The organism is Coprococcus sp. AF51-11b1 (assembly GCF_027682785.1).
Taxonomy (GTDB): domain Bacteria; phylum Bacillota; class Clostridia; order Lachnospirales; family Lachnospiraceae; genus Allocoprococcus; species Allocoprococcus comes.
The window spans coordinates 288,356-331,730 of sequence record NZ_JAQCZB010000002.1; the positions used below are offsets into that span (position 1 = coordinate 288,356).

General features: G+C 41.5%; 38 protein-coding genes, 1 pseudogene and 1 other annotated feature (1 of these 40 only partly in view). Of the genes and pseudogenes, 34 read left to right on the top strand and 5 right to left on the bottom strand.

All coding sequences use genetic code 11. The annotated features are described in order from the left end of the window. The 3 genes in view from PGY05_RS03740 to PGY05_RS03750 are tightly spaced (each overlapping or abutting the next) and all read left to right on the top strand, a layout consistent with a single transcriptional unit that may run on beyond the window. Positions 1–372, top strand: partial view of a DUF3841 domain-containing protein gene (locus tag PGY05_RS03740; RefSeq protein ID WP_008373458.1) — the 3' portion only. 186 nt of this gene lie to the left of the window's left edge; only the last 372 of its 558 coding nucleotides appear in the window; its start codon lies off the left edge, out of view; its stop codon occupies positions 370–372. Further along, positions 348–920, top strand: a complete 573-nt coding sequence (locus tag PGY05_RS03745; RefSeq protein ID WP_195368236.1) for a DUF3841 domain-containing protein — start codon at positions 348–350, stop codon at positions 918–920. The genes PGY05_RS03740 and PGY05_RS03745 overlap by 25 nt, the downstream gene beginning before the upstream one ends. After that, positions 921–1,274, top strand: a complete 354-nt coding sequence (locus PGY05_RS03750) for an arsenate reductase family protein (RefSeq protein ID WP_195368235.1) — start codon at positions 921–923, stop codon at positions 1,272–1,274. A gap of 204 nt (positions 1,275–1,478) precedes the next feature. Here PGY05_RS03750 and PGY05_RS03755 read toward each other — a convergent pair whose 3' ends face one another. Then, positions 1,479–2,666, bottom strand: coding sequence for an MFS transporter (locus tag PGY05_RS03755; RefSeq protein ID WP_270475379.1), 1,188 nt, complete (start codon positions 2,664–2,666; stop codon positions 1,479–1,481). Between the two features lie 107 nt (positions 2,667–2,773). Between PGY05_RS03755 and PGY05_RS03760 the strand changes: the two genes are divergently transcribed. The 31 genes from PGY05_RS03760 (at position 2,774) to PGY05_RS03910 (ending at position 40,329) form a co-directional block, all read left to right on the top strand. Further along, entirely contained in the window at positions 2,774–3,682 is a 909-nt protein-coding gene (locus tag PGY05_RS03760; RefSeq protein ID WP_082438255.1) for an AraC family transcriptional regulator, read from the top strand. Positions 3,683–3,883: 201 nt separating this feature from the next. Further along, positions 3,884–5,074 carry a threonine/serine ThrE exporter family protein gene (locus PGY05_RS03765; protein ID WP_442872493.1) on the top strand — a complete coding sequence of 397 codons (1,191 nt, stop codon included), beginning with the start codon at positions 3,884–3,886 and terminating at the stop codon, positions 5,072–5,074. A 300-nt stretch (positions 5,075–5,374) separates the two neighbouring features. Continuing rightward, the gene (gene rpmG / locus PGY05_RS03770) at positions 5,375–5,524 is read left to right on the top strand and encodes a 50S ribosomal protein L33 (RefSeq protein WP_081445272.1); all 150 of its coding nucleotides are present in this window, start codon (positions 5,375–5,377) and stop codon (positions 5,522–5,524) included. 22 nt (positions 5,525–5,546) lie between these two features. Next, the gene (gene secE, locus PGY05_RS03775) at positions 5,547–5,759 is read left to right on the top strand and encodes a preprotein translocase subunit SecE (protein WP_008373480.1); all 213 of its coding nucleotides are present in this window, start codon (positions 5,547–5,549) and stop codon (positions 5,757–5,759) included. A 36-nt stretch (positions 5,760–5,795) separates the two neighbouring features. Further along, a complete protein-coding gene (gene nusG / locus PGY05_RS03780) occupies positions 5,796–6,311 on the top strand; it encodes a transcription termination/antitermination protein NusG (RefSeq protein WP_008373482.1) in 516 nt (171 codons plus the stop codon). Between the two features lie 70 nt (positions 6,312–6,381). After that, entirely contained in the window at positions 6,382–6,810 is a 429-nt protein-coding gene (gene rplK, locus PGY05_RS03785) for a 50S ribosomal protein L11 (protein WP_008373484.1), read from the top strand. 84 nt (positions 6,811–6,894) lie between these two features. Next, entirely contained in the window at positions 6,895–7,587 is a 693-nt protein-coding gene (rplA, locus tag PGY05_RS03790; RefSeq protein WP_008373486.1) for a 50S ribosomal protein L1, read from the top strand. Between the two features lie 213 nt (positions 7,588–7,800). After that, a complete protein-coding gene (locus tag PGY05_RS03795; protein ID WP_008373488.1) occupies positions 7,801–8,745 on the top strand; it encodes an L-lactate dehydrogenase in 945 nt (314 codons plus the stop codon). Between the two features lie 65 nt (positions 8,746–8,810). Next, positions 8,811–8,947: a sequence feature (ribosomal protein L10 leader region), on the top strand. A gap of 75 nt (positions 8,948–9,022) precedes the next feature. Next, positions 9,023–9,547 (top strand): 50S ribosomal protein L10, encoded by a 525-nt coding sequence (gene rplJ, locus PGY05_RS03800; protein ID WP_055247518.1) that lies wholly within the window; start codon positions 9,023–9,025, stop codon positions 9,545–9,547. Positions 9,548–9,628: 81 nt separating this feature from the next. Then, the gene (rplL, locus tag PGY05_RS03805; RefSeq protein ID WP_022220337.1) at positions 9,629–10,003 is read left to right on the top strand and encodes a 50S ribosomal protein L7/L12; all 375 of its coding nucleotides are present in this window, start codon (positions 9,629–9,631) and stop codon (positions 10,001–10,003) included. A 347-nt stretch (positions 10,004–10,350) separates the two neighbouring features. Continuing rightward, positions 10,351–14,220 carry a DNA-directed RNA polymerase subunit beta gene (rpoB, locus tag PGY05_RS03810; RefSeq protein ID WP_022220336.1) on the top strand — a complete coding sequence of 1,290 codons (3,870 nt, stop codon included), beginning with the start codon at positions 10,351–10,353 and terminating at the stop codon, positions 14,218–14,220. 13 nt (positions 14,221–14,233) lie between these two features. After that, positions 14,234–17,926 carry a DNA-directed RNA polymerase subunit beta' gene (rpoC, locus tag PGY05_RS03815; RefSeq protein ID WP_044999120.1) on the top strand — a complete coding sequence of 1,231 codons (3,693 nt, stop codon included), beginning with the start codon at positions 14,234–14,236 and terminating at the stop codon, positions 17,924–17,926. Positions 17,927–18,113: 187 nt separating this feature from the next. Further along, complete coding sequence (locus PGY05_RS03820; RefSeq protein WP_008373502.1) at positions 18,114–18,698, top strand: helix-turn-helix domain-containing protein; 585 nt, start codon at positions 18,114–18,116, stop codon at positions 18,696–18,698. Between the two features lie 396 nt (positions 18,699–19,094). After that, a complete protein-coding gene (locus tag PGY05_RS03825; RefSeq protein ID WP_008373503.1) occupies positions 19,095–20,168 on the top strand; it encodes a M24 family metallopeptidase in 1,074 nt (357 codons plus the stop codon). A 22-nt stretch (positions 20,169–20,190) separates the two neighbouring features. Continuing rightward, positions 20,191–21,837, top strand: coding sequence for a peptide ABC transporter substrate-binding protein (locus PGY05_RS03830; RefSeq protein WP_173685759.1), 1,647 nt, complete (start codon positions 20,191–20,193; stop codon positions 21,835–21,837). A 173-nt stretch (positions 21,838–22,010) separates the two neighbouring features. Then, positions 22,011–22,937, top strand: coding sequence for an ABC transporter permease (locus PGY05_RS03835; protein ID WP_022219960.1), 927 nt, complete (start codon positions 22,011–22,013; stop codon positions 22,935–22,937). Between the two features lie 10 nt (positions 22,938–22,947). Further along, the gene (locus PGY05_RS03840; RefSeq protein ID WP_008373509.1) at positions 22,948–23,871 is read left to right on the top strand and encodes an ABC transporter permease; all 924 of its coding nucleotides are present in this window, start codon (positions 22,948–22,950) and stop codon (positions 23,869–23,871) included. A gap of 15 nt (positions 23,872–23,886) precedes the next feature. Further along, entirely contained in the window at positions 23,887–24,909 is a 1,023-nt protein-coding gene (locus PGY05_RS03845) for an ABC transporter ATP-binding protein (protein ID WP_055155422.1), read from the top strand. Between the two features lies 1 nt (position 24,910). Then, positions 24,911–25,885, top strand: a complete 975-nt coding sequence (locus tag PGY05_RS03850; RefSeq protein ID WP_008373513.1) for an ABC transporter ATP-binding protein — start codon at positions 24,911–24,913, stop codon at positions 25,883–25,885. Between the two features lie 273 nt (positions 25,886–26,158). Beyond that, complete coding sequence (locus PGY05_RS03855; protein WP_242856250.1) at positions 26,159–27,931, top strand: LCP family protein; 1,773 nt, start codon at positions 26,159–26,161, stop codon at positions 27,929–27,931. A gap of 178 nt (positions 27,932–28,109) precedes the next feature. Then, entirely contained in the window at positions 28,110–28,532 is a 423-nt protein-coding gene (rpsL, locus tag PGY05_RS03860; RefSeq protein WP_008373516.1) for a 30S ribosomal protein S12, read from the top strand. A 211-nt stretch (positions 28,533–28,743) separates the two neighbouring features. Further along, positions 28,744–29,214, top strand: coding sequence for a 30S ribosomal protein S7 (gene rpsG / locus PGY05_RS03865; protein ID WP_207642082.1), 471 nt, complete (start codon positions 28,744–28,746; stop codon positions 29,212–29,214). A gap of 18 nt (positions 29,215–29,232) precedes the next feature. Further along, positions 29,233–31,350, top strand: a complete 2,118-nt coding sequence (fusA, locus tag PGY05_RS03870; protein WP_044999122.1) for an elongation factor G — start codon at positions 29,233–29,235, stop codon at positions 31,348–31,350. A 118-nt stretch (positions 31,351–31,468) separates the two neighbouring features. Beyond that, positions 31,469–32,662 (top strand): elongation factor Tu, encoded by a 1,194-nt coding sequence (gene tuf / locus PGY05_RS03875; RefSeq protein WP_044999124.1) that lies wholly within the window; start codon positions 31,469–31,471, stop codon positions 32,660–32,662. Between the two features lie 807 nt (positions 32,663–33,469). After that, positions 33,470–34,204: a hypothetical protein gene (locus tag PGY05_RS03880; protein WP_270475386.1), complete on the top strand. Its 735-nt coding sequence runs from the start codon at positions 33,470–33,472 to the stop codon at positions 34,202–34,204. A 4-nt stretch (positions 34,205–34,208) separates the two neighbouring features. Next, the gene (locus PGY05_RS03885; protein WP_211133819.1) at positions 34,209–34,583 is read left to right on the top strand and encodes a TnpV protein; all 375 of its coding nucleotides are present in this window, start codon (positions 34,209–34,211) and stop codon (positions 34,581–34,583) included. Between the two features lie 380 nt (positions 34,584–34,963). Beyond that, positions 34,964–35,203 (top strand): DUF6061 family protein, encoded by a 240-nt coding sequence (locus tag PGY05_RS03890; protein WP_006859036.1) that lies wholly within the window; start codon positions 34,964–34,966, stop codon positions 35,201–35,203. 249 nt (positions 35,204–35,452) lie between these two features. After that, the gene (locus PGY05_RS03895; protein ID WP_009265522.1) at positions 35,453–36,142 is read left to right on the top strand and encodes a response regulator transcription factor; all 690 of its coding nucleotides are present in this window, start codon (positions 35,453–35,455) and stop codon (positions 36,140–36,142) included. Next, a complete protein-coding gene (locus tag PGY05_RS03900) occupies positions 36,139–37,170 on the top strand; it encodes a sensor histidine kinase (protein ID WP_006859034.1) in 1,032 nt (343 codons plus the stop codon). Before PGY05_RS03895 ends, PGY05_RS03900 begins: the two co-directional genes overlap by 4 nt. A gap of 151 nt (positions 37,171–37,321) precedes the next feature. Beyond that, positions 37,322–37,987 carry an ABC transporter ATP-binding protein gene (locus PGY05_RS03905; RefSeq protein WP_006859033.1) on the top strand — a complete coding sequence of 222 codons (666 nt, stop codon included), beginning with the start codon at positions 37,322–37,324 and terminating at the stop codon, positions 37,985–37,987. Between the two features lie 14 nt (positions 37,988–38,001). Further along, on the top strand, positions 38,002–40,329 hold the full coding sequence (locus PGY05_RS03910) for an ABC transporter permease (RefSeq protein ID WP_117593969.1): 2,328 nt from the start codon (positions 38,002–38,004) through the stop codon (positions 40,327–40,329). Between the two features lie 195 nt (positions 40,330–40,524). On the opposite strand, the gene PGY05_RS03915 is transcribed toward PGY05_RS03910, so the two are convergent. The 4 genes and pseudogenes from PGY05_RS03915 to PGY05_RS03930 all read right to left on the bottom strand — a co-directional run. Then, the gene (locus PGY05_RS03915; RefSeq protein ID WP_008394183.1) at positions 40,525–41,232 is read right to left on the bottom strand and encodes a DUF6040 family protein; all 708 of its coding nucleotides are present in this window, start codon (positions 41,230–41,232) and stop codon (positions 40,525–40,527) included. After that, the gene (locus PGY05_RS03920) at positions 41,210–42,931 is read right to left on the bottom strand and encodes a MobA/MobL family protein (RefSeq protein WP_107029154.1); all 1,722 of its coding nucleotides are present in this window, start codon (positions 42,929–42,931) and stop codon (positions 41,210–41,212) included. Before PGY05_RS03920 ends, PGY05_RS03915 begins: the two co-directional genes overlap by 23 nt. Next, on the bottom strand, positions 42,888–43,259 hold the full coding sequence (locus tag PGY05_RS03925) for a hypothetical protein (RefSeq protein ID WP_118188367.1): 372 nt from the start codon (positions 43,257–43,259) through the stop codon (positions 42,888–42,890). Before PGY05_RS03925 ends, PGY05_RS03920 begins: the two co-directional genes overlap by 44 nt. Continuing rightward, positions 43,259–43,375 (bottom strand): annotated as a pseudogene (locus PGY05_RS03930) (relaxasome subunit MobC); the annotation flags it as partial. The gene PGY05_RS03925 and the pseudogene PGY05_RS03930, both read right to left, overlap by 1 nt.

Genomic DNA, 43,375 nt, shown 5'->3' on the forward strand with positions numbered 1-43,375 from the left:
GTGGAATTTCCGGTATGGGTATCCTTCAGGCAGGATGCAACGATGCTTCCGGAAAAAGGAAGAGTGATCCTGGAACTGGAGATCGAAGAATCCCTGATTACCAGAGTGAATTTCACAAAATGGGGAATGATCCTCAACTATTCCTATATTCCGGCAGACAAGGCGGATGAAAAGCGGCACAAAGAGCTTCTGGAAGCCTATGGAGTCAGCGACACGCAGGCGTATATGTCGCAGTTCTATCCGGAGATCAAACGGGAGATCCGGGAGAGCTGGAAGAGGCTTTTTGATGATGACATCCAGATCGGAAGTGATGGATGTTATGGAAACATCTGGGAGGTGCGAAGAGAATGGGTGAAAAATGTAATACAATAACCTTATATGCATCACAGGCAGACCCGGTAATCGAAGCAATTGAGCGGAATGGCGTGTGCTATTCCAAAGAGGCGTATGTGCGGGAAAAATATCAGGAGAGTGCAAAGATTTTCACAACAGTCTATTCCTGGTTTGTGCGTGAGATGGAGAAATATGTGAAGAAGCCGGATGGTGCGGAGTATCCGTACTGGGCATTCCGTGAAGCCTATAATGTGGATCAGTCGATGGGCGGCAACTTCCTGACACTGGAAGTACCATTGGATGAAGTTCTGCTTTTTGATATGTATGACTGGAATAAGATTCTCTGTCTCAAATATATTGGGGAAGATGAAAAAGATGAGAAGCAGTTCCAGGAGCAGCTGGAGATGTATGGGATCAAAGAGATGGATGCGGTGTTGAGTAATTTTTATCCGTTACAGAAGGAGCAGATCCTGAAAAGCTGGCAACGTCTGACACGGTATCATGAAGAATTGGTACATGGAAATACAGAGCTTGTAAGGGATGTACAAGCAGGACTTTGGAGAATAAAAAAGGAGTGGATCAGATAGATGAAAGTATTGGTATACAGAAAATGCAGCACCTGTCAGAAGGCGCTGAAATGGCTGGAGGCGCATGAGATTGCATTTGAGGAACGGGCAATCGTGGAGGAAAATCCAACCTATGAAGAGCTGAAGGAATGGCATGCGATGAGTGGGTTCCCGCTGAAAAAGTTTTTTAATACAAGTGGGATGCTTTATAAGCAGATGCAGCTGAAAGACAAGCTTCCGACGATGACGGAAGATGAGCAGATAAAGCTGCTGGCGACAGATGGTATGTTGGTGAAAAGACCGTTTGTAGTTGGGAACGGATTTGTACTGACCGGGTTTAAAGAAAAAGAATGGGAAGAAAAATTGTTGAAGTAGTGGGGAAGATGAGTGCTGTAAAAGGTGCTCATCTTTTTATTCTGCCTGTAAAGAATGTGTAAAAAGAATTGAAAGAAGACGGAACACTTACGAAACTGAGTAAGAAATGGCTTGGACAGGATACGGCTCCGGAAGAGGACCGATTTGAAAAAACGATAAATTAAAAAGAAAAATAACGGGTAACTCAATGAAAAGAGGAACCCGTTATTTTTTATTCAGATTTTTTGATTTTATTAGACCAAGGAGCAGGACGGCCGGAAAAATAATGGCTGCGAAAATCCCGGTTTTCAGACTGCTGCCGGCGTAGGAAGATACCAGACCTGCAAGCGTCGGACCACCGGAACATCCCAGATCTCCGGCAAGTGCAAGGAGGGCAAACATTGTTGTGCCGCCACGTGGAATAGAGACGGATGCGGTGCTGAAAAGTCCCGGCCACATAATTCCAACGGAGAATCCGCAAAGCGCACATCCCAAAAGGTTCAGCGCAGGAAATGGAAGGATGGAAATACATAAATAGGAAAGGATGCAAAGAATGCAGCTTCCTCTCATGAACAGATCCAGCCGGATCCTGTCTCCGTATTTTCCGTAAAGCAGCCGGGAAGCCCCCATACAGGCTGCAAAGGTAAGAGGACCGGCAAGATCGCCGAGTGTTTTGGAAATGTGCAGGCTTGTCTCGGCAAAAGTGGATGCCCATTGGCTGACTGCCTGTTCGCTGGCACCGGCACAGGTCATCATAAGCATTAACATCCAGAAGATTTTAGATGTGCACAATTCTCTGAGAGAAAGTCCCTGTTCACCTTCTTCATGAAGGGAGTAGATTGGTGCATTTCTGAAGAGGAAAGTGTTAAATATTGGGATGACAGCCCACATAAGTGCGAGGATTTTCCAGTGCGATATTCCGAAAAACCAGAAAAATGCGGTTGATAACAGAACAACGCCCACATGCCCCCAACAGTAAAAGGAATGCAGGAGACTCATTGCTTTTTCTTTGTTATCAGTAGGGCAGGCTTCAATGATCGGGCTTACCAGTACTTCGAGAAGTCCACCGCCGATCGCATAAATGATAACTGCGATTACAAGTCCGGTATAAGGGGAGGAAAAAACTTCCGGAAGAACGGTGAGTAATATCAGTCCTGCCGCAGAAAGGATATGCGCAATTAAAATCGAAATGCGGTATCCGATCCTGTCGATGAAGAATGCGGATAGAAGATCGACAAACAGCTGAATGATAAAGTTGAGTGTGATCAAAAAGGTAATTCGTTCTAGTGAAATATGGTAATTATTTTGGAAAGTGACAAAAAGAAGAGGAACAAAATTATTTACGATAGCCTGAACGATGTAACCAATAAAACAAGCGTAGATGGTCTGCATACAATTTGTGCTTTTTTTCATTTCTTAAAAGCTCCTTTCAAAATAGCACTATATCATATTGGAGGGGTGGATGTCTTGACGAATATCGCAGAAACATAGTACAATATCTCCAAAACACAAAAGGTATAATGAAAATGCAAATAACAGAGATAATAACAGATGAAACACTGAGGGAAATACGTGAACACGGAACGCCGGAGTTTCCTTTTGAATATTATCTGGATGATATCGATGAAATTGGTCAGGGTTATGTCGAATGGCACTGGCATAATGAGATTGAATGGGCATGGGTTGAATCTGGAAAAGTAATCTGCAGGATTGGAAATGAAAAGATTATCCTTGAAGCGGGGGAGGGGATTTTTATAAACAGCAGAGTGATCCACCGATTTGAAACACCGGGTGGTGCGCTTATGCCAAATATCCTGCACGCTCCAGAGCTGCTTGCTGCGCGGGAAAGTGCAATTTATCAAAAATATGTTAGTCCTGTAATTACATATGGTAAAGAATATGTGATTTTGGAAAAAGAAAAAAATAGTGGTATATTAAGTCTGCTGGATGAGATATACAAAGATGCCGGAAAGGAAATGCTTAGAAAAGAACTGATTATACAGAACAAGATCAGCAGATTATGGGATGAATTGTTTGAAGAAGTTCCGGATATTGTACAGAGAGAGTCCCGGAATAAGAATCTCCTTTTACAGTCGCGGCTCAGAGAGATGATGCAGTTTATAGAAAACCATTATAAAGAACGAATTTCTTTGGAAAGGCTGGCAGCGGAAGCGAATATTAGTAAAAGTGAAGCCCTTCGATGCTTTAAGCGTGGAATAGGGACGACTCCGGTGAAATATTTGATCGATTACAGACTGGAGAGGGCAAGAGAATTATTGTGTAAGACGAATGATACGGTTATTCGGGTTGCCGCAGATGTGGGAATAGATAATACAAGTTATTTTGTAAGAATATTTAAGAAAATGTATGGGATGACACCAGGAGCATTCCGGGAAGAAGAAGGACTGAAAAAGGCTGGAGAAAAATAACATACTAGAAGAAATTCTCCGAATTTAGTTGACTTTTTGATACATCATGATATCATTACTTCGTATGGCTGAAGTGTTCGGGAGGGTGGAACAACTGGCTTTGTAAGAAGAACAAAAGAGAGAGGTTTTGGGAAAAGGAAAATGAATGTGAAATACGATTACGAGAGAATTGTGCAGGGGATCCTGGACATTGGGGAAGCTATGATTAGATGTGGAGCGGAGAACTTCCGTCTGCAGGACAGTCTGTACCGTATTTGCAGAAGTTATGGATTTGTAAAGTATGATATTTTTGTTATACCAAGCAATATCCAGATTACGGCAGAGACACCGGAAGGGCAGATTATTACACAGATCCGACTGGTAGAAATAGGGGAATGTGACTTTGACAAGCTGGATTATCTGAATAATCTGTGCCGTAAAATCTGTAAAGAAAAGCCGGATGCAAAAGAAATGAGAAGACAGTTTGAAGAGGTGATGGGAAGACCGGAACAGAAGTGGTACACCCATTATGCGGCCGGTATTTTAGGTGGTACCGGATTTGCGGTATTCTTTGGATGTGATATAAGGGATGCGATCATTGCGGTGATCGTATCAATTGTGATCGTTGCAGCAGGGAACTGGCTGGCCGAACGTGAGAAGAACCTGCTGGCATATAACCTGATCTTATCGTTTATTGCAGAGATGATCATTCTGTTATCTGTTAAATTTGGATTTGCGGATCATGAGGAGCGGATCATGATCGGAATTGTCATGCTCCTGATCAGTGGACTGAGTACGACGAACGGAATCCGTGATCTGCTTCAGAAAGACTTTATCTCCGGATCGATCAATATCATGAATTCCATGCTTGGTGCTTCCGGAATCGCATTTGGTACGGCGATACCGATGATTCTTTTTGGCGGTGTAGAGGCGGAAGGATATATCCTTACCCCGAATCTGATCGTACAGCTGATTTCCTGTACCGCAGCCTGCGTGGGATTTGCACTGTGGTTTAAGATCCGGGGCATGCAGGTGGTTTACTGTGGAATCGGAGCATTTTTTACATGGCTGATTTATGCACTTGTTTATGAGGCGCGTCCAAGTAACTTCCTTGCAACTACAATTGCGGCGACATTCGTTGCATTCTATGCATTTATTATGTCGCGGATAAATAAAGCACCATCAACAATTTTCCTGACAGCGTCTGTATTCCCTCTGATTCCTGGACCGAATCTGTACTATGTAATGTACGCATGCGTAAGCGGGAATATGCATATGCTCCTGGAACAGACGATCACACTTTTTGCAACCTGCGTTGCAATTGCATTTGGATTTAACTTTGTAGATATTGCATCAAGAACTATCATGCGTGGTATGAAGGTAGAATATCACATTGGAAAAAGTGACAGATAAATAAAAAGTTTCAGCCGCGGATTTCATTCTGCGGCTGAAATTTTAGCCTGTGTGCCGGGAATATGCCTGGATGAGAGCAGATTCCGGATGCACCTGGACAGTCCGAAGGCTTTCGTAAAAAATTATTTAATTTCTTGACTTTATACTTTCGGTATGGTACACTAACCTAGCGAATGGAAGTATAGGTCTTTTTTTTATGCCTATTTTTAACAAAGAAAGTTTCAGGCGTGAAGCTTTCACGACAGCCTCGCAAGCTGTCATGCAACTAAAAATTAGAACATAAAAAGCGAGGTGGAAGTTGTGCGTACAAGAATTACACTGGAATGTACAGAATGCAAGCATCGTAACTACAACATGACAAAGGATAAGAAGTCTCATCCGGAACGCATGGAAACAAAGAAATACTGTAGATTCTGCAAATCACACACATTACACAAAGAGACGAAATAGTCGTTGAAGGGAAGTGAATGTTATGGGCGAATCTAAAGACAAAGCGAAGACAAAAGAGAAGAAAACTCCTTTCTTCAAAGGTCTGAAAGCTGAGTTTAATAAGATTATCTGGCCAGACAAAACCACACTTACCAAACAGACAGCTGCGGTCGTAGTTGTTTCCGTTATCTTAGGAGCGATTATCACGATCTGTGATATCCTGGTAAAATTCGGGGTAGATTTATTAGTTAGATAAGATACTGATAAATGGTAATGCAGGAAAGGTGAGTTTATGGCAGAAGCAAAATGGTATGTTGTGCATACCTATTCAGGGTATGAAAACAAGGTAAAAGCCAACATTGACAAAACGATCGAGAACCGTCATTTGGAAGATGAGATCCTTGAGGTCCGTGTTCCGATGCAGGAAGTTGTCGAATTGAAGAACGGCGTACAGAAAGCGTCTCAGAAAAAGATGTTTCCGGGATATGTTCTGATCCACATGATCATGAACGATGATACCTGGTATGTGGTACGAAACACAAGAGGTGTTACAGGATTTGTAGGTCCTGGATCCAAACCGGTTCCGCTTACAGATGAAGAGATGGCACCACTTGGTATCCAGAAAGAAGACATCGTGGTAGATTTTGAAGAAGGAGATACTGTGACAGTAACAGGCGGAGCCTGGGAAGGAACAGTCGGCATGATTCAGACTATCAATATGGCTAAGCAGAGCCTGACGATCAATGTTGATTTATTCGGCCGCGAAACGCCGGTAGAAATCAGTTTCGCAGAAGTCAAAAAAATGTAACTTTATGCGCAGTGCATAATGAACACGTGGGAGGGAAATCCCCGCAAATACCACAAGGAGGTACTTTAAAATGGCAAAAAAAGTTTCAGGTTATATCAAATTACAGATTCCAGCTGGAAAGGCTACTCCGGCTCCACCGGTTGGTCCTGCTCTTGGACAGCACGGTGTAAATATCGTTGAATTTACAAAACAGTTCAACGCAAAGACAGCTGATCAGGGAGATCTGATCATTCCTGTAGTAATTACAGTTTACAGTGACAGAAGTTTCAGCTTCGTTACAAAGACTCCTCCGGCAGCAGTTCTTATTAAGAAAGCCTGCAACCTTAAATCTGGTTCAGGTGTTCCGAACAAGACAAAAGTTGCTAAGATTACAAAAGCTCAGGTAAAGGAAATCGCAGAACTTAAGATGCCAGACCTGAACGCTGCATCCGTAGAAACAGCTATGAGCATGATCGAAGGAACATGCCGCAGCATGGGTGTAACTGTAGTAGAGGACTAATTCAGACTGCATAAGCAGAATGTAAGGAAACTGAAAAAATACGTGGGAGGGAATTCCCGTAATCACCACTAGGAGGTATTTAGAATGAAAAGAGGAAAGAAATACGTAGAAGCTGCAAAGTTAATCGACAGAGCAACTCTCTATGATAGAGATGAAGCGATCGCACTTGTTAAGAAGAGCGCGACAGCTAAATTTGATGAAACAATCGAAGCTCATATCAGAACAGGATGTGACGGACGTCATGCAGATCAGCAGATCCGTGGCGCTGTAGTTCTTCCGCACGGAACTGGTAAAAAGGTTCGTATCCTTGTATTTGCTAAGGACGCTAAAGCTGAAGAAGCTAAAGCTGCCGGAGCAGATTACGTAGGTGGAGATGAACTCATTCCGAAGATCCAGAATGAAAACTGGTTCGAATTCGATGTAGTTGTAGCTACACCGGATATGATGGGTGTTGTTGGACGTCTCGGACGTGTACTTGGACCAAAAGGTTTAATGCCAAACCCGAAGGCTGGTACAGTAACAATGGACGTTACAAAAGCTATCAACGAAATCAAAGCTGGTAAGATTGAGTACAGATTGGACAAGACAAATATCATCCATGTACCGGTAGGAAAAGCTTCTTTCACTGAAGAACAGCTTGCTGACAACTTCCAGACGCTTATCGATGCGATTAACAAAGCTAAACCGGCAGCAGTAAAGGGTCAGTATCTTAAGAGTGTGACACTTACTTCTACAATGGGACCTGGTGTAAAAATCAACCCAATGAAGCTTGCTTAATCAGTATTGAATAAATGTAAATAATAGAGACACCGTATGCGGAGTGATCCGTTACGGTGTCTTTTTGTGCAACATGAAATCTAACAAACAGTATTCTGTATACATTGTGCATTTTTTGACGAACAATGCATGAAAACATTGAAAATCGGGGAAAATAATGATAACCTATGCCTGTGAAAAAAATATCAAGCAATTAAAAGGAGGCACTTTGTCATGGTTAATATTCAAAAGGCAGCAATTATCGGATGTGGGTTTGTAGGAGCGTCCTCTGCGTTCAGCTTACTTCAGAAAGGGATCTTTTCCGAACTGGTACTGATCGATGCGAATAAAGAAAAAGCAGAAGGGGAGGCAATGGACATAAGCCACGGTAGACCATATGCGCACCCGATGAAAATATATGCGGGATCTTATGATGATATCAGTGATTGTTCACTAATCATCATTACAGCTGGAGCAAATCAAAAACCGGGAGAGACAAGACTGGATCTGGTACACAAAAATGTAGCAATTTTCAAATCGATTATTCCGGAAATCACAAAACGCGGATTTGAAGGAATCCTGCTTGTTGTAGCAAATCCGGTGGATATTCTGACTTATGCGGCACTTAAGATTTCCGGATATCCGAAGGAAAGAGTATTCGGAAGCGGAACCGTTCTGGATACTGCAAGATTCCGCTATCTGTTAAGTGAACATCTTCAGGTTGCGAGCCGGAGCGTACATGCCAATATCATCGGAGAGCATGGAGACAGTGAGCTTGCTGTATGGAGCGGGGCAAATGTAGCGGGAATTCCAATCAATGATTTCTGTGAACTTCGTGGACATTATCAGCATCAGGAATCTATGGAAAGAATTTATAAGACTGTGCGGGACAGTGCTTATGATATTATCCAGAAAAAGGGTGCAACCTATTATGGTGTGGCAATGGCGGTTGCGAGAATTGCAGAAAGCATTGTTATGAATGAAAATGCGGTTCTTCCAGTCACGAGTCTGATGGAGGGAGAATACGGACTGGAAGGACTCTGTATCAGTGTTCCGACCATAGTTTCGCAGAAAGGTGCAGAAAAAGTTCTTGAGATTCCACTGAGCGATGAAGAAAAAGAAAAATTGCTTTCATCTGCAAAAGAATTGAAGGAAGTTCTGGATGGTTTGGACTTATAATAGAAGAAACTGGATGAAATTGAAAAAATGAAAAAATACACTTGACTTTCTGGTAAACGTATGCTATATTTACGAAGTAACTGCCGAAGACAGTAGGTGCCGTAAGGCATAAGGGTCAAAACGCCTACCGAGGAAGACAAGATTCATTAGATTTGAATTTGTAAACCTCTGTGCTTTGGCGCGGAGGTTTTTTAGCGCATGATTGCGTGATATGAAAGTCCCCGCTGGGACCGAGACTTTCTGGCAGTTGAAAATACTACAAGGAGGTGCACCATTCGTGGCAAAAGTTGAATTAAAACAACCTATCGTACAGGCAATCGTTGAAGATCTCACAGATGCTCAGTCAGCAGTTATCGTTAACTACTGTGGACTTACAGTAGCTCAGGATACTGAACTTCGTAAACAGCTGAGAGAAGCAGGTGTTATCTACAAAGTTTGCAAGAACACAATGATGAAGAGAGCTTTTGAAGGAACAGATTTCGCACAGCTTGACGAATATCTGGAAGGACCGAACGCTATTGCAATTTCTAAAGAAGATGCAACAGCACCGGCAAGAATCATCTGCGATTTCGCTAAGAAAGCAGAAGCTCTTGAAGTAAAAGCAGGTGTAGTTGAAGGCTCAGTATATGATGCAGCTGGTATTCAGGAACTTTCTAAGATTCCGTCAAGAGAAGTACTGCTGTCCAAATTACTTGGAAGCTTACAGTCACCTATTACAAACCTTGCTCGTGTTCTTAATCAGATCGCAGAACAGGGTGATGCTCCGGCAGAAGCTGAAGCAGAAGCACCGGCAGCAGAGTAAGCTGTACCGGAATCCCATCCGAGTGTGGGAACAGTAAGAGGCGAAAGAGCCAATCATTAAAATCAAATGGAGGAAAATAAAATGGCAAAATTAACAACAGCAGAATTTATTGAAGCTATCAAAGAATTATCTGTACTTGAATTAAATGACTTAGTTAAAGCATGTGAAGAAGAATTTGGTGTATCCGCAGCAGCAGGTGTTGTAGTAGCAGCAGCTGCAGAAGGTGGAGCAGCAGCAGAAGAAAAAGATGAGTTCGACGTAGAACTTGTTTCTGCTGGAGCATCTAAAGTTAAAGTTATCAAAGTTGTTCGTGAAATCACAGGACTTGGACTTAAAGAAGCTAAAGAATTAGTTGACGGAGCACCGAAGGTAGTTAAAGAAGGCGTTTCTAAAGCTGAAGCTGAAGAAATCAAAACAAAACTTGAAGCTGAAGGAGCAGAAGTTAACCTTAAGTAATTTTGGTTATCACACTGTGAATGACAAGAGCGTATCGCGCAGGATTTCCTGCAGTGATACGCTCTTTTGATTTTTTGTACTTTTCTGCGGTATGCATACAATGATGACGAGGATTGCGAGAGTGCAAAGCACGGAGCAATCTGGTATCAAAGGGACCGAAAATAAATTTTGCCACTTACATTATAAAATACAATAAAAATACAATTCTTTAAAAAGTTAGACTTGACAATCGGGAAAAACCTGTGGTAAAGTAAAAAATGCGCTATTGTGGAAACGTATGCCATAAGTGCGCCCTGAATAAGGCGGAAATAACCCGAAAATTTATCATATAAGGAGTGAAACGTCAAATGGAGAAAAACAGAATTCGTCCCATCACAAACGGAAAAAGTATGCGCATGAGCTATTCCCGGCAAAAAGAAGTACTCCAAATGCCTAATTTGATCGAAGTTCAGACCGACTCTTACAAATGGTTCCTGGATGAAGGATTAAAAGAAGTATTTGATGATATTTCTCCGATTACCGATTACAGCGGACATCTGAGCCTGGAATTTGTCGACTTTACATTGTGCACAGATGAAACCAAGTACACAATCGAGGAATGTAAAGAACGCGATGCTACTTATGCTGCACCGCTTAAAGTGAAGGTAAGACTTCACAACAAAGAGACAGATGAGATCAATGAACATGAGATCTTTATGGGTGATTTACCGATTATGACAAGAACCGGTACCTTTGTAATCAATGGTGCGGAACGTGTTATTGTCAGCCAGCTGGTGCGTTCACCTGGTATTTATTATGGAATTGCGCATGATAAACTTGGTAAAGAATTATACTCTTGCACCGTTATCCCGAACAGGGGTGCATGGCTTGAATATGAGACGGACTCCAATGACGTTTTCTATGTCCGTGTGGACAGAACCCGTAAGGTGCCGATCACAGTCCTGATCCGTGCACTTGGTATTGGAACGAATGCTGAGATTATCGATCTTTTTGGTGAAGAGCCAAAGATTCTCGCAAGTTTCACAAAGGATACTTCAGAGAACTATCAGGAAGGTCTTCTCGAATTATATAAGAAGATCCGTCCGGGTGAACCGCTTGCTGTAGACAGTGCAGAAAGTCTGATCACCAGCATGTTCTTTGACCCGAGACGTTATGACCTTGCAAAGGTTGGACGTTATAAATTTAATAAGAAGCTTATGCTCAAGAACCGTATCACAGGACATACGCTGGCTGAAGACGTAGTAAGCCCGATGACAGGTGAAGTAATTGCAGAAGCAGGAGCTGTCGTTGACAGAGAACTTGCAGATGCCATCCAGAATGCAGCTGTTCCGTATGTGTGGATCGCAAGAGAAGAAAGTGACCGTAATATCAAAGTACTTTCTAATATGATGGTAGATCTCAAAGCTGTATGTGGAATCGATCCGGAAGAAGTTGGCGTAACTGAACTGGTATACTATCCGGTACTTGCTGAACTCCTGGAAGAGACAGCCGGAGATATCGATGAGCTGAAAGAAGCAATTCATAAGAATATTCATGAACTGATTCCGAAGCATATTACAAAAGAAGACATTATGGCGTCTATCAATTACAATATGCATCTTGAATATGGAATCGGTAAAGATGATGATATTGACCACTTGGGTAACAGACGTATCCGTGCGGTTGGAGAACTTCTCCAGAATCAGTACAGAATCGGTCTTTCAAGACTGGAAAGAGTTGTTCGTGAAAGAATGACAACACAGGATCTGGAGGGCATTTCTCCGCAGTCACTGATCAATATCAAGCCTGTAACTGCTGCTGTTAAAGAGTTCTTCGGATCATCACAGCTGTCACAGTTCATGGATCAGAATAACCCGCTTGGTGAACTGACTCACAAGAGACGTCTTTCCGCACTTGGTCCTGGTGGACTTTCCCGTGACCGTGCCGGATTCGAGGTTCGTGACGTTCATTACTCACATTACGGAAGAATGTGTCCAATCGAGACACCTGAAGGACCGAACATCGGTCTGATCAACTCTCTTGCATGTTATGCAAGAATCAATGAGTACGGATTTATAGAAGCACCGTACCGTAAGATTGACAAAACAGATCCGCAGAATCCGGTTGTAACCGAAGAGGTAGTATATATGACTGCGGATGAAGAAGATAATTATCATGTAGCACAGGCGAATGAGCCTCTGGATGAGGAAGGACATTTCATTCATAAGAATGTATCTGGTCGTTACCGTGATGAGACTCAGGAATACGAGAAGAGAATGTTTGATTATATGGACGTATCTCCGAAGATGGTATTCTCTGTTGCTACAGCACTGATTCCGTTCCTGCAGAACGATGATGCGAACCGTGCGCTGATGGGATCCAACATGCAGCGTCAGGCAGTACCGCTTCTTACTACAGAAGCTCCGGTAGTCGGAACAGGTATGGAAGTAAAATCTGCTGTCGACTCAGGTGTATGTGTCGTTGCAGAAGAAGGTGGTATTGTTGAGAGATCAACATCTACCGAAATCACAATTAAACAGGATGACAAGACAAAAAAGACTTATAAGCTGACCAAATTCCTGCGAAGCAACCAGAGCAACTGCTACAACCAGAGACCGATCGTTGTCAAAGGTGAAAGAGTGGAAAAGGGACAGGTGATTGCAGACGGACCTTCTACATCCAATGGTGAGATGGCTCTTGGTAAGAACCCGTTGATCGGATTCATGACCTGGGAAGGTTACAACTACGAGGATGCTGTACTTCTTAGTGAACGTCTTGTACAGAATGATGTTTACACATCTGTTCATATCGAAGAATATGAAGCAGAAGCCCGTGATACAAAGCTCGGACCAGAAGAAATTACACGCGATATTCCAGGCGTAGGTGATGATGCACTGAAAGATCTGGATGAGAGAGGTATTATCCGTATCGGTGCTGAGGTTCGTGCAGGAGATATTCTTGTCGGCAAAGTTACTCCGAAGGGAGAGACAGAACTGACAGCAGAGGAAAGACTTCTTCGTGCAATCTTTGGAGAAAAAGCTCGTGAAGTAAGAGATACTTCTCTGAAAGTACCTCATGGTGAATACGGTATCGTTGTAGATGCAAAAGTATTTACAAGAGAAAATGGAGATGAACTTTCACCGGGAGTTAACCAGGCAGTCCGTATCTACATCGCACAGAAGAGAAAGATCTCTGTAGGTGATAAGATGGCCGGACGTCATGGTAACAAGGGTGTTGTTTCCCGTGTACTTCCTGTAGAAGATATGCCGTTCCTTCCGAACGGACGTCCGCTTGACATCGTGCTGAACCCACTGGGTGTACCATCACGTATGAACATCGGACAGGTACTGGAGATCCACCTTTCTCTGGCTGCTAAAGCACTTGGATTCAACATCGCAACACCAGTATTTGATGGTGCAAACGAGGTTGATATTATGGATACCCTGGATCTGGCGAACGATTATGTTAACCTGTCCTGGGAAGAATTTGAAGCAAGACATAAAGAAGAACTTCTTCCGGAAGTTATGGATTATCTGTATGAGAACAGAGACCACAGAGCACTGTGGAAAGGCGTTCCGCTTTCAAGAGACGGTAAAGTAAGACTGAGAGACGGTCGTACCGGAGAATATTTCGACAGCCCGGTAACAATCGGACACATGCATTATCTGAAACTGCATCACCTCGTTGATGATAAGATCCATGCACGTTCAACCGGTCCTTACTCACTGGTAACACAGCAGCCACTTGGTGGTAAAGCACAGTTCGGTGGACAGCGTTTCGGAGAGATGGAGGTTTGGGCACTGGAAGCTTATGGTGCATCTTATACTCTGCAGGAAATCCTGACAGTTAAATCCGATGATGTGGTTGGTCGTGTGAAGACATACGAAGCAATCATCAAAGGTGAAAATATTCCTGAACCGGGAATTCCGGAATCCTTCAAGGTACTTCTTAAAGAACTTCAGTCACTCGGTCTGGATGTACGTGTCCTGGATGAGAACAATGAAGAAGTTCAGATCATGGAAAGTGTAGATTACGGTGATACAAACCTGAATCACATTATTGAAGGAGACAGACGCTACAATAACGACGAAGATTACGGCAAACACGGATACAGCAAGCAGGAATTCTCAGAAGGAGAACTGGTTGATGTAGAAGATGAGCCGGAGGAAGATGACAGCTTCGACGATTTTGATGGCGATATGAACGATGATTTTGATGACGACATGGATTTAGAATAGGAGGATGCCGAGAATGACAGAAACAAAAAAAGAACCAACGTATCAACCGATTTCATTTGATGCGATTAAAATAGGTCTGGCATCTCCGGAAAAGATTCTGGAATGGTCAAGAGGTGAAGTTACAAAGCCGGAGACAATCAACTACAGAACACTGAAGCCGGAAAGAGACGGTCTGTTCTGTGAGAAAATCTTCGGACCTAGCAAAGACTGGGAATGCCACTGTGGTAAATACAAAAAGATCCGTTATAAAGGTGTTGTATGCGACCGCTGTGGTGTAGAAGTAACAAAAGCAACTGTGCGACGTGAACGTATGGGTCACATCGCACTTGCAGCACCGGTTTCTCATATCTGGTATTTCAAAGGTATTCCGAGCCGTATGGGACTGATCCTGGATCTTTCACCGAGAACTCTGGAAAAAGTACTGTATTTCGCTTCTTATATCGTACTTGATAAGGGAGAGACAGATCTCTCTTACAAGCAGGTTCTTTCAGAAGCTGAATACCAGGAAGCAAGAGAAAACTGGGGCAATGGCTTCCGCGTAGGAATGGGAGCAGAAGCGATCAAAGAACTTCTTGAAGCGATCGATCTTGAAAAAGATTATGCTGAACTGCAGGCAGGACTTGAGGGTGCTACCGGACAGAAGAGAGCAAGAATCGTTAAGAGACTTGAAGTAGTAGAAGCTTTCCGCGAATCAGGAAACAAACCGGAATGGATGATCATGACTGCAATCCCGGTAATTCCGCCGGATCTGCGTCCGATGGTACAGTTGGATGGTGGACGTTTTGCAACATCTGACCTGAATGATCTGTACAGAAGAATTATCAACAGAAATAACCGTCTGAGAAGACTCCTTGAACTGGGAGCTCCGGACATTATCGTTAGAAACGAAAAGAGAATGCTGCAGGAAGCTGTAGATGCTCTGATCGACAATGGACGTCGTGGACGTCCGGTAACAGGTCCTGGAAACAGAGCACTGAAATCCCTTTCTGATATGCTGAAAGGTAAATCAGGACGTTTCCGTCAGAACCTGCTCGGAAAACGTGTTGACTACTCAGGACGTTCCGTTATCGTTGTAGGACCGGAATTGAAGATCTATCAGTGCGGTCTTCCGAAAGAAATGGCAATCGAGCTGTTCAAGCCGTTTGTTATGAAAGAACTTGTTGAGAGCGGAGCTGCTCACAATATTAAGAATGCTAAGAAAATGGTAGAGCGTCTTCAGCCGGAAGTATGGGATGTGCTTGAAGATGTAATCAAAGAGCATCCGGTTATGCTGAACCGTGCTCCTACACTTCACCGTCTTGGTATCCAGGCATTTGAACCGATTCTGGTAGAAGGTAAAGCAATTAAGCTTCATCCACTGGTATGTACCGCATTCAATGCCGATTTCGATGGTGACCAGATGGCGGTTCATCTTCCGCTTTCTGTAGAAGCTCAGGCTGAGTGCCGTTTCCTTCTGCTTTCACCAAACAACCTTCTGAAACCGTCTGATGGTGGTCCGGTAGCTGTTCCTTCACAGGATATGGTTCTTGGTATCTACTATCTGACGCAGGAAAGACCGGGAGCCAAGGGAGAAGGAAAAGTATTCAAGAGTGTGAATGAAGCAATCCTTGCTTATGAAAACGGAGTTGTAACTCTTCACTCAAGAATCAAAGTACGTGTGACAAAGACGATGCCGGATGGAACAAAGAAGACCGGTACAGTAGAGTCTACACTTGGACGTTTCATTTTCAACGAAATCATTCCGCAGGATCTTGGTTTTGTTGATCGTGAAAAAGAAGGAAATGAACTGGTTCTTGAAGTGGATTTCCATGTAGGAAAGAAACAGCTGAAACAGATTCTTGAAAAAGTTATTAACACACATGGTGCGTCAGCTACAGCTGAAGTACTTGACCATGTAAAATCAATGGGATACAAGCTCTCTACAAGAGCAGCTATGACTGTATCTATTTCAGATATGACTGTACCGCCACAGAAACCGGAACTGATCGCAAGAGCACAGTCAACGGTTGATAAGATCACACGTAACTTCAAACGTGGTCTTATTACAGAAGAAGAGCGTTACAAAGAGGTTGTAGAAACCTGGAAAGAAACAGATGATGAGCTTACAGAAGCCCTTCTTACAGGACTTGATAAATACAACAATATCTTCATGATGGCAGATTCCGGAGCCCGTGGATCTGACAAACAGATCAAACAGCTTGCAGGTATGCGTGGACTTATGGCGGATACAACCGGTCATACGATCGAACTGCCAATCAAGTCAAACTTCCGTGAAGGTCTGGACGTACTGGAATACTTCATGTCTGCGCATGGAGCTCGAAAAGGTATGTCAGATACTGCCCTTCGTACAGCCGATTCAGGATACCTGACAAGACGTCTTGTTGACGTATCACAGGATCTGATCATCCGTGAGGTTGACTGTGTAAGCAAAGATGCCGAAATTCCGGGAATGTATCTGCATGCATTTATGGATGGAAATGAAGAAATCGAAAGTCTTCAGGAACGTATTACAGGAAGATATTCATGCTATACAATCTGTGACAAAGATGGCAATGTTCTTGTAAAGGCAAACCACATGATCACACCAAAACGTGCAGAAAAGATTATGAAATATGGTGTGGATGAAAATGGAAATTCACCGCTTAAGAAAGTGAAAGTCCGTACAATCCTGACCTGTAAATCACACATTGGTATCTGTGCGAAATGTTATGGTGCCAATATGGCAACAGGTGAACCGGTACAGGTTGGTGAAGCTGTCGGTATTATCGCAGCTCAGTCAATCGGTGAACCTGGTACACAGCTGACCATGCGTACTTTCCATAGTGGTGGTGTAGCCGGTGGAGATATCACACAGGGTCTTCCTCGTGTCGAAGAACTTTTTGAAGCAAGAAAGCCGAAAGGTCTTGCTATCATCACAGAAATCGCAGGTGTTGCAAACCTGAACGATACAAAGAAGAAGCGTGAAATCATCGTTACCAATCAGCAGACAGGTGAGACAAAGACTTATCTGATTCCTTATGGATCACGTATTAAAGTACAGGATGGAGCTGTTCTGGAAGCCGGTGACGAGCTTACAGAAGGTAGCGTGAACCCACATGACCTTCTTAAGATCAAAGGTCTTCGTGCTGCACAGGACTACATGCTTCAGGAAGTACAGAGAGTATACCGTCTGCAGGGTGTAGAAATCAATGATAAGCATATCGAAGTTATCGTTCGTCAGATGCTGAAGAAGATCCGCATCGAAGAAAGAGGGGATACTGAATTCCTTCCGGGAACAATGGTAGATGTCCTTGAGTTCAACGATGTAAATGAACAGATGGTAACAGAAGGTAAAGAACCTGCAACAGGAGAACAGATCATGCTTGGTATTACAAAGGCATCCCTGGCAACAGATTCCTTCCTGTCAGCTGCATCTTTCCAGGAGACAACCAAGGTTCTGACTGAGGCTGCTATCAAAGGTAAGGTTGACCACCTGATCGGTCTGAAAGAGAACGTCATTATCGGTAAACTGATTCCGGCAGGAACAGGTATGAGAAAATACCGTGACGTTAAACTTGATACAGGTCTTGGTATGGATATGGACGACGAAATCAGTTTTGATGATTTTGATATGGATGATGATACTGAGTCTGAAGTATCGGCAGAGACAGCAGAAACTGTTGAAACCGAAGAAAATGCTGACGAAACAGTTACAGTTGAAGAATAGGCTTTATATGCTAAGAGAGGCAGATACGTTGAATGGCGTGTCTGCTTTTCTTGCTTTAAAGACATGAAAAACAAAAATATTTGAAAAATAATTCCGATTCTTTAACACTTTACAAAAATAAAGGGTTGCAAAATATGAAAAAATACAGTAGCATATAAATAATCAATCGAAAATCAGGGGGTGTGATATGCTGGATTTAGCTCATATTGGTGAACGGATCAGAGAATGCAGAAAAAAGAAAATGATGACAATCCGGGTTTTGGGAGAATATACAGGACTTTCAGCGGGCTATCTGAGTATGCTGGAACAGAATAAGACATCTCCGAATGTGGACAGTCTTGCGCGAATTTGTGAAGCACTGGATATTGATATACAGTATGCACTGGAAGGGGAAATGCCGGGAAAGACGGTTATACACAGAGAAGAAATGAGTAAGCATCTTTATCCGGAAGAAAATATGACGGTTGAGGTTGCAGACTTTGGTCAGGGAGAATCGATTTTTGAATATATTACGATTGAACCGGGAGAATCTGCGAAAAAAGAAGAATATCGTCATGTCTTTTCGGAAATGTGTATGGTGATAAAAGGAACTCTGAATGTAGAGGTGGAAGGAAAAATTTGCAGTTTACATCCGGGAGACAGTGTATATATAAAGAGCAGAGAGCGTCATAGTATTTCCAATCCCGGAAAAGAACCTTGTGTCAGTATATGGGTATATCACCGGGATGTACCAAGACGGTTTGAAAGGAATGAAAATAAAATTGTGAAATAAATAGCATTCCTCTTGACAATCTTAGAGTATGGTTCTATAATAAGGAAAATTACACATATGAATAAATATTCATCTAAGTGAATTTACAAAATTGAACTGTTAAAACGGGGTTTCTTCGAAATTCACGCAACTCTGAAGACAGTGTTATTTACGAAAGTGTATAAAGACTGATTTTATACATACAATACGGACAATCTAATAATTAAACATAGACGTCATAGCGTGAAACTATGACCTTTGAAAGAAGACAAGGACGTCATGATGCAAATCATGGCGTTCTTTTGTTTACACTACTAGACTGCGGTTTAGTAAAGTATTACATTGTCGCAGAGGGGCGGACATATCTGGTAAATATACCGTCTCAGAAGAACAAAAGTACATGAGAGGAGAACAAAAATGGACAGATTAACTCAATTGCGAGAGTACATGGAAAAAGAAAGACTGGATGCGTTTTATATTGCAAAGCCGGCGAATGTACGTTGTATCAGCGGATTTACGGGGGAAGACTCATTCCTTTTTATCACAAAGGCGAATCAGTATTTTATCACTGATGCAAGATACACAGAGCAGGCATCTTATGAATGTCCGGATTACGAACTTGTAAACTGGCGAATCAATTTTGGCTACAGCATGGGGAAAGCTGTTGCATATTGCGCAGACAAAGATGGAGTTAAAACAATTGGATTTGAACAGGATCATCTGACATTTGAAAAATGGAACTCTATGCAGGCTGAACTCAGTGCTGAGATGGTTCCGACGCTGAACGTAATCGAAGGCTTCCGCGCGATCAAGACGCCGGAAGAGATCAAGAACCTTACCGTTGCCTGCGATATCGCATCCAGAGCATTTGAAAAAATTATAAAAGACATCCGTCCGGGTGTGACAGAAAAAGAAATCGCATCCAGACTTGCACATTACATGGTAATGGAAGGTGCAGATACCAAACCGTACGGTGGAATCGTTATTTCAGGAGCAAAGAGCTCTCTGCTTCACGGGATTCCGGACAGTAAGCCAATCGAATACGGTGATTTCGTATTGATGGATTATGGATGCCAGTACAAAGGTTATCTTTCAGATATGACAAGAACAGTAGTTGTCGGCAAGGCAGACGCCAAACAGAGAGAAGTTTATGATCTCTGCCGTCGTATGACAGAAGATACAGAAGCATCTGTAAGAGCCGGTGTGACAGGAACTTCCTGCTATGAAGCTTCGCTTGAAGCAATCAAAGATACAGAATACCTTCCGTATAATTATACAGGAATCGGTCATGGAGTTGGGCTGTTCGTCCATGAACTTCCGAATATCGGACTGAACTGTGAGAATATCTTACAGGAGAACAGCATAATGACAGTAGAACCAGGACTTTATATTCCGGGTTGGGGTGGTGTCAGACTTGAGGATCAGGGCATCATCACAAAAGACGGATATGAAAACCTGATCAGTGCTACACATGAGCTAATAGAATTATAAATGAAAAAGGAGGACAACATTTATGAAAAAGAAATTATTAGCAGCTTTACTTGCTACAGCAATGACAGTAACAATGTTTGCTGGCTGTGGTACACCGGGATCCAAAGATTCCAAGAAAGATGACAGCAGTGCTTCATCAGGAAAGAAGAGAATTACTTACACACTTCGTGAAGACCTTCCTTCTATGGATCCACAGAACAGTAACTCTATCTCATGTGCAACAGCAGAAATCTGCACCTATGCGATGCTGACACGTAACGTGGAAGGCGAAGTCAAACCAGATGCAGCTGAAAGCTGGGATATTTCAGATGATGGACTTACTTATACATTCCACCTTCGTGATGGACTGAAATGGTCTGACGGAGAAGATGTAAAAGCAGGCGATTATGTTTATGGTATCCAGAGACTTATGGATCCAGAAATGGCAAGCGATTACGCATTCATCGGATATATCCTCAAAAACGGTGCAGAAGTAAATAAAGGTTCTGTACCTGTCGATGAACTTGGCGTATCTGCACCAGATGACAAGACAGTTGTTATCGAACTTGCACATCCGGCTACATACTTCCTTAGTATGGCTGCTATGGCAACATTCGGTCCTACAAGAAAAGATTATGTAGAAAAATACGGAAAAGAATATGCAGCTGATCCGGAAAAATCTGTTTATAACGGACCGTTCAAGATGACAGAGTGGAAACACGGCGATGAAATGATCCTTTCTAAGAATGAAAATTACTGGGATGCAGACAGCATCAAGCTTGATGAAATCTGCGTAAAGACAGTTGCAGATGCTAAGACAGCGGTTGCTATGTGGGAACAGGGCGAAGTTGATATCACAATTGTACCTACTGAAATGACAGATCAGTATACAGAAAATACTGAATTCTACTATACAGGTGCAGATGATTACATCATGCTCAACATGTCAGAAGACAGACCGCTTGCTAACAAGAACTTGAGATTTGCTTTGAACTATGCAATCAACAGAACAGAATACAACAAGCTGGTTAACAATGACGTATATGACGTTGCACAGAGACTTGTACTTCCAAACGTGCAGGCGGCAGATGACCAGACATACGGCGAAGCTTATCCATATACACCATTCCCGGCAGAAAATGATAATGATAAAGCAAAAGAATATCTGGATGCAGCAATGAAAGAAATGGGCGTTTCTAATCCGGCAGACATCAAGATTACTCTTCTTACAACTGATACAGATGGTGCTAAGAAGCAGGCTGAAGTTCTTCAGGAACAGTATCAGAAGAACCTTGGTATTAAAGTAGAAATCAACCAGGTAACTTACAAACAGAGACTTCAGATGGAAACTGAAAAAGATTACGATATGGTAGTAACAGGATGGGTTCCGGACTACTCTGACGCATACTCTTATCTGGAACTGTGGATCAGCGATAGTCAGTATAACCACTCTGGATATGCGAACGCTGAATACGATAAGCTTCTTAAAGATTCTCAGACAGAGACAGATGCTAAGACAAGACAGGATATGCTGTTCCAGGCAGAAAAGATCTTCCTTGAAGAAGATTCCGCTCTTGTACCGCTTCAGTTACGTAGAGACCAGTATCTGATCAATCCGAAGATTTCTAACTTCAATGTATACTTTGTCGGATATGACTTCGATCTGGTATATGCAGACATCAGCGAATAATACAGTTGGATGGTAACATACCTTGCGGTCGGCGCGGACTTACTGGTCCGCACCGGCTGCTTATTTGAGGGTTTTGATTATTTTGAGGGGTAGATTTGGTATGTATCAGCCAATAGGAAGTATGTGAAATAATCAAAGCTATCAAATAAAGAAAAATGAAGGGAGACAAAAGAATGGCAAAATATATAGCTAAACGAGTTGCATTAGCCATCGTAACACTTTTGGTACTTACAAGTGTTGTATTCGTCCTGGTTCGTCTGATGCCGGGAGATCCGTTCTCAAGTGACAAGATGACACCGGAGATCAAAGCGAATCTGGAAGCTTACTATGGTTTGGATAAACCGCTTGCAGAGCAGTATATAACTTATATGAAGAATGTGCTTCATGGTGATCTGGGGTATTCTATGAAGTATGAAAGTCAGACAGTTAACCGTATTATTGCTGACTCATTCCCATACTCAGCAGACCTGGGAATCCGTTCACTGTGCTTTGCACTGTTCTTCGGACTGATCCTTGGAATTGTAGCAGCACTGAATCGAGGAAAGAAACTGGACTTCGTCTGTATTTTGATTGCGATCATTGGTACATCGATTCCTGACTTCATCATGGGATCTGTACTTCAGTATTTCTTCGGAATCAAATGGCAGATTCTTCCGGTTGCGCAGTACACAAGCTTTAAGCACACAATTTTACCGTCAATCGCGGTTGGATTCTATACACTGGCATCCATTTCCCGTCTGATGCGTTCCAGTATGCTGGAAGTTGTATCTTCAGATTATACAAAGACAGCACGTGCGAAAGGTTTATCGGATTTCCGAATTACAGTTAAACATCAGATCCGTAATGCGATCACACCGATCATTACCATTATGGGACCGACAGTTGCATCTGTATTAACAGGAACATTCGTAATCGAAGCCCTTTTCGCAATCCCTGGAATGGGAAAACATTATGTAGACAGTATTAACATGGCAGATTATACACTGGTTCTTGGTATGACGATCTTCTACGGAGCATTCCTGATCGTGTCAATCCTGATTGTAGATATCTTATACGGTATTGTAGATCCGAGAATCCGTCTGAGTGGTAAAAAAAGGTAGGTGACGAGAAATGGCAGAAATTACAAAAGAACAGTTTAAAGTTGTAGGAAAAAATACAAAGACAATGGAGTCTATTTCCCGTCCGAATATTGGTTACTGGCAGGATGCATGGAGACGAATCCGCAAGAATAAGATTGCATTCTTCTCATTGTGCCTGATTGGACTTTATGTACTTATGGCGATCTTTGTTCCAATGTTCAGCAAATATGACATTGCAACACAGAGTGTGGCAGAGATGAACCAGAGTTTTTCAAAAGCACATTGGTTTGGAACAGACTCTCTTGGACGTGATCTCTGGGTTCGTGCATGGTCTGGTGCGAGAGTATCTCTGACAATTGGTTTTGCAGCCAGCATCATCAATGCAATCGTTGGATCTATCATGGGTGGTATCTCAGGATTCTACGGTGGCAAGATCGATATGGTTATCCAGCGTGTCGTTGACGTATTATACGGAATCCCAAGTCTGATCGTTACCATTCTTCTTATGGTAGTTGTTGGTAACGGTGTACACTGTTTGATTCTTGCTATGTGTTGCGTCGGATGGATCGGTGGATGTCGTTTCGTTCGTGGTGAAGTATTAAAACTGAGAGAATCTGATTTCGTATCTGCAGCCAAGATCCTTGGTGTGCCGGATATCGTAATCATTGTAAAACATATTTTACCGAATATCATGGGACTTATCATTACAAACCTGACAATGGCTATTCCGGGAGCTATTTTCCAGGAGGCATTCCTGAGCTATATCGGTCTGGGTATTAAACCACCGAACTGCAGCTGGGGTGTACTTGCAAAAGACGGAATCGCACAGCTGAGAATTCATCCGTACCAGGTATTTGTACCGGCATTCCTGATTTGTACAACAATGCTTGCACTGAACCTTCTTGGTGATGGGCTTCGTGATGCATTTGACCCGAAACTTAGAGGAACCGAGTAGGAAGGAGTATAGAAGATGGAAAATTTATTGGAAGTAAAAAATCTGCAATTCTCTTTCCGTACATACGGTGGAGTTGTAAAAGCTGTTCGTGATGTCAGCTTTGAAGTCCGTCCGGGAGAAATTCTTGGTATAGTTGGAGAATCTGGATGTGGAAAGAGTGTTACCTCTCAGTGCCTGATGAGACTGAATCCAGAACCGCCTGGATTCTTTGAAGGCGGAGAGATTCTTTATAAAGGAAAAGATGTTCTGAAAATGAACAAAAAAGAACTTCGTCAGTTTCGTGGAAAAGAGATCAGTTATATTTTTCAGGATCCTATGACCTCATTGAACCCGACAATGCGTATCGGAAAACAGATTGAAGAAGTATTCGTCGGAAGAAAAGGTATGAGTGCAGCTGAGAAAAAAGCAAAAGCACTTGAAATCCTTAAAATGGTAGGTATCTCTGATGGAGAACGCCGTTACAAACAGTATCCACATGAACTTTCAGGTGGTATGAAACAGCGTGTTATGATCGCGATCGCTCTGGTAGGAAGCCCGAGCATCGTTATTGCCGATGAGCCGACTACTTCTTTGGATGTTACAATTGAAGCACAGATTCTTGATGTACTGAAAAATCTTCAGAAAACACTTGGGACATCTATTATCCTGATCACACATGATCTTGGTGTTATCGCAAAGCTTTGCGACCGTGTACTGGTTATGTATGGAGGAAAGATCGTAGAACGTGGATCTGTAGATGAGATTTTCTATGATACAGCACATCCTTACACAAAAGGACTTATGCATTCAATTGCCAAACTGGATACAGCAAAAGGCCACAAATTGCAGCCAATCGAAGGAACACCTCCGGATCTGTTTGCACCTCCGAAAGGATGTCCGTTCGCAGCAAGATGTGAATACTGCATGGAAATCTGTAAAGATATGCCGCCACAGACTTATGAGCTTTCAAAAGAACATGAAACCTGTTGCTGGCTGCAGCATGAATATGCACCGGATACAGACATGAGAAGAAAAGTAACTGAGAAAGGAGAGGTGTAAAATGGAAAATACAGAAAAAAAACAGCCTCTCGTACAGGTGAAAAACTTATGTAAATATTTTGAAATCAGCCGTAAAGAAACCTTAAAAGCGGTTGATGATCTTACATTTGATATTTATAAAGGTGAGACAGTCAGCCTGGTAGGTGAGTCCGGCTGTGGTAAATCTACAACAGGACGTACCATGATCAAGTTATACAATCCGACTTCGGGAAATGTATATTATGATGGAAAAGATATTTTCAAATACAATCATGCAGAGCAGAAAGAATTCTGTAAGAAGGTACAGATGATTTTCCAGAACCCGTATTCATCACTGAACCCACGTATGACTGTTAAGGATATCGTTGGAGAAGGTCTGAAACAGCATGGAATGTCAACAAAGGATGCAGATGCAAAAGTAGAGCAGCTGCTTGCTACAGTTGGTCTTAATAAAGATCATATGTCACGTTTCCCACACGAATTCTCAGGTGGACAGAGACAGCGTATCGGTATCGCACGTGCTCTTTCTGTTGATCCGGAATTCATCATCTGTGATGAGCCGATTTCAGCTCTTGATGTGTCTATCCAGGCACAGGTTATCAATATGCTGAAAGAACTGCAGGAAGAAAGAGGACTGACTTACCTGTTTATCGCGCATGACCTTAGTGTCGTAAAATATATTTCTGACCGTGTAGTTGTTATGTACCTCGGAACAATGGTCGAGACTGCTGAGACAGATGAACTTTATGCTCATCCGATGCATCCATATACACAGGCACTGCTTTCTGCAATCCCGGAAGCAGATCCGAATAAAGCAAAAGCGAACCAGCGTATTCCGATCAAGGGTGAGATCCCAAGCCCGATCAATCCGAAGAACTGCTGTCGTTTCGCTGAGAGATGTCAGCATGCGACAGAACGTTGCTTTAAGGAAATGCCGCAGATGAAAGAGATTGCTCCTGGACATAAGGTGGCATGCCATCTTGTAGAAGATAAATAAAAAGTAGTAATATAATAAAGAAGGCGAAGGACTTAAGAAGAGTTCTTCGTTTTCTTTTTGTTTTATGAGAAATTCCGATGGAACTTTCTGTGAAAAAACACTATATGCCTTGGCAGATTAAAAAATTTCCAGAAGAATTGTGCAGAATCACAAAATGTGGATTGACACGAAAATATTGACAATATAAGGTAAAAACGATATTATATAGAGATGTAATTGTAATTAAAGTGTCATATCGTGTAATAGTTATGTAACAAATGAAAGTGAGTGTATATGGAACAGAGAAAATCAGCAAGGAGAAGATCGTCTGATGGAACTTCTAATAGAAATATGCGAAGTATCAATAACAGCAGAGAAGTAAGCAGACGGGCTAAGGGGAAGAACCGGTATGCTTATGAAGAAGACCGAAGATCTGCCCGATATTATGATGATGAGGAAGATTACTACAGAGAACGACCGAAAAAGAAATCATCTTTGAATGATAAGAAGAAAAGAAGACCGGAAGAAGACTATCAGAATATAAGAAAGATGTCTGACCCGGAGAATAATAAGAATCGTAAAAATAAACGGCGTAGAGGAAGAAAGAAAAATCGGGTAAGCAGAACGATTGGAATTATACTTGTAATTATCCAGTTTATTCTGTCTGTAGTACTTGCAGTGAATGTGATGCTGTTCAATGTACTTACTTCTACTTATTTCCTGGTACTGATCGGAGTACTGCTGATCCTGCTTGGAATTACCTTGCTGACACAGATAGCGGCAAAAGGAAAAGGAATTGGCGGAAAGATATTCTGTATACTGATCTGCATCATTCTGGGAGTGGGTTCTTTCTATATAGGAAAAGTAAATAATGCATTCCAGAAGATTACCGGAAGCAATAAGAAAACAAGTTCCATGGTAGTTGCGGTAAAGGCGGATGATAATGCAGATACTTTATCAGCAGCAGCCGGATATACATTTGGTGTTCAGTATGCGACTGGTGGAGACCAGACGAAGTCGGCAGTCAAACAGATTGAAAAGGAACTGGGACAGAACATTACTCTTCAGGAATACAGTAATCTGGGAGAAGAAGCACAGGCATTATATGACGGAGAAGTAGATGCGATTATCTACAACTCAGCTTACAGTAATATTATCAAGGAACAGTATTCAACCTTTACAAAGGATACAAAGGTTATTTATAAGCACAATATTGTTGTTGAAATTGAAAGCGATACATCTGATGAAAGCGTTACAAAGCCATTTGCGGTTTATTTGAGTGGTATTGATACAAATGGTGATATCACAGAACAGGGACGAAGCGATGTCAATATCGTAGCGGTTGTCAATCCGACGAGCCATCAGGTATTACTGATTACGACCCCTAGAGATTATTATGTACCAATCCCGGGAGTATCCGGAGGACAGGACGACAAACTGACACATGCAGGAATCTATGGTGTGGATGTGTCTATGCAGACGCTGGAAGAACTTTATGATACAGATATCGAATTTTTCGGAAGAGTTAATTTTACATCTATGACCAGTGTGGTTGATGCACTTGGCGGACTGGATGTTGAATCAGATCTCGAATTTGATACAGGATGGGAGTCGGGTGCAGAGATTCATGTAAATGAAGGAATGAATCATTTTGATGGTATTAGTGCACTTGCTTTTTGCCGTGAACGTCAGGCACTGCCAGACGGGGACAACGGAAGAGGAGTCCATCAGCAGGCAGTTATCACTGCAATCATTAAAAAGATGATGTCACCGGCAATGCTCCGTGGGGCAAGCGATATTATTGAAAGCGTCAGCGATGGTGTGGATACGAACTTTACTTCCAGCCAGATCCAGTCGCTGATCAAGACTCAGCTCAGAACCAATGCAAAATGGAATATTTATTCCGTGGCAGCGGATGGAACCGGGGGAACAGATATCTGCTATTCTTCAGGAGATGAAGAGCTTTATGTAACGTATCCGGATGAAAATTCAGTGGCTGAGATCATTGGATTGATCAAAAAAGTAAAAGACGGAGAAATAATCGAAGGATCCGTAAGTACAGAATAAAAATGAAGAAAAAGTCAAGGTATGATTTGGAAAATATTTTTCAGAATACCTTGACTTTTTTTTTGCAATATACTACAATAAACAAGCGTGCGAAAAACGATGCACTGTTTTTCTGCGCATTTTAAACAGAACTTGTTTAAAATCGTAACCAATTATTACTTCATAGGAGGTGAAAGAGATGCCAACATTTAACCAGTTAGTAAGAAAAGGTCGTCAGACAGCTGTAAAGAAATCTACTGCACCGGCTCTCCAGAAAGGATACAATTCTTTGAAGAAAAGAGCTACAGACACATCTGCACCACAGAAGAGAGGTGTGTGTACAGCAGTTAAGACAGCTACACCGAAGAAACCGAACTCAGCTCTTAGAAAGATCGCCAGAGTACGTCTTTCAAACGGAATCGAAGTAACAAGCTACATCCCAGGAGAAGGTCACAACCTTCAGGAACATAGCGTTGTTCTTATCCGTGGAGGAAGAGTAAAGGACCTTCCGGGTACAAGATACCATATCGTTCGTGGAACACTTGATACAGCAGGTGTTGCAAAGAGACGTCAGGCTCGTTCTAAATACGGAGCAAAGAGACCAAAAGACGCAAAGAAATAAGCACTTGATTTTAGTGTAAAACGAAACTAAATCGTATCACAAACAGAACTATGAGAATAGTTGGTTGCGGGTTTAATTCAGATATTGCCTGCCACGTGGCAGGCATCGGAGATTGTCCCGCCAACGATACACATAGAAAGACACATGTGAGTACCGATGAATTATTCACGCAAAGCAAAGCTTTGCCAATATGTATAAGGAGGGAAGAACCGTGGCACGTAAAGGACATACTCAGAAAAGAGACGTATTAGCGGATCCGTTATACAACAACAAGGTAGTTACAAAGCTTATCAACAACATCATGCTTGACGGTAAGAAAGGTGTAGCTCAGAAAATTGTATACGGAGCATTTGACAAAGTCGCAGAGAAAGCTGAAAAACCAGCTATCGAAGTATTTGAAGAAGCAATGAACAACATCATGCCTGTACTTGAAGTAAAGGCAAGACGTATCGGTGGAGCTACTTATCAGGTACCGATCGAGGTAAGAGCAGACAGAAGACAGGCTCTTGCACTTCGCTGGCTTACACTGTACTCTCGTAACAGAGGCGAGAAGACAATGGAAGAAAGACTTGCAAATGAAATTCTTGATGCGGCTAACAACACTGGCGCATCTGTAAAGAAGAAAGAAGACATGCACAAGATGGCAGAAGCAAACAAAGCATTTGCTCACTATCGTTTCTAATTATAGGAGGAAAAAATCTTGGCTGGAAGAGAATATCCATTAGAGAGAACCAGAAATATCGGTATTATGGCGCATATTGATGCTGGTAAGACCACTCTTACAGAGCGTATCTTATACTATACCGGTGTTAACTATAAGATTGGTGATACTCATGAAGGAACTGCTACCATGGACTGGATGGAACAGGAGCAGGAAAGAGGTATCACGATCACTTCAGCAGCTACAACATGTCATTGGACACTTGAAGATCATACAAAACCGAAAAAAGGTGCTCTTGAGCATCGTATCAATATCATTGATACTCCGGGACACGTTGACTTCACTGTAGAGGTTGAACGTTCACTTCGTGTACTGGATGGTGCTGTAGGTGTATTCTGTGCTAAGGGTGGTGTTGAGCCTCAGTCAGAAAACGTATGGCGTCAGGCAGACACATACAACGTACCAAGAATGGCCTTCATCAACAAGATGGACATCTTAGGTGCAAACTTCTACAACGCTGTAGAACAGATTAAGACAAGATTGGGTAAGAACGCTATCGTTCTTCAGTTACCAATCGGTAAAGAAGATGATTTCAAGGGAATCATCGACCTTATGGAAATGGAAGCTTACATCTACAATGATGACAAGGGTGATGACATCACAGTATGTGAAATCCCGGATGACATGAAAGAAGATGCTGAGCTTTACCATACAGAACTGGTTGAAAAGATCTGCGAATTGGATGACGAACTTATGATGATGTATCTTGAGGACGAAATCCCGACAGTAGATCAGCTCAAAGCAGTTCTTAGAAAAGCTACTTGTGAATGTACAGCAGTACCGGTTTGCTGTGGATCTGCTTACAGAAACAAGGGTGTTCAGAAACTTCTGGATGCAATCGTTGAATATATGCCGGCTCCGACAGACATCCCGCCAATCCAGGGTGTTGACGAAGATGGTAATGAAGTAGTAAGACATTCTTCAGATGAAGAACCTTTCTCTGCACTTGCATTCAAGATCATGACAGACCCGTTCGTAGGTAAGCTTGCATACTTCCGTGTATATTCAGGAACTATGAATTCAGGTTCTTATGTATTGAACGCTACAAAGAATAAAAAAGAACGTGTTGGACGTATCCTTCAGATGCATGCTAACAAGAGAATGGAATTGGATAAAGTATATTCAGGAGACATCGCAGCAGCGATCGGATTCAAGTTCACAACTACAGGTGATACAATCTGTGATGAACAGCATCCGGTAATCCTTGAATCTATGGAATTCCCAGAACCAGTTATCGAGCTCGCTATCGAGCCTAAGACAAAAGCTTCTCAGGGTAAACTTGGTGAATCTCTTGCAAAACTTGCAGAAGAAGACCCAACATTCCGTGCTCATACTGATCAGGAAACAGGTCAGACAATCATCGCCGGAATGGGAGAACTTCATCTTGAAATCATCGTAGACAGACTTCTTCGTGAATTCAAGGTAGAAGCTAACGTAGGTGCTCCGCAGGTTGCATACAAAGAGTCCTTCACAAAAGCAGTTGATGTTGACAGCAAGTATGCTAAACAGTCAGGTGGACGTGGACAGTACGGACACTGTAAAGTTAAATTTGAACCAATGGATGTCAATGGTGAAGAAACATACAAATTCGATTCTACTGTTGTCGGTGGCGCAATTCCGAAGGAATACATTCCGGCTGTAGGCGAAGGTATTGAAGAAGCCATGAAAGCTGGTATTCTTGGTGGATTCCCTGTAGTAGGTATTCATGCAACCGTATATGATGGTTCTTACCATGAAGTCGATTCTTCAGAAATGGCATTCCACATTGCAGGTTCTCTTGCATTCAAAGATGCTATGAAGAAATCTGACCCGGTACTCCTTGAGCCTATCATGAAAGTTGAAGTTACTATGCCGGAAGAGTACATGGGAGATGTTATCGGTGATATCAACTCTCGTCGTGGACGTATCGAAGGTATGGATGACCTCGGCGGTGGAAAGATCGTTAGAGGATATGTTCCGCTTTCAGAAATGTTCGGATACTCTACAGACCTTCGTTCCAGAACTCAGGGACGTGGAAACTACTCAATGTTCTTCGAAAAATATGAGCCAGTTCCGAAGTCTGTTCAGGAAAAGATTTTATCTAACAAAAACGCATAAAAAATACGAAAAAGGCTTGAAAAACTGTACTTTATGAAATATAATCAGTATTAGCCGAGTTAAAACATCGTAAACTAAAATGCCCTATTGGGTGGTATATTTAAGGAGGATATTCAAAATGGCAAAGGCTAAATTTGAAAGAACAAAACCGCATTGTAATATCGGTACCATCGGACACGTTGACCATGGTAAAACAACTCTTACAGCTGCTATCACAAAGACACTTGCAGCAAGAGTACCAGGAAACACAGCAGAGAACTTTGAAGATATCGATAAAGCTCCAGAAGAGAGAGAACGTGGTATCACAATTTCTACAGCTCACGTTGAGTACCAGACAGAGAAACGTCACTATGCACACGTTGACTGCCCAGGACATGCTGACTACGTAAAGAACATGATTACAGGAGCTGCTCAGATGGATGGAGCTATCCTTGTTGTAGCTGCTACTGATGGTGTTATGGCTCAGACAAGAGAGCATATCCTGCTTTCTCGTCAGGTAGGTGTACCGTACATCGTTGTATTCATGAACAAATGTGATATGGTAGACGACGACGAACTTCTTGAACTTGTTGAAATGGAAATCCGTGAACTTCTTGATGAATATGAATTCCCAGGAGATGACACTCCGATCATCCAGGGATCAGCTCTTAAAGCTCTTGAAGATCCGAACGGACCATGGGGAGACAAGATCATGGAACTTATGGATGCAGTTGATTCATACATTCCGGATCCAGAACGTGATACAGACAAACCATTCCTTATGCCTGTAGAAGACGTATTCTCTATCACAGGACGTGGTACAGTTGCTACTGGTAGAGTAGAACGTGGTGTACTTCACGTATCTGATGAAGTAGAAATCGTTGGTATTAAAGAAGAAACACGTAAAGTAGTTGTAACAGGTGTTGAAATGTTCCGTAAACTTCTTGATGAAGCTCAGGCTGGTGACAACATCGGTGCTCTTCTTCGTGGTGTTCAGAGAGACGAAATCGAAAGAGGACAGGTTCTTTGTAAACCAGGTTCAGTAACTTGCCACCACAAGTTTACTGCACAGGTATACGTTCTTACAAAAGATGAAGGTGGACGTCATACTCCATTCTTCAACAACTACAGACCACAGTTCTACTTCCGTACAACAGACGTAACAGGTGTTTGCGAACTTCCAGAAGGAACAGAAATGTGCATGCCTGGTGATAACGTAGAAATGACAATCGAACTGATCCATCCAGTAGCTATGGAACAGGGACTTCGTTTCGCTATCCGTGAAGGTGGACGTACTGTAGGATCAGGACGTGTTGCTACAATCATCGAGTAATATACGCGAAAGCAATGAATAAAGCGCCAATCAAGGCGATAAAAAAAGAGACTGCAAGCTTGCTTGCAAGTCTCTTTTTTTATCGCTTTGGAAGTGGGCATTTTACGAATGCCCACGAACGAACGACGAAGTCGTGAGATTGGCGCATATACAATAGATTTGTTATCGTAAGATAACGTTGTGTCCAAACGTAAGATACCCGTAGAACTTCGGTTCTACAGGTTTTTCTGTTGCCTGGAAATATAAAAAAGAGTGGAAAAGAATAACGAACAGTATAGAAAAACGGTTGCCGGGAGAGTGTCCTGACAACCGTTTGTGATAACAGAATGATAACAAAATATATAATTTTCGCAAATCTGATAACAGATAAAGTGAATCTATCTACAAATTAGAGATGTGATTGTGGATTAAGTCAGATCATAAGTCTTGATGTCATTCCCCTCAGTGCCCTTTTTAACAATAGTATGACAACCTATCGTAGTTCACATAGCACGCAGTTTCCATTCGTCCTGAGTAGCGTTCAGCTTATCTAGTTCTTCCTGTCTTTTATCTTGATTTTCGATAGCTAATATTTCAGCTTTTTCCTTTTCATAGACATTTTTAAATTGACACCATTTCCTGAAAAAGTCCTGTCTTGGATTTCAAGGTGGAAATAAGCATGATACAGAACTGAATCAGTGGATAAATCATGAAAAAGAAGTTCTGGCAGAGATTGCAAAGCAATATGGAATTGAATGGGAACAGAAAGGTACTCATGAGGAACATCCGGACGTTTATAATTTTAAGAAAAAAGAGCGTAAAAAGGAAGTGCAGGCACTGGAACAGGAGAAAGAATATCTTACTGCTGAGAAAGAAGGACTGACTGCACAGATTGCGGAAGCAAGAGCTGATATCCAGCTTTTAAAAGATGACAAGGAGCAGGCAGTTAAAGATAAAGAGGAAGCTGAGAAGCGTGCGGAAAAAGCCGAGAAAGATCTGCATAGCCTGGAAGAACGCAGAGAACGGTTACAGCCGGTAATGGATAATGTCAGCAAAGAAATAAAGGAATATGGAACAGTGAAAACTCTACTTCCAGAAGCTGGTGCATTGGAACGTGCAACAACTTACCGGGATAAGAAAATAAAACCATTGTTTACTCAGGTGAAAAATAAAATTGCAGCGATGGCTGCACAGGTTAAAAAACTTGCCGAAGAAGTAGAAAAATGGAAACACAAATATCAGAAAACAAAGCAAGCATATAACCAAATACAAAGAGAGCTAGATACAGTGCGTGAAGAAGAGCAGTTATTTGATGAAAAACAACAATTGCAGGATGTTTCTGATAGATATGACCGGGTAGTGAGTGTTCTTGGAGAAAATGCTGTAGATGATGCGGTACAACAGGATATACAGGAGCAGAAGGCATTAGAAGAAAAGCGACAAATGGAGCAAATGCCAACAGGAAGTATTCACGAAAGACTTGCCTGGGGAGCCAGAAAGAGCGAGATGGAGAATCAGCAGCGTAAGAAAAATGAAATAAAAAACAGAGGAATGGAGAGATAAGATGATGAAAAAGCACATTTATGATGAAAGCAATGGATTAAGTTACACACTGCATGGAGACTATTACCTGCCAGATCTGGCAGTGAATGAGGGAGAACCGACATATGGTAAATACGGAATGTTGCGGAAACAGTTCCTGAAAGAGCATAGACCGGCACGATACCAGTATTTATTGATGACTGGGGAGCTGACGGCACATCTGAACCGAGTCGATCAGGAGACCAGAGAGCAGGTGGAAACCTTGGTAAAGCAGATTGAGGAAAAACAAGGTGTGAAGGAACAACTGAAAATGCAGGATCTGATGAAATGGGTTGGATTGATAAATAATATAAAGGTATGTGCGGAGAAAATTGTGTTGAAAGAGAGCGTGTATATGTGAGCAGAAAGGGCAGTCGGAAGGCTGCTCTTTGGCAATCTAAGAATAGAGTTTTGGGATAGAATATGATAAAATGTAAGAGATAAATTTCAGTTGATATTTCACATATTTTAGGAAATTTAATAACTGTTATATTTGATTATCAAATTCTTCGCAAACCCTTGAAAATACTAAGTTTGTAGCAAGTGAACTTTCCCTTACTCTTTCCCTTGTGTTACATTTTCCCATTGCTTTTCATGAACCTTAATATGGGAAAAATTAAGGGAAAGAAAATTTCATAACACAATATAACATATAACAATAACGACATGGTGAACTGATTGAAATGTTTTCGATATTTAACTCTGTAACTGATTATCAAAAGAAAATGGAGATAAGATACGATGAGAACAATTTATGCAGAATATAATATAAACCACGATAGTATTGATGTTTACACAAGTGCTGGATATATGCTTCGCATTGATTGCTGGGAAGCTGAAAAAAATTTAAAAACCACATATGGATCAGAATGTGCGCTTACTTCATTGGCTGTGGATGAGCCTTTGGAATATGCAAGATTATATCTTGATGGCAATTTACAGATGTGGGTGGATACAGAAGATTCATTAGAACTTTATTAAGCAAGAAGTGAGATAGTGTTGTAGGGAGTTTCCTGTAGTTAAAGATACCACACCCGATATGATGAACCCACGCTTATACACTACCAGCTATGATAAAAGAAAGGACAGCAATTTGACACTGCTGTCCTTTCTTTTATAAAATTGCAGTACACAGAAAAAAGCTGTAAAATGAAAAATATATTTGTCCTTGTAACAATTCTCGGACATTTGCCTGTTATACTATCTGCAAAAAGAAAAGGAAGTGATAATATGAAGCATATTTTAATTGTCGAAGATGATAATCTTTTGAATAAAACGCTTACTTATAATTTGGAATTGGACGGTTACACAATAACTTCTGTTCTGAATGCAAGGACAGCCGCTGAATCATTAAAAACAAACATTTTTGATTTGGTATTGCTGGATATAAATTTACCAGACGGAAATGGTTATGACCTATGCCGTCTTATCAAGCCAGAGCATCCTGATACAGTAGTTATATTTCTAACTGCCAACGATCAGGAAAGCAATCAGATACGGGGATATGAAGCTGGTGCAGTGGATTATATCACGAAACCTTTTTCGATTAGTGCTTTGCAGCGAAAAATCAAAGCCATGTTCGCTATGTTGGAGCATCACAAACCAGCTAAGGATATTTACGAGGATGGTAGCTTGTTTCTGGATTTTTCGGAACAATTTGCAAGTTTGAACGGGAAACCATTAGCACTTTCTGCGATGGAATATAAAATGTTGAACCTATTTCTTAAAAATCCGAAGCAGGTACTTACTCGCCAACAATTTTTAGAAAAACTGTGGGATGTTGATGAAAAATATGTAGATGAACATACCCTTACTACTTCTATCAGCCGTATTCGCAGTAAGATTGAAGCGGATGGCGACACATATATCAAAACGGTTTATGGTATGGGGTATCAATGGACAGGAGGCGAAAAGAAATGAATCTGAATAACCTTTCTGCTAAGAAAATTTGTAGACTGGTTAGTGCTGGCATGGTTTTCTCTATGCTGGTAATTACCGGTATTTTCGGCGGTATAATGCAGGATATACGAATTTTTATAGTGGGTGGAACATTGACACTCTGTGCGTTTTTCTGGATTTGGCTATTGGTGCTGATTTTTGGAAAACGCCTTTCTCATTTTACTTCTAATTTGTGCCGGACGCTGGACAACATGATTGATGGAAACGAGGAATTACAAAAGTCAAATGATAGTGAAACTCTTTTTGCCCGTATCAACCACCGCTTAATTCGGTTGTATGAGATTATGCAGAAAAACCGGCACAAGGTAGACATGGAACGACAGGAGCTTCAAATGCTGATTTCTGATATTTCACATCAAGTTAAAACGCCTGTCAGCAATTTGCAAATGGTAACGGACACACTTTTAACAAAGCCTGTTTCAGAAGAAGAACGGATGGACTTTTTACAAGGCATACGTAGTCAGACTGATAAACTGGATTTTCTGTTCCAAGCACTGGTTAAAACGTCCCGGTTGGAAACCGGAGCAATACGATTAGAAAAGAAAGACAGCAGCTTATTCCATACGCTTGCACAAGCCATGAGCAGTATTGTATATGCCGCAGAGAAAAAAGAAATTGCTGTATCCGTGGATTGCCCGGAAAATTTGATAATCTCCCATGACAGCAAGTGGACAAGCGAAGCCCTTTTCAATCTGCTGGACAATGCAGTAAAATACACTCCGTCAGGTGGAAAGATTTCTGTATCAGTGGTTCAGTGGGAAATGTACGTAGAGGTCAAAGTGACCGACACCGGCAAGGGCATTTCAGAAAGCAATCAGGCTGCCATCTTCCGGCGCTTCTATCGTGAGGAAGAAGTACACGATCAACAGGGTGTGGGAATAGGTTTGTATTTGGCTCGTGAGATTGTAACAAGGCAAGGGGGCTATATCAAGGTTGTTTCAGAGCTGAGGCAAGGCTCAGAATTTTCTATTATGCTTCCTGTAAGGTAAGATATAACCACTTTTTTTGAAATGTCCGAGCGTTGTAACATTTCACTCTGATTTTCGATAAAAATTTTTTCTATCTCGGACATTTGTGTAACATTTGTGGTTTACAATGGCTTTATCAACAGATAGAAAGCCTTGAAAGGAGCATTTGAATATGAGCATTTTACAAACAATCGACTTAAAGAAGTATTACGGCACAGAACCAAATATTACTCGTGCCCTTAATGGTGTAAATTTTACTGTGGAACAGGGAGAATTTGTTGCCGTAGTTGGAACTTCCGGCAGCGGTAAGTCTACATTGCTTCACATGATGGGAGGACTTGATACCCCCACTTCCGGCAGCGTGATTGTACGGGGAGAAGAACTCGCAAAAAAGAATGATGATGAATTGACAATTTTCCGCCGTCGTAACATCGGATTTATCTTCCAAAATTATAATCTGGTTCCGATTTTGAATGTATATGAAAATATCGTCCTGCCTGTGGAACTGGATGGCGATACAGTAGACCAGAAATTTATGGACGAAGTTGTGTATATGTTGGCTTTAGAAGATAAACTGGAAAATATGCCGAACAATCTTTCAGGCGGTCAACAGCAACGTGTAGCGATTGCACGAGCTTTAATTACGAAGCCTGCGATTATCCTTGCTGATGAACCGACCGGAAATCTTGATAGCAAGACCAGTGCAGATGTGTTAGGGCTTTTGAAGCATACCAGCGGAGAATTTAATCAGACCATTGTAATGATTACTCACAACAACGAGATCGCTCAACTCGCAGACCGCATTGTACGGATTGAAGATGGTAAAATTGTTGGCTAAAGGAGGTGGGAATTATGAATTATCCTTTTGAAAATGATACCAGTGCAGTAATTAAAAAATTAGCACGAAAAAGTGTGCGTTTTGATAAGAAGAAAAACTTATTTTGCCTTTCGGCAATTATTGTAGCCGTTGCTATGATAATGATGTCGTTGCTCACAGTGCAAAATATCATTTATCAAAATCAGAAAGAAATCGAAGGATTACATCAAGGGATTTTCTTTGACATTACGCAGGACAGTAAAGAAAAGTTGTTAGCAAACGAAGAAGTAAAAAGTGTAGGACTTTCCTGTAATATCAAAACAGTGAAAGAAAATTCTAAAGAACTGTCTCTGATTTATTATGATGATGACATGCTTAGTTTGATTCCTGCCTTTGACGGAAAATATCCAGAGAAAGCAAGTGAAATTGCTGTTACAGATGCCTTTTTTGCCAGTGAAAATAAGTCTCCGGAAATCAACGCCATAGTTCAGTTGAATCTGGATGGTACTTTGAAGAATTATACTATTGTTGGTATTTATCATGATAAAACTTCTACCGCTTATCCTGTTTTTGTTTCACTTGAAAAATGCCGGGAATTACGTGGAAATAACCTGCTTAATGGATATGTTTGGCTTGAAAATGCAGATACCCTTACAAAAGACGAAGCAACAGAAATATTATCTCAAATTTCAGAGGAGACTGGACTGAATAATTGGACAGTCAGCAGTTACTATGATTATGTAAATACAACTTTGTCCTTCAGTAATTATGCGGTATATGGTGTAGTTGCTGCCATTTTGTTTTTAGCTGCCGCACTTGTAATTTACAGCATTTTCTATATTTCGGTTGGACAAAAAGTTGCTGAGTTCGGACAGCTTCGGACAATAGGGGCAAGTAAAAAGCAAATTTATAAAATAGTTCTTAAACAGGGTTATATGCTTGCAGTTCCGGGGATTTTAATTGGTAGTATCATGGGAACGATCATCAGCTATTGTCTGCAATCAAAAGGCTGGTCAGTATTTGCATTTATTGTTTCTCTATGTGGCGCATGCCTTTTTGGAATACTGCTTGTTTATATTAGTGTTCGTAAACCAGCAAAAATTGCAGCGAATACTTCTCCAATTTCCGCCCTGAAAAATCCAGTGGGAATTGTAAATTACCGCACTCACAAAAGACATCGTATTACGCCTGTATATTTAGCGAAAATCAGCTTTTCCAGAAACAGAAAAAAATCTCTATTGACCATTTTATCATTGGGACTGTGCGGAGTTATATTTTTCCTTGCAGCAAGTTATCAGAGTTCTTTTAATGCCGAGAGTATGGCTCGTTATTGGGATATGAAGTACGGAGATTTCAAAATCAGCATTGATTTAGAAAACGAAAGTGAAAATTTGGATGCTCTCTTGCAGAAAGAATATTTTTCTGATTATGTAAAGCGTGTTGGAGATATAGAGGGAGTTAGCAATATATTTACTTATGCTACCGTACCAGTTGATTTCTCAACAGACAATGATATTTCAGATAGCACCTTGATGCTCGGCTATAATGAAAAGGATTTGGCGTCGCTAAATGCAGCGGTTTTGTCTGGAAATATTACTGATGATACAGAATTAGTTGTAAGTGATCCCGAACGTATTTATGATGTTTACCATTGGAAACCTCAAATTGGGGATACTGTGACCTTTAATTTCAAAAATCATAGTGGTAAAACAATAACAAAAGCATTCAAAATTGGTGCAATCACTTCCAGCAATGATGGAATGGGTGGCTATATTTTCAGAATGCCGGAAAATATGCTCAAAGAACTTGCAGGTTATGACTGTACATACGCAATCGAAATACAAGCAGAAACTGAATATCAGGAGATAATCGAGCAAGAACTCAAATTACTCGTTTCTGACAATAGGGATGTTCGCTTACAAACCCTTCAAGATTTTATTGTAGAACACCAATCAGACAATCGTGCAGGTTTTACATTAGCTTATGCGATTGCAGCCATCTTGTGGATATTTGCGGTCATCAATCAAATCAATCTTACTGTGACAAATCTTTTATCACAGAAACAGGAAATGGGCACACTAAAATCTATTGGTATGACAAATAAGCAGTTGAAGCAAGCATTTATGATGGAAGGTCTTTTTACTACTTTGATTGCATTGCTTATAACTGCTGTTGTTGGAATCCCCGGCGGATATGCAATCGGTATATTTTTGAAAAATGCAGGCATGTCTACGGGATTTGTATTTCCGGTTGTTGCTTTTACTCTTTTTGCTGTTGCTATGTTTATGCTTGAAAGTTTGATGACAATATTGCTTATTCATTCATGGAAGAAGCAATCTGTTATTGCAATAATGCGAAATTGATGATAGAAAGCTTTTCATATCTCGGTCAGCTCCACAATTACATTACTCTGCTGATACAGCCAGTCCGTAAATTCTTTCGGGCTGGCTGTTCCTGTTTTTACAGCCTTTTTTCTCTGTAATACTTCTTTTCATACAGTAAATTTTCACTAGGCTGGTATGGAGTAATTTTACTGTCTATACAGTAAGTTGAAAATACTAATATGGTCTTTTTTCTAACCAAACTTTAAGATAACATCTAATTCCAACATATGCGCCCTGCGAAAGTACGAAAAGCAATAGAAGATTTACTGACAGTACTTTTTTGATTGATTCTCCAAAATAAATGACAATAGCAACACTTGTCAGTATCATTAGTAGAGTAATAACATCCCAACAGTTTTTCTTATATAATTCTATAACCTTTATTTCTATCAGTATCGCCAGCATCCCTGTTCCTGCCATACATATTCCTACAATCAATATTAGCAATAACCAATATACCATTCCGGCTATAAAAGCATTTGGAATTTTTGTACTAATCTGTGCCGCAGAATGCCCGGCATCAATCGTCCATCCGACAAAGGTTTGTATGAATGATGCTAAATCATTGAAGAATGATTTACAATCGACAAGGAACATATCTGACTGTACTGCCTGAAAAAGAGTGGTTGTCAACGAATACCATGCAAGAAGGAACAAGGTTGTTTGGAACATTACCGTTTTTGCTTTATACTGTCCTGCAAGTCGCTCTTTTTGTGTTTCGTATTTTGCTTTTGCATTCTGATAGGCTGTCCGGTTACAGGCTTCACATTTTTCATAGAGTACCGGCTTTTCTACCGGTATTTCTACGATTTTCTGATGTGTCCGGGCATAATCCCGTTCCTGTGTTAAATAGCATATTTTATCTTGACATTCCTCTATCATGACGTTTGCGCTTCGCAACTTCTCTTTCTCGATCCGCAATGCTCTGTCTGCCAGCTTCAAGTCGTTCTTTAATGCTTGAATATTCCCGGCTCTGTTCTCTTTGTTTAATTTCTCGTTCAAGGTCAGAGATTCGCTGAGCTGCGTCTTCAGTTCCACGATAAGCTGTTCTTTCTGTTCTAGTTCTTCTTGTATCTCCTCGGTCAAGAGCAGAAGTTCTTCCAACTGTTCGGCGTTCTTTGATTCTCTGGATTCGTTCATCTATATCACGTCCTTTCTCTATCTGCTGTTCCAGTTCAGCAATTCGGTGTTCTGTTTCAGTAATAAACTGTTTTCGCTGTTCAGCTTCTGTGCCAATTTCTGCCATTGCTGATTTTCGTTTTCCAAAAGCTCTATCTTCGTTTTCTGTTCTTCCATCTTGGAAAGCAGTTCCTCGGTATTTGGCAAAATGTTGAGCAGCTCGGTTAACTCGTTGTTTAATTTTTGTAATTTCTGATTCTGTTTTTGCATAAGAGAGAGTTGAGTGTCCCGGTTCTGCATTTCCAGAATCATTTCTGCCATTAGGTTCTGCTGTTCTTCGATTTGACCAATCATGGATTCCATTAAGGGTATAATTTCCCGGCTTTCTTCTAATGTCATTTAATCGCTCCTTCCATAATGATAATGCACCCGATACTTTCCCAAAGGTGTTTAGTATCTTTTGCAATAACGTGTTTTGTTGTTTTATGATTTGATTTTCCGCTACTTTCCACGAGCCTTTTATTTCCTGCCCGGCAAAAAACTTTTGTTCAATCTTTCTTGCGTCAGCTCCTTCATGGATGGTAGGAATCTGGAGTTTTCCCTGCTTTTCATAAGAACGATGATCAACTTGATTATGCAAAGGCAGATGTTCATTACATACCTTTGCCCATTCACTCCGCCACAGTTCACAATTTTTTGGATTGTTCCATCCAGTAGCATCGGTCAGCACCCGTTTCCATTGCAGGCGGTTTCTTGCTCCAATCTTCTGAATTCCGTTTTCGTCTAATACAGGGATACGGATTCCATGACGGTCAGGGTTTTTCTTATCCTGCCACCAGTTCGGATGGGATTCATCAATCACGATATTTCCGTTTTTATCTCTGACAAAATCCCAATCCTTGACTTCTTTCTTTCCCCAAGAATGATCCGGGTTAAAAGGACGCATAGTTAGAAGCAGATGGACATGGGGGTTGCCATCCCCTTTGTCGTGGATACTCCAATCAGCGCACATTCCTCTATCTACAAAAGTTTTTTGGATATAGTCGGTTGTATATTGAATTTGTTCCTGTCTGCTCCATTCTTTGGGGAGGGCAAATTCAAATGACCTGCCAAGTTGGGCATCTGCATTTTTTTCAATCTTCAATACCTCATTCCATAACCTCTGTTTTTGAAATGTGATTTTAAATTTTTTTATAGCAGCTTCTTTATCTTCTGACCTTTTGTATCGGACAGACTTTTGAAAGCGTTTTATATTTTCCTCTGGTACTATCTGCCATTCAGAAGGTGCGTTTTCGCACATCATCAGACTGGTGTAGACCACTTCTTTTTTAGAAGTGTAATAACTGATACTCCCGGTTTCTTCGTTTTTCATCACATCCCCATTGAGATATGCAGAAGCGGAGATAACAGATTTTCCTTTACTTCGTCCGACTATTTTGATTGTGTAATGAAAAATCGCCATGTCTGGATTCCTCCTTTCTGCACATCCGGCATAGATTTCCGGCAACATTGCTTTCAATTTTAGAAAAAGCAGCATTGCCGGAACGCCCTCTGCGTAAGAGTGCCCTGCGCATAGCAGTCTGCATGGAATGCGCCCCTCTGGCGAAGAGTGCCTCCTGCGGCATGAGCAGGTCTGGCTGAAAGCCCCGCCGACGGAACGAGCCCGGCAAGCGTGAGCGCAGACCGGTTGCCACTTGTGGCAAACTTATTGGGACGACCTCTGGTTGTCCATAAGTGCGCCCTTCATGAAAAAGCAATGAAGGGAATGAAAAACTCATCCCCTCCGTCATTACACTTCCTCCATATCGGTATTTGTTTCTTTCTGCATTGCCTTTGAGAAAAATTTTCCATTGGCTTCCTGCTTTTTCAGAAAACCAATCAGCTTTGGGATGTCTTCCTCCTCAAT

Excerpts from the sequence above, each read along its gene's own strand:
- PGY05_RS03745 (WP_195368236.1), top strand. The coding sequence starts at position 348 with ATGGGTGAAAAATGTAATACAATAACCTTATATGCATCACAGGCAGAC.
- PGY05_RS03750 (WP_195368235.1), top strand. The coding sequence starts at position 921 with ATGAAAGTATTGGTATACAGAAAATGCAGCACCTGTCAGAAGGCGCTG.
- PGY05_RS03755 (WP_270475379.1), bottom strand. The coding sequence starts at position 2,666 with ATGAAAAAAAGCACAAATTGTATGCAGACCATCTACGCTTGTTTTATT.
- PGY05_RS03760 (WP_082438255.1), top strand. The coding sequence starts at position 2,774 with ATGAAAATGCAAATAACAGAGATAATAACAGATGAAACACTGAGGGAA.
- PGY05_RS03765 (WP_442872493.1), top strand. The coding sequence starts at position 3,884 with ATGATTAGATGTGGAGCGGAGAACTTCCGTCTGCAGGACAGTCTGTAC.
- secE (WP_008373480.1), top strand. The coding sequence starts at position 5,547 with ATGGGCGAATCTAAAGACAAAGCGAAGACAAAAGAGAAGAAAACTCCT.
- nusG (WP_008373482.1), top strand. The coding sequence starts at position 5,796 with ATGGCAGAAGCAAAATGGTATGTTGTGCATACCTATTCAGGGTATGAA.
- rplK (WP_008373484.1), top strand. The coding sequence starts at position 6,382 with ATGGCAAAAAAAGTTTCAGGTTATATCAAATTACAGATTCCAGCTGGA.
- rplA (WP_008373486.1), top strand. The coding sequence starts at position 6,895 with ATGAAAAGAGGAAAGAAATACGTAGAAGCTGCAAAGTTAATCGACAGA.
- PGY05_RS03795 (WP_008373488.1), top strand. The coding sequence starts at position 7,801 with ATGGTTAATATTCAAAAGGCAGCAATTATCGGATGTGGGTTTGTAGGA.
- rplL (WP_022220337.1), top strand. The coding sequence starts at position 9,629 with ATGGCAAAATTAACAACAGCAGAATTTATTGAAGCTATCAAAGAATTA.
- rpoB (WP_022220336.1), top strand. The coding sequence starts at position 10,351 with ATGGAGAAAAACAGAATTCGTCCCATCACAAACGGAAAAAGTATGCGC.
- rpoC (WP_044999120.1), top strand. The coding sequence starts at position 14,234 with ATGACAGAAACAAAAAAAGAACCAACGTATCAACCGATTTCATTTGAT.
- PGY05_RS03820 (WP_008373502.1), top strand. The coding sequence starts at position 18,114 with ATGCTGGATTTAGCTCATATTGGTGAACGGATCAGAGAATGCAGAAAA.
- PGY05_RS03825 (WP_008373503.1), top strand. The coding sequence starts at position 19,095 with ATGGACAGATTAACTCAATTGCGAGAGTACATGGAAAAAGAAAGACTG.
- PGY05_RS03830 (WP_173685759.1), top strand. The coding sequence starts at position 20,191 with ATGAAAAAGAAATTATTAGCAGCTTTACTTGCTACAGCAATGACAGTA.
- PGY05_RS03835 (WP_022219960.1), top strand. The coding sequence starts at position 22,011 with ATGGCAAAATATATAGCTAAACGAGTTGCATTAGCCATCGTAACACTT.
- PGY05_RS03840 (WP_008373509.1), top strand. The coding sequence starts at position 22,948 with ATGGCAGAAATTACAAAAGAACAGTTTAAAGTTGTAGGAAAAAATACA.
- PGY05_RS03845 (WP_055155422.1), top strand. The coding sequence starts at position 23,887 with ATGGAAAATTTATTGGAAGTAAAAAATCTGCAATTCTCTTTCCGTACA.
- PGY05_RS03850 (WP_008373513.1), top strand. The coding sequence starts at position 24,911 with ATGGAAAATACAGAAAAAAAACAGCCTCTCGTACAGGTGAAAAACTTA.
- PGY05_RS03855 (WP_242856250.1), top strand. The coding sequence starts at position 26,159 with ATGGAACAGAGAAAATCAGCAAGGAGAAGATCGTCTGATGGAACTTCT.
- rpsL (WP_008373516.1), top strand. The coding sequence starts at position 28,110 with ATGCCAACATTTAACCAGTTAGTAAGAAAAGGTCGTCAGACAGCTGTA.
- tuf (WP_044999124.1), top strand. The coding sequence starts at position 31,469 with ATGGCAAAGGCTAAATTTGAAAGAACAAAACCGCATTGTAATATCGGT.
- PGY05_RS03885 (WP_211133819.1), top strand. The coding sequence starts at position 34,209 with ATGAAAAAGCACATTTATGATGAAAGCAATGGATTAAGTTACACACTG.
- PGY05_RS03890 (WP_006859036.1), top strand. The coding sequence starts at position 34,964 with ATGAGAACAATTTATGCAGAATATAATATAAACCACGATAGTATTGAT.
- PGY05_RS03895 (WP_009265522.1), top strand. The coding sequence starts at position 35,453 with ATGAAGCATATTTTAATTGTCGAAGATGATAATCTTTTGAATAAAACG.
- PGY05_RS03900 (WP_006859034.1), top strand. The coding sequence starts at position 36,139 with ATGAATCTGAATAACCTTTCTGCTAAGAAAATTTGTAGACTGGTTAGT.
- PGY05_RS03905 (WP_006859033.1), top strand. The coding sequence starts at position 37,322 with ATGAGCATTTTACAAACAATCGACTTAAAGAAGTATTACGGCACAGAA.
- PGY05_RS03910 (WP_117593969.1), top strand. The coding sequence starts at position 38,002 with ATGAATTATCCTTTTGAAAATGATACCAGTGCAGTAATTAAAAAATTA.
- PGY05_RS03915 (WP_008394183.1), bottom strand. The coding sequence starts at position 41,232 with ATGATAGAGGAATGTCAAGATAAAATATGCTATTTAACACAGGAACGG.
- PGY05_RS03920 (WP_107029154.1), bottom strand. The coding sequence starts at position 42,931 with ATGGCGATTTTTCATTACACAATCAAAATAGTCGGACGAAGTAAAGGA.
- PGY05_RS03925 (WP_118188367.1), bottom strand. The coding sequence starts at position 43,259 with ATGACGGAGGGGATGAGTTTTTCATTCCCTTCATTGCTTTTTCATGAA.